This is a genomic window from Flagellimonas beolgyonensis (genome assembly GCF_003992615.1).
GTDB classification, from domain to species: Bacteria; Bacteroidota; Bacteroidia; order Flavobacteriales; family Flavobacteriaceae; genus Flagellimonas; species Flagellimonas beolgyonensis.
This window is the reverse complement of record NZ_RZMY01000006.1, coordinates 539,350-596,469: the sequence shown is the minus strand read 5'-3', so window position 1 is coordinate 596,469 and position 57,120 is coordinate 539,350. Positions and strand designations below refer to the sequence as shown.

Annotated in this window: 61 protein-coding genes (2 of these 61 cut by a window edge); 34 read left to right on the top strand and 27 right to left on the bottom strand. The window is 44.1% G+C overall.

The window, feature by feature from the left end:
• Both yidC and EO131_RS06280 read left to right on the top strand, forming a co-directional pair.
• Positions 1-4, top strand: the 3' portion of a protein-coding gene (gene yidC / locus EO131_RS06285; protein ID WP_127019986.1) for a membrane protein insertase YidC. The gene continues 1,868 nt to the left of window position 1, outside the view; only the last 4 of its 1,872 coding nucleotides appear in the window; its start codon lies off the left edge, out of view; it ends in the stop codon at positions 2-4.
• A gap of 81 nt (positions 5-85) precedes the next feature.
• Complete coding sequence (locus EO131_RS06280) at positions 86-637, top strand: DUF6515 family protein (RefSeq protein WP_127019984.1); 552 nt, start codon at positions 86-88, stop codon at positions 635-637.
• Between the two features lie 276 nt (positions 638-913).
• Here EO131_RS06280 and EO131_RS06275 read toward each other — a convergent pair whose 3' ends face one another.
• The gene (locus EO131_RS06275) at positions 914-2,782 is read right to left on the bottom strand and encodes a fasciclin domain-containing protein (protein WP_127019982.1); all 1,869 of its coding nucleotides are present in this window, start codon (positions 2,780-2,782) and stop codon (positions 914-916) included.
• A gap of 208 nt (positions 2,783-2,990) precedes the next feature.
• Here EO131_RS06275 and mnmA point away from each other — a divergent pair, with 208 nt between their 5' ends.
• The 3 genes from mnmA (at position 2,991) to EO131_RS06260 (ending at position 5,776) form a co-directional block, all read left to right on the top strand.
• Positions 2,991-4,181, top strand: coding sequence for a tRNA 2-thiouridine(34) synthase MnmA (gene mnmA / locus EO131_RS06270; protein ID WP_127019980.1), 1,191 nt, complete (start codon positions 2,991-2,993; stop codon positions 4,179-4,181).
• Positions 4,182-4,308: 127 nt separating this feature from the next.
• Positions 4,309-5,250, top strand: coding sequence for an NAD(P)H-dependent flavin oxidoreductase (locus EO131_RS06265; protein WP_127019978.1), 942 nt, complete (start codon positions 4,309-4,311; stop codon positions 5,248-5,250).
• A 49-nt stretch (positions 5,251-5,299) separates the two neighbouring features.
• Positions 5,300-5,776 carry a YfiM family lipoprotein gene (locus tag EO131_RS06260; RefSeq protein ID WP_206512850.1) on the top strand — a complete coding sequence of 159 codons (477 nt, stop codon included), beginning with the start codon at positions 5,300-5,302 and terminating at the stop codon, positions 5,774-5,776.
• Here the strand turns inward: EO131_RS06260 and EO131_RS06255 are convergent.
• Genes EO131_RS06255 through EO131_RS06230 form a run of 6 tightly spaced genes read right to left on the bottom strand, consistent with a single transcriptional unit; the run spans position 5,769 to position 11,934 of the window.
• Positions 5,769-7,058, bottom strand: coding sequence for a DUF58 domain-containing protein (locus tag EO131_RS06255; RefSeq protein ID WP_164731627.1), 1,290 nt, complete (start codon positions 7,056-7,058; stop codon positions 5,769-5,771). The genes EO131_RS06260 and EO131_RS06255 overlap by 8 nt on opposite strands.
• Positions 7,059-7,108: 50 nt before the next feature.
• Complete coding sequence (locus EO131_RS06250; RefSeq protein WP_127019974.1) at positions 7,109-8,107, bottom strand: AAA family ATPase; 999 nt, start codon at positions 8,105-8,107, stop codon at positions 7,109-7,111.
• 3 nt (positions 8,108-8,110) lie between these two features.
• Positions 8,111-9,322, bottom strand: a complete 1,212-nt coding sequence (locus EO131_RS06245; RefSeq protein ID WP_127019972.1) for a DUF4350 domain-containing protein — start codon at positions 9,320-9,322, stop codon at positions 8,111-8,113.
• A gap of 2 nt (positions 9,323-9,324) precedes the next feature.
• Positions 9,325-10,032 (bottom strand): DUF4129 domain-containing protein, encoded by a 708-nt coding sequence (locus tag EO131_RS06240; protein ID WP_127019970.1) that lies wholly within the window; start codon positions 10,030-10,032, stop codon positions 9,325-9,327.
• Positions 10,033-10,040: 8 nt separating this feature from the next.
• A complete protein-coding gene (locus EO131_RS06235) occupies positions 10,041-10,982 on the bottom strand; it encodes a hypothetical protein (RefSeq protein ID WP_127019968.1) in 942 nt (313 codons plus the stop codon).
• Positions 10,963-11,934, bottom strand: coding sequence for a stage II sporulation protein M (locus EO131_RS06230; RefSeq protein WP_127019967.1), 972 nt, complete (start codon positions 11,932-11,934; stop codon positions 10,963-10,965). The genes EO131_RS06235 and EO131_RS06230 overlap by 20 nt, the downstream gene beginning before the upstream one ends.
• Before the next feature lie 35 nt (positions 11,935-11,969).
• Between EO131_RS06230 and EO131_RS06225 the strand changes: the two genes are divergently transcribed.
• The 5 genes from EO131_RS06225 (at position 11,970) to EO131_RS06205 (ending at position 17,890) form a co-directional block, all read left to right on the top strand.
• The gene (locus EO131_RS06225) at positions 11,970-12,695 is read left to right on the top strand and encodes an RDD family protein (protein ID WP_127019965.1); all 726 of its coding nucleotides are present in this window, start codon (positions 11,970-11,972) and stop codon (positions 12,693-12,695) included.
• A gap of 2 nt (positions 12,696-12,697) precedes the next feature.
• Positions 12,698-13,309 carry a trimeric intracellular cation channel family protein gene (locus tag EO131_RS06220; protein WP_127019963.1) on the top strand — a complete coding sequence of 204 codons (612 nt, stop codon included), beginning with the start codon at positions 12,698-12,700 and terminating at the stop codon, positions 13,307-13,309.
• Positions 13,310-13,498: 189 nt separating this feature from the next.
• Positions 13,499-14,644, top strand: a complete 1,146-nt coding sequence (locus EO131_RS06215) for a hypothetical protein (protein ID WP_127019961.1) — start codon at positions 13,499-13,501, stop codon at positions 14,642-14,644.
• Positions 14,645-14,753: 109 nt separating this feature from the next.
• Positions 14,754-17,369, top strand: a complete 2,616-nt coding sequence (locus tag EO131_RS06210) for a TonB-dependent receptor (protein ID WP_164731626.1) — start codon at positions 14,754-14,756, stop codon at positions 17,367-17,369.
• A gap of 11 nt (positions 17,370-17,380) precedes the next feature.
• Entirely contained in the window at positions 17,381-17,890 is a 510-nt protein-coding gene (locus tag EO131_RS06205; protein WP_206512849.1) for a DoxX family protein, read from the top strand.
• Here EO131_RS06205 and EO131_RS06200 read toward each other — a convergent pair.
• Both EO131_RS06200 and EO131_RS06195 read right to left on the bottom strand, forming a co-directional pair.
• Entirely contained in the window at positions 17,849-18,568 is a 720-nt protein-coding gene (locus tag EO131_RS06200; protein ID WP_127019957.1) for a dienelactone hydrolase family protein, read from the bottom strand. The two genes, EO131_RS06205 and EO131_RS06200, sit on opposite strands and share 42 nt — an antisense overlap.
• 52 nt (positions 18,569-18,620) lie before the next feature.
• Positions 18,621-19,337: a peptidylprolyl isomerase gene (locus tag EO131_RS06195; RefSeq protein ID WP_127019955.1), complete on the bottom strand. Its 717-nt coding sequence runs from the start codon at positions 19,335-19,337 to the stop codon at positions 18,621-18,623.
• Positions 19,338-19,341: 4 nt separating this feature from the next.
• Here EO131_RS06195 and EO131_RS06190 point away from each other — a divergent pair, with 4 nt between their 5' ends.
• Together EO131_RS06190 and EO131_RS06185 are read left to right on the top strand one after the other, a co-directional pair.
• The gene (locus EO131_RS06190; protein ID WP_127019953.1) at positions 19,342-19,983 is read left to right on the top strand and encodes an NUDIX hydrolase; all 642 of its coding nucleotides are present in this window, start codon (positions 19,342-19,344) and stop codon (positions 19,981-19,983) included.
• Positions 19,984-20,019: 36 nt separating this feature from the next.
• Positions 20,020-20,832, top strand: coding sequence for a lysophospholipid acyltransferase family protein (locus EO131_RS06185; RefSeq protein ID WP_127019951.1), 813 nt, complete (start codon positions 20,020-20,022; stop codon positions 20,830-20,832).
• Here EO131_RS06185 and EO131_RS06180 read toward each other — a convergent pair.
• From EO131_RS06180 to EO131_RS06170, 3 genes are all read right to left on the bottom strand, one after another.
• On the bottom strand, positions 20,829-21,470 hold the full coding sequence (locus EO131_RS06180; protein ID WP_417935628.1) for a hypothetical protein: 642 nt from the start codon (positions 21,468-21,470) through the stop codon (positions 20,829-20,831). The two genes, EO131_RS06185 and EO131_RS06180, sit on opposite strands and share 4 nt — an antisense overlap.
• 5 nt (positions 21,471-21,475) lie before the next feature.
• Complete coding sequence (locus EO131_RS06175) at positions 21,476-21,970, bottom strand: RNA polymerase sigma factor (RefSeq protein ID WP_127019947.1); 495 nt, start codon at positions 21,968-21,970, stop codon at positions 21,476-21,478.
• Between the two features lie 68 nt (positions 21,971-22,038).
• The gene (locus EO131_RS06170) at positions 22,039-23,466 is read right to left on the bottom strand and encodes an amidohydrolase (RefSeq protein ID WP_127019945.1); all 1,428 of its coding nucleotides are present in this window, start codon (positions 23,464-23,466) and stop codon (positions 22,039-22,041) included.
• Positions 23,467-23,566: 100 nt separating this feature from the next.
• Between EO131_RS06170 and EO131_RS06165 the strand changes: the two genes are divergently transcribed.
• Entirely contained in the window at positions 23,567-24,874 is a 1,308-nt protein-coding gene (locus EO131_RS06165) for an NAD(P)/FAD-dependent oxidoreductase (protein ID WP_127020083.1), read from the top strand.
• Position 24,875: 1 nt separating this feature from the next.
• Here the strand turns inward: EO131_RS06165 and xerD are convergent, their stop codons facing one another.
• A complete protein-coding gene (xerD, locus tag EO131_RS06160) occupies positions 24,876-25,772 on the bottom strand; it encodes a site-specific tyrosine recombinase XerD (protein WP_127019943.1) in 897 nt (298 codons plus the stop codon).
• Positions 25,773-26,010: 238 nt separating this feature from the next.
• Between xerD and EO131_RS06155 the strand changes: the two genes are divergently transcribed.
• From EO131_RS06155 to aroQ, 3 genes are all read left to right on the top strand, one after another.
• Positions 26,011-26,538: a hypothetical protein gene (locus tag EO131_RS06155; protein ID WP_127019941.1), complete on the top strand. Its 528-nt coding sequence runs from the start codon at positions 26,011-26,013 to the stop codon at positions 26,536-26,538.
• 76 nt (positions 26,539-26,614) lie between these two features.
• The gene (locus EO131_RS06150; protein WP_127019939.1) at positions 26,615-27,076 is read left to right on the top strand and encodes a hypothetical protein; all 462 of its coding nucleotides are present in this window, start codon (positions 26,615-26,617) and stop codon (positions 27,074-27,076) included.
• Between the two features lie 68 nt (positions 27,077-27,144).
• Entirely contained in the window at positions 27,145-27,561 is a 417-nt protein-coding gene (aroQ, locus tag EO131_RS06145; protein ID WP_127019937.1) for a type II 3-dehydroquinate dehydratase, read from the top strand.
• Here the strand turns inward: aroQ and EO131_RS06140 are convergent.
• From EO131_RS06140 to EO131_RS06115, 6 genes are all read right to left on the bottom strand, one after another.
• On the bottom strand, positions 27,553-27,834 hold the full coding sequence (locus EO131_RS06140; protein WP_127019935.1) for a DUF3817 domain-containing protein: 282 nt from the start codon (positions 27,832-27,834) through the stop codon (positions 27,553-27,555). The two genes, aroQ and EO131_RS06140, sit on opposite strands and share 9 nt — an antisense overlap.
• A gap of 4 nt (positions 27,835-27,838) precedes the next feature.
• Positions 27,839-29,227, bottom strand: a complete 1,389-nt coding sequence (gene lpdA / locus EO131_RS06135) for a dihydrolipoyl dehydrogenase (RefSeq protein WP_127019933.1) — start codon at positions 29,225-29,227, stop codon at positions 27,839-27,841.
• A 121-nt stretch (positions 29,228-29,348) separates the two neighbouring features.
• Complete coding sequence (locus EO131_RS06130) at positions 29,349-29,885, bottom strand: DUF1572 family protein (RefSeq protein ID WP_127019931.1); 537 nt, start codon at positions 29,883-29,885, stop codon at positions 29,349-29,351.
• A gap of 7 nt (positions 29,886-29,892) precedes the next feature.
• Positions 29,893-30,297 carry a peptide-methionine (R)-S-oxide reductase MsrB gene (msrB, locus tag EO131_RS06125; protein WP_127019929.1) on the bottom strand — a complete coding sequence of 135 codons (405 nt, stop codon included), beginning with the start codon at positions 30,295-30,297 and terminating at the stop codon, positions 29,893-29,895.
• Positions 30,298-30,311: 14 nt separating this feature from the next.
• Positions 30,312-30,815: a peptide-methionine (R)-S-oxide reductase MsrB gene (gene msrB / locus EO131_RS06120; RefSeq protein ID WP_127019927.1), complete on the bottom strand. Its 504-nt coding sequence runs from the start codon at positions 30,813-30,815 to the stop codon at positions 30,312-30,314.
• Positions 30,816-30,930: 115 nt separating this feature from the next.
• Entirely contained in the window at positions 30,931-31,509 is a 579-nt protein-coding gene (locus EO131_RS06115; protein ID WP_127019926.1) for a collagen-like protein, read from the bottom strand.
• Between the two features lie 159 nt (positions 31,510-31,668).
• Here EO131_RS06115 and glgB point away from each other — a divergent pair, with 159 nt between their 5' ends.
• The 9 genes from glgB (at position 31,669) to EO131_RS06070 (ending at position 41,281) form a co-directional block, all read left to right on the top strand.
• Complete coding sequence (glgB, locus tag EO131_RS06110; RefSeq protein WP_127019924.1) at positions 31,669-33,564, top strand: 1,4-alpha-glucan branching protein GlgB; 1,896 nt, start codon at positions 31,669-31,671, stop codon at positions 33,562-33,564.
• Between the two features lie 96 nt (positions 33,565-33,660).
• A complete protein-coding gene (locus tag EO131_RS06105) occupies positions 33,661-36,060 on the top strand; it encodes a glycoside hydrolase family 31 protein (RefSeq protein WP_127019922.1) in 2,400 nt (799 codons plus the stop codon).
• Positions 36,061-36,097: 37 nt separating this feature from the next.
• A complete protein-coding gene (locus tag EO131_RS06100; protein ID WP_127019920.1) occupies positions 36,098-36,907 on the top strand; it encodes a M48 family metallopeptidase in 810 nt (269 codons plus the stop codon).
• Positions 36,908-37,014: 107 nt separating this feature from the next.
• On the top strand, positions 37,015-38,337 hold the full coding sequence (locus EO131_RS06095) for an MFS transporter (RefSeq protein ID WP_127019918.1): 1,323 nt from the start codon (positions 37,015-37,017) through the stop codon (positions 38,335-38,337).
• A 4-nt stretch (positions 38,338-38,341) separates the two neighbouring features.
• Positions 38,342-39,259, top strand: coding sequence for a polysaccharide deacetylase family protein (locus EO131_RS06090; protein ID WP_127019916.1), 918 nt, complete (start codon positions 38,342-38,344; stop codon positions 39,257-39,259).
• Between the two features lie 94 nt (positions 39,260-39,353).
• Positions 39,354-39,812: a DUF4352 domain-containing protein gene (locus EO131_RS06085; protein ID WP_127019914.1), complete on the top strand. Its 459-nt coding sequence runs from the start codon at positions 39,354-39,356 to the stop codon at positions 39,810-39,812.
• A gap of 158 nt (positions 39,813-39,970) precedes the next feature.
• Positions 39,971-40,495: a DinB family protein gene (locus tag EO131_RS06080; RefSeq protein WP_127019912.1), complete on the top strand. Its 525-nt coding sequence runs from the start codon at positions 39,971-39,973 to the stop codon at positions 40,493-40,495.
• Positions 40,496-40,644: 149 nt separating this feature from the next.
• Complete coding sequence (locus tag EO131_RS06075) at positions 40,645-41,013, top strand: hypothetical protein (protein ID WP_127019910.1); 369 nt, start codon at positions 40,645-40,647, stop codon at positions 41,011-41,013.
• An 88-nt stretch (positions 41,014-41,101) separates the two neighbouring features.
• Positions 41,102-41,281, top strand: coding sequence for a hypothetical protein (locus EO131_RS06070; RefSeq protein ID WP_127019908.1), 180 nt, complete (start codon positions 41,102-41,104; stop codon positions 41,279-41,281).
• A gap of 206 nt (positions 41,282-41,487) precedes the next feature.
• On the opposite strand, the gene EO131_RS06065 is transcribed toward EO131_RS06070, so the two are convergent.
• From EO131_RS06065 to EO131_RS06050, 4 genes are read right to left on the bottom strand one after another with little or no spacing between them, the layout of a single operon-like run.
• The gene (locus EO131_RS06065; protein ID WP_127019906.1) at positions 41,488-42,213 is read right to left on the bottom strand and encodes a head GIN domain-containing protein; all 726 of its coding nucleotides are present in this window, start codon (positions 42,211-42,213) and stop codon (positions 41,488-41,490) included.
• 29 nt (positions 42,214-42,242) lie between these two features.
• Positions 42,243-43,340 (bottom strand): DUF4097 family beta strand repeat-containing protein, encoded by a 1,098-nt coding sequence (locus tag EO131_RS06060; RefSeq protein WP_127020081.1) that lies wholly within the window; start codon positions 43,338-43,340, stop codon positions 42,243-42,245.
• The gene (locus tag EO131_RS06055) at positions 43,321-43,881 is read right to left on the bottom strand and encodes a hypothetical protein (protein WP_127019905.1); all 561 of its coding nucleotides are present in this window, start codon (positions 43,879-43,881) and stop codon (positions 43,321-43,323) included. The genes EO131_RS06060 and EO131_RS06055 overlap by 20 nt, the downstream gene beginning before the upstream one ends.
• A 2-nt stretch (positions 43,882-43,883) precedes the next feature.
• On the bottom strand, positions 43,884-44,441 hold the full coding sequence (locus EO131_RS06050) for an RNA polymerase sigma factor (RefSeq protein WP_127019903.1): 558 nt from the start codon (positions 44,439-44,441) through the stop codon (positions 43,884-43,886).
• 227 nt (positions 44,442-44,668) lie between these two features.
• Here EO131_RS06050 and lon point away from each other — a divergent pair, with 227 nt between their 5' ends.
• The 4 genes from lon (at position 44,669) to EO131_RS06030 (ending at position 50,311) form a co-directional block, all read left to right on the top strand.
• Complete coding sequence (gene lon / locus EO131_RS06045) at positions 44,669-47,110, top strand: endopeptidase La (RefSeq protein WP_417935627.1); 2,442 nt, start codon at positions 44,669-44,671, stop codon at positions 47,108-47,110.
• Between the two features lie 54 nt (positions 47,111-47,164).
• A complete protein-coding gene (gene cmk, locus EO131_RS06040) occupies positions 47,165-47,866 on the top strand; it encodes a (d)CMP kinase (RefSeq protein ID WP_127019899.1) in 702 nt (233 codons plus the stop codon).
• A gap of 193 nt (positions 47,867-48,059) precedes the next feature.
• On the top strand, positions 48,060-49,157 hold the full coding sequence (locus EO131_RS06035; RefSeq protein ID WP_127019897.1) for a type 1 glutamine amidotransferase domain-containing protein: 1,098 nt from the start codon (positions 48,060-48,062) through the stop codon (positions 49,155-49,157).
• A gap of 194 nt (positions 49,158-49,351) precedes the next feature.
• Entirely contained in the window at positions 49,352-50,311 is a 960-nt protein-coding gene (locus tag EO131_RS06030; protein ID WP_127019895.1) for a helix-turn-helix domain-containing protein, read from the top strand.
• Between the two features lie 7 nt (positions 50,312-50,318).
• Here EO131_RS06030 and EO131_RS06025 read toward each other — a convergent pair whose 3' ends face one another.
• The 3 genes from EO131_RS06025 to EO131_RS06015 all read right to left on the bottom strand — a co-directional run bounded on the left by EO131_RS06025 (position 50,319) and on the right by EO131_RS06015 (position 51,740).
• Positions 50,319-50,807 (bottom strand): SRPBCC family protein, encoded by a 489-nt coding sequence (locus EO131_RS06025; protein WP_127019893.1) that lies wholly within the window; start codon positions 50,805-50,807, stop codon positions 50,319-50,321.
• A 1-nt stretch (position 50,808) separates the two neighbouring features.
• Entirely contained in the window at positions 50,809-51,123 is a 315-nt protein-coding gene (locus EO131_RS06020; protein ID WP_127019891.1) for an ArsR/SmtB family transcription factor, read from the bottom strand.
• Positions 51,124-51,359: 236 nt separating this feature from the next.
• On the bottom strand, positions 51,360-51,740 hold the full coding sequence (locus tag EO131_RS06015) for a LysM peptidoglycan-binding domain-containing protein (protein ID WP_127019889.1): 381 nt from the start codon (positions 51,738-51,740) through the stop codon (positions 51,360-51,362).
• A 255-nt stretch (positions 51,741-51,995) separates the two neighbouring features.
• Between EO131_RS06015 and rpsA the strand changes: the two genes are divergently transcribed.
• The gene (gene rpsA / locus EO131_RS06010) at positions 51,996-53,828 is read left to right on the top strand and encodes a 30S ribosomal protein S1 (protein WP_127019887.1); all 1,833 of its coding nucleotides are present in this window, start codon (positions 51,996-51,998) and stop codon (positions 53,826-53,828) included.
• Between the two features lie 66 nt (positions 53,829-53,894).
• Here rpsA and EO131_RS06005 read toward each other — a convergent pair whose 3' ends face one another.
• Positions 53,895-54,389 carry a hypothetical protein gene (locus EO131_RS06005; RefSeq protein ID WP_127019885.1) on the bottom strand — a complete coding sequence of 165 codons (495 nt, stop codon included), beginning with the start codon at positions 54,387-54,389 and terminating at the stop codon, positions 53,895-53,897.
• A 181-nt stretch (positions 54,390-54,570) separates the two neighbouring features.
• On the opposite strand from EO131_RS06005, the gene pyrR reads away from it, so the two are divergent.
• From pyrR to EO131_RS05985, 4 genes are all read left to right on the top strand, one after another.
• Complete coding sequence (gene pyrR, locus EO131_RS06000) at positions 54,571-55,107, top strand: bifunctional pyr operon transcriptional regulator/uracil phosphoribosyltransferase PyrR (protein ID WP_127019883.1); 537 nt, start codon at positions 54,571-54,573, stop codon at positions 55,105-55,107.
• Positions 55,108-55,113: 6 nt separating this feature from the next.
• Positions 55,114-56,037 (top strand): aspartate carbamoyltransferase catalytic subunit, encoded by a 924-nt coding sequence (locus EO131_RS05995; protein WP_127019881.1) that lies wholly within the window; start codon positions 55,114-55,116, stop codon positions 56,035-56,037.
• 4 nt (positions 56,038-56,041) lie between these two features.
• Complete coding sequence (locus EO131_RS05990; RefSeq protein ID WP_127019879.1) at positions 56,042-56,374, top strand: ribonuclease Z; 333 nt, start codon at positions 56,042-56,044, stop codon at positions 56,372-56,374.
• A 219-nt stretch (positions 56,375-56,593) separates the two neighbouring features.
• Positions 56,594-57,120, top strand: partial view of a ribonuclease Z gene (locus tag EO131_RS05985; protein ID WP_127019877.1) — the 5' portion only. 379 nt of this gene lie beyond the right edge of the window; only the first 527 of its 906 coding nucleotides appear in the window; the start codon lies at positions 56,594-56,596; its stop codon lies off the right edge, out of view.

The following is a 57,120-nucleotide window of genomic DNA, read 5'->3' as shown; positions in this document are numbered from 1 at the left end:
ATAAAATTTTGCTTTAATTTTTGGTAGCTGGTTAAACCTTTCCAAAAAAGGGAGGTCTTAGCGTTGTAACCATTAATTCAAGCATATGAAAAATCTAAAATGGGTGCTTTTGCTGTTTACCTTTTTGGCAATTGGTATTACTGACCATGTGGAGGCTCAAGTAGCCCGAAGGACAGGACAAGAACGACGTGTGGTACGAAGAAAGGTTCGCCGTCATAACCGTAGGGTCGTCCGCAGAACGTTGAGACGATTGCCGGACAATACCCGACCCTTGGTTTTCCGAAATGTAACTTATTATCCTGTGCGGGGCATGTATTTTGTACAACGTAAAGGGGTATATGTTCGCGCTTTTCCACCTAGGGGCTTCCGTTTGCGCACACTTCCTGCAGCCGCTATTGCGCTAACAGTTAGGGGATTGCGCTACCATTATGCCGATGGGGTCTTTTATCAGGAAAGCAATGGAGAATATGAGGTGGCCAAACCACCTGTGGGTGCTGTTGTCGCGAATTTGCCCGAAGATGCAGAAGAAATTGACTTTGATGGTGTGACCATGCATGAATTGAACCAAGCCGTTTACAAGGAAGTGGAAAATGGTTATGAAATCATTGAGGTGCTGGAAGACGAACCGGACAATTAAGGAAAGTTGGGTATGGGTATAAAAAAACTCCCTCAAGAATGTTGGGGGAGTTTTCCATTTGTTGGTTTAGTTTGGAAAGATTTGGGACTCCAAAGATGCATCAAGTTGGTTGCGAAAAAAATTAATAGTTGTCAAACCATTGGTTTTTGTAGTGAAAATAACTCCCTTTTGATGTGTCATCGATGAACGGTATTTCAAGTTCGATAAAAAGCCCCCATGGCAATCTGCCAAGGGGGCTTTCGTTCCACATTTCAATTAGTAAGTTGTGATTGTGAATTAGTTGGTGGTATCAGGAATCAATACGGTATCCACAACATGGATAACACCGTTGATAGCCTGAACATCCACTGCAATGACACCGATTCCCGTATTTCCGGCACCATCGGTGATATCTGCAATATTTTCTCCGGTTCCGGGCAAGGTGAAGGTGATGGCATCACCCTCCAATGTATTGGCTGTGGCGCCATTGGATAGGTCACCAGAACGCACATTGGCACCCGCAACAACATGGTGTTGTAGGATCGGAATCAAGTCAGCCTCAGCTGGGATGCTCGCCAAGGCATCAAATGCTGCATTGGTCGGTGCAAAAACAGTGAACGGATCACTGCCTGCGCCACCTTGGGCGGAAAGCACGCTAACAAAGTCTACGCTAGGGGTCAACTCCGTCAAGGCTTGTACCAATGTAGAGAAGTTCGGGTCGGCTGCGGCAAAAGTGACCACGGTAGGCAAGTCGATTACGGCATCCACCACATGGATTACACCATTCGATGCCACAATATCAGCGAGAACAACATCACTAGTACCATTTAAGGTTACCCCATCATCGGTGTTGATGTATAGGCTTAAGTTTTCATCAGCTGCAAATTCGGCAGCCGTGTTTACATATGAATTTTCCAAACCAGAAGAAAATGCAGCGGCACCTACAACCACGTGGTTGGACAAGATGGCATTCAAATCATTGCTGTTCGGATTGGTGAAAGCTGTGAAGGCATCATTGGTGGGTGCAAACACAGTGAAATCTTCATTTTCATCGGACAAAAGATCGGTAAAAGTGGTATTGCCTCCACTGGTCAAAGCGCCTACCAAAGATGATAGGTTTGGGTTGGCAACGGCATGCTCCACAATATTTGGAATATCGATTACAGCGTTCACCACATGTACAATACCATTCAATGCTTTTACGTCCGGTACTTGTACGGTTGACACCCCATTAAAGATAACATCCCCTGATGCATCGAAATATAGGCTTACGTTTTCGTCACCAGCTCCTACGGCCAAAGTTTTGGTGTATCCAGAACCCAAACCGGCCAAGTCGGTTGAAGTAACCTCGCCACTGATTACGTGGTTCAAAAGTACATTGGTCAAAACATCTACAGGAATATCACTCAACTGCGCACCGCCCAAGAAGGTTTCGAATGCTTCGTCGGTAGGGGCCAGCACCGTAAAAGGACCTTCACCCCTTAAAACAGTAGGTAAATCTCCGTTGGCGGCAACAAGGGCAGCTACTAGGTTTTCCAAATTTTCATTGCCCAAGGCCAAATCGGTGATGGGTACCAAAATAATATCGGCCAATTCATCCAAAATAGCTTGCGGAAGCAATACTTTATCAATAATATGTACCACACCGTTGGATGCTTCAACGTCTGGGGTAATCACCCTGGCGTCAACGGAAGTGGCATCTCCAATAAATACTCCACCTGTAGTGGAAACTTCAAGGGTTGAACCTTGTAAAGTGGTAATGGTCTGTCCATCACTTAGATCCGTGGAAAGCACCGCTGCTCCAGGCACCACGTGATAGGTCAAAATTACGGCCAATAGATCCTGCAATTGCTGGGAGCTGAAATCATCCAAGGAATCAAATCCATCCAATTGGGCCAACAAATCACTAAAGGCTTCATTGGTTGGTGCAAATACGGTAAACGGGCCTTCACCACTTAGGGCAGCTACCAAATCATTGTTGGCGCTTTCATCGGCTTTTTGCAGGGCACTCACCAAAGTACTCAAGTTTGAGGTCGCTTGGGCTGTGGCCACAATGTTCAATTCCACCTCCGGTGGGGCTGGATTATCGTCATCATCGGAACATGAGACAAAGGGTACAAGAAATAGGACTAAAGCTAGTCGCGCAATTTTTTTTAGAGTTTTCATGAGATTGTTGTTGTTAATGTTTTGTTTAACTGTTTAAAAATAAGTTTAAACATAAAAATTATCATTTTGTTTAACATTTTATTGAAAAAATTTAACAAAATACACTTTTTGATCAGGGCCAGCTAGTTGGAAATTGTCTTTTTCATTAACTAATAGGAGTGCTTTTTTCCTAAAGCTTTTCGTATTTTTGTAGCCTTAAATCATTGCAATGAAAAAGGTTGTTGTAGGGCTTTCCGGTGGAGTGGATTCCAGTGTTGCTGCTTATCTTTTGAAGGAACAGGGCTACGAGGTCATTGGTCTTTTTATGAAGAACTGGCATGATGATTCCGTGACCATTTCCGAGGAATGTCCATGGTTGGAGGATAGTAATGATGCATTGATCGTGGCTGAAAAATTGGGAATCCCGTTCCAGACCGTGGATTTGAGTGCCCAATACAAGGAGCGTATCGTAGATTATATGTTCAATGAATACGAAAGGGGCCGTACCCCTAATCCGGACGTACTTTGCAACCGTGAGATCAAGTTCGATGTGTTCCTTAAAATTGCCTTACAGTTGGGTGCCGATTATGTGGCTACCGGACATTATTGCAGGAAAGGCATCATCAAAAATGCAGATGGTACCGAAACCTATCAGTTGTTGGCAGGGAAAGACCCCAATAAGGACCAATCCTATTTCTTATGTCAGTTATCGCAAGAGCAATTGGCCAAAACGTTGTTTCCCATTGGAGAATTGTTGAAACCTGAGGTACGACAAATAGCCGCGGAACATAATTTGATCACTGCCGACAAAAAGGATTCCCAAGGGCTCTGCTTTGTGGGCAAAGTACATCTGCCCGATTTTTTGCAACAAAAGTTGAAACCCAAAAAAGGGGTGATCGTGGAAGTGCCCAGTACAGCCTCGCAATTTGCAGTGGCCACGCCCGAATTTCATAACGAAAAGGAGAAGTTGGCTTTTCAAGCTGCCAAACCGGAGTACTCCCTAGAGGATGGCAAAGTGGTTGGCGAGCATCAAGGGGCGCATTATTTTACCATTGGGCAACGCAAGGGATTGAACGTTGGAGGTACCAAGGAACCTTTGTTTGTGATCGAAACCGACGTGGATAAAAATATCATCTATACCGGACAGGGCAAGACTCATCCGGGATTGTTCAGACATACCCTTTTTGTGAAGGAAGATGAACTACATTGGGTGCGACCCGATTTGGTTTTACAACCGGATGAAACCATGGAAGTGATGGCTCGTATCCGTTATCGCCAGCCTTTGCAGCAAGCGACTCTCTACAAAGTAGAGAATGGATTGTATGTGGATTTTAAGGAAGCGCAATCCGCCATTACCGAAGGGCAATTTGTAGCTTGGTATGTGGGCGAAGAATTGGTAGGTTCTGGGGTGATTTCGTAACAACTTATTGTGTATCTCAGCGTCATTCTGAATTTATTTCAGAATCCTTTGAATATTATTTTTTATTTTGATGGGAAACTGAAACAAGTTCAGTTTGACCCATTGCAAAATTTAGGTAGAATACTTCATGCAAAATAAAATCACCCAACTTTTCGGTATTGAGTATCCCATAGTGCAAGGCGGCATGGTCTGGGCCAGTGGTTGGCGCTTGGCCTCAGCCGTATCCAATGCCGGGGGATTGGGGCTCATCGGGGCGGGTAGTATGTATCCTGAGGTTTTGAAGGAGCATATAGAAAAGTGCAAGAAGGCTACCGACAAACCTTTTGGGGTGAACGTGCCCATGTTGTATCCCGATATTGAACAGTTGATGCAAATTATCGTGGACCAAGGGGTAAAAATCGTGTTTACCTCGGCCGGTAATCCAAAAACTTGGACCACTTTTCTTCAGGAAAAGGGGACAACCGTGGTGCATGTGGTAAGCAGTGTCAAATTTGCCCTAAAAGCACAGGAAGCTGGGGTGGATGCTGTTGTCGCCGAAGGTTTTGAAGCTGGTGGACACAACGGTAGGGACGAGACCACCACCATGGTACTGATTCCATCCGTGAAGGAAAAAATTAATATTCCCTTGATTGCTGCAGGGGGCATTGCCACAGGGAGGGCCATGTTGGCCGCCATGGTACTTGGTGCCGATGGGGTGCAGGTCGGAAGCCGGTTTGTGGCGAGTCCCGAAGCTTCTTCCCATAATATCTTTAAACAATGGGTGGTCAATGCACAAGAAGGGGATACCCATCTGACACTAAAGGAATTGGCCCCTGTTCGATTGTTGAAAAATAAATTTTATAGCGATGTGCAAGCCGCTTATGCCAAAGGGGCATCGGTGGAAGAACTGAAAGCCTTGTTGGGAAGGGGAAGGGCAAAAAAAGGCATGTTCGAAGGCGATACCGAGGAAGGGGAACTGGAAATTGGCCAAGTATCGGGATTGATCCATGACATTAAGCCTGCTGCACAAATCGTAAACGATCTGATGGCGGAATTCCATGCCGCCAAAGCGGAAATTCAAGACTATTAGCACTTTGCGTTAAAAGTTTACGAAACTTTTGATACATTTACGCTGCGCAATGAGAACACTAATCCCCACACTACTCCTTTTTGTGCTCGCTCTGCATTGCCATGGGCAAGTGGAACGGGACAAAGCCCTTCATTTTTTGGGAGGAAATTTATTTGGTTTGGCCGGAGCCGGTATCGCTAAGCAAGCTTCTGATGGTAATCGTATTTGGACCTTTGTGGGTTCCGTGGCAGGAAGCACCCTGATCGGGTTGGCCAAGGAAACCGTTGATGCAGGCCAGAGCAACAATGGATGGGACAATGATGATCTCGCAGCTACCATTTTGGGTGGTGTAACAGTGGGTGTGACGATTGACCTTTTCGCTAAAAAGGATGATAAAAAACGGCTTCGTGGCAGCTATGCCCACCGAAAATCGAAAAAGAACAAACTACTGATTCCAGAGCCCAAAACGGAACTGGTATTCTTCGAAGGAAAGTTGCCCAGTTTGAATACACTCGGGCTTTCTTCGCAACTGGCGGATCTTAAATAAGCCCACGCGCCTTAATTTCCAAATATTTGTTGATGGTATTAATGGTCAGGTCCTCGGGCTTGGTCAAGATGGTTTGTATACCATGTTTGCGTAATTCGTTCACGATCAATTTCTTCTCATAAATGAATTTTTCGGCTATCGTCTGTTCAAAAATTTGATGGACCGTCTCCGCTTTTTGGGTGGCAAATTCATTCAGTTCGGTATTCTCGAAAAAAATCACCACCAAAAGGTGTTGCTTGGCCATGGCCACCAAATAGGGGAGCTGTCGGTGCAGCGCATCCAAGGTTTCAAAATTGGTGTAGAGCAAGAGTAGGCTGCGCTGGTTCAGGCTACGTTTCACATCCACATACAATCTGCTGAAATCACTTTCGATAAAATTGGTCTCCAGATTATAAAGCGTTTCCAAAATCAAGTTCATTTGTGAACTGCGTCGCTCTGCGACCACCCTGTTTTCGATTTTATCGCTGAAGGAGAACATCCCGGCTTTATCCTGTTTTTTCAAGGCGATGTTGCTGATCACCAAGGTGGCGTTGATGGCATAATCCAAAAGGCTCAGGCCGTTGAAGGGCATTTTCATTACCCGTCCTTTATCGATGACCGAATAGATAGGCTGCGATTTTTCATCCTGATATTGGTTCACCATCAATTGGCTGCGTTTGGCGGTCGCTTTCCAGTTGATGTTACGGATGTCATCGCCCAAAACATAATCCTTGATTTGTTCGAACTCCATGGTATGCCCGATCCGTCGGATTTTTTTCAAGCCATATTCGTGTAATCGGTTGGTGAAAGCGATGAGGTCGTATTTCTGCAATTGCAAAAAGGAGGGATAAACAGGCACTTCCTGTTCTTGGTCGAACCTATATTTTTTGGCCAAAAAACCAATCGGGGATATCGCGAAAACATTTAGGCTTCCAAAGGAATACACGCCACGTTCTGTGGGTCGAAGGTGGTATTGGTATAGTTTGGCCTGCCCCTTGTTCAGTTTACTTTGTAGACCAAAATCCCGTTTTTGAAATTGGATGGGAATTTCATCAATGATTTTTAGCGTCACTGGGAAGAGATAGGTGTTTCCTAACTGCAATTGAATCAAATTTTCATCCCCGTTGGAAAGTTTGTCGGTCAATATGCGATGGCCTTCAATTTTTCCCTTGGATGCAAAAAGCAAAAGCAGGTCGACCAAGAGCAGCAAACAGAACAAAAAGAAAAGAATCTTAAGGGCTCCATATAGATTGGGAACCATAAAGGAAACCACAAAGCCAGCCACTAAGGTCGTTAAGACCATGAAGAACCGTTTTTGAAGATATATGGGCCTAAAGATTTTTTTCACGGGGATTATCTTGGAATTTCAATGCTGTCCACAATCTGTTTTACCACTTGCTCCGCGGTCAACCCTTCCATTTCACGTTCCGGGGTGAGCATGATGCGGTGTGCCAAAACAGGGGCAGCTACTTTTTTAATGTCCTCCGGGGTTACAAAATCCCGTCCATTGATGGCTGCCAACGCCTTGGATGCCTCCATGATTGAAATGGAAGCTCGTGGTGAGGCCCCTAGGTACAAATTGGCATTGGAACGGGTGTTGTCCACAATGGATGCTATGTATTTCAGAAGATTCTTCTCCACTATAATGGACCTTATGGTATTTTGATATTCCGCTATCTCGGCTGCCGATAGCAAGGTACTTACCAAATCTTCCTCCACTTTGGTCTTTTGTTCATGCTTGCTTTCCAGAATTTGGATTTCTTCTTCCAGGCTTGGGTAGTACACATTGATCTTGAAGAGGAATCGGTCCAATTGGGCCTCTGGCAAGCGATACGTGCCTTCCTGTTCAATGGGGTTTTGGGTGGCAAACACCAAAAAGGGAGGCTGCATGCCATACTCGATGCCATCCATGGTAATCTGCCGTTCGGCCATGGCCTCGAATAAGGCAGCTTGGGTTTTGGCCGGGGCACGGTTGATCTCGTCGATCAAAATGATGTTGGAGAACAAGGGGCCTTTCTTGAACTCAAACTCCGAAGTTTTCACATTGAAGATGGAAGTCCCCAAAATATCACTGGGCATTAAATCGGGCGTAAACTGAATCCGACTGAAATCCACGTTCATGGTTTTGGCCAATAGTTTGGCGGTCACTGTTTTGGCCACTCCGGGGACACCTTCTATCAACGAATGTCCATCGGCCAAAATGGAGATGATCAACAATTCGATCATGTCCTGTTGCCCGATGATCACTTTGCCCAATTCAGATTTTATCTGGCCCACAGCTTCCTGAAGTTTGGTCAGGTCCACTCGGGAATTAAACTGAAGTCCGTCGTCTTGTGTTTCTTGTTCTTCCATAGATCACTGCTTAAATGCGGTTATTTTTTTATTGAGTTCTATACTTTCCTGCTCGGTGTGCGAGCTTTTGTTTTTCAATCGGATAATGTATTCGATCAATTTTTTGGTCTGGTCCAGATCTTTGCCCGACTTGGCGGCCAACAGTTGTATGGTACGCTCATTCATTTGGGCGGTATCCACATGATAGTGGTTGCGGACATCGGCCAAAAAGTAATTGATTTTTTTATGGATCAAATCGGTGTAGTCCTTATTTTGATGGTACAAGGAACCTACCGCTTTGGCAAATTCCACGGAGGAATTTTTTAAGGGTTCCACCACGGGAATGATGCGCTGCTCCCTTTTCCCCTTGAACAGCACAAACAACAGAATGCCCAAAATGGTCAAGTAATAGGCCCATTTGAGCGAAGCCTGGTTCAATACAAATCGCATGGGCGAATCGATGATCACACGCCCCGCTTTTTTGTAATTGTCCCAATACAGCAGTTCACGATCCGTTACATAGGAAAACGTTTGGGTAACATAATCCGCATTGCCTTTAAGCATATAATAATTGGCATAAGCCTGGGGCGTGGCGCTAAGAATAAACTGACCTTTCCCGAAATTGGTTTTGATGAAGTTTGGACGCGTCACGGTTTCCTCGGGTTTGTCGTCCAAATAGGTGCTACGGGTATAAGTAATGTGTCCCAAAACAGTGGTGTTGGTCGAATCCACACTGGTAAAATGGGAATTGAACACACCACGCGACAGCTCATAGGTACGATCAGTAAACGCATCGTGAGTCAAGTCCAAGGTAGCCGTACCTTCCTGTAACGAATAATCGGAACCAATGTCAATATTTAACGTATCCATCAACTCCCAACCAAAACCGGTGGCCGCAATGAACACGGTATTGCCCTGATTGACAAAATCCAACAATTGATGGGTTTCCTGCGTGTCCAAATCAATATATTCATTTATGAATATGTAATTGGCTGCCTGCAGGGTATCACGTTCCGTTAACACATCGTACACACTTTCCTGAACGGTTTCAATAGTGCTTTCCGGGAAAATGGTTGGTAGTTCGTTGTACAGCACAAAGCAACCAAACGGGATTTTGTCCACCGCAGTGTACGATGGCCGCCAATTGATGGGTTTGGGACGCACAATTTCTGTAACGATGATGCCCAGCATCACCACTATAAAAACCACGATGATTATTTTCGATCTCCGGTCCATGCTCAGCGTGTAATCAGGTTTTTAAGTTTGTTGAACCGTTCATCGGTTTTTTGGTAGCCCGATTCGTCCAAGGGCTGCTCCCCGTACCAAATGTGTTCGTAGAGATAGGTTGCTTTCTTGAACTCTTGCTGGAGTTGGCCCTCCTTTATTTCCCGTTGATAGTCTGAATTGGTCTTATCAAAATGCCAGGCAATCAGGTTTTGTTGGGACAAAAGTTTCAATAGTTTCAAAAATTGATAGCGCACCGCCAAGCGATAATCTTTGTTTTTTAGGGCATCGTTCATCAAGGCATCCAAATCGATGGACTCAATATGTTGTTCGGAAAGGTCAATATCGATAATGGATTTGGCCTTTTTGGTAAAAATGGCATTGAACTGTTCGTTAACGAACATGCGAACCAGCAAGTAGATCACCAAGGCGCCCATAAGGGCGTAAATGATGTACTCCAAAATCAATAACGTCCGTGGCGATATGTCGAAACCAAAGGTGTTGCTGACCAAATTCAGGAACCAACGAATGGCCCTACTGAGGAGGTTGGCCGATTCTCCCGTTTTTACATCATAGTCAAATTCTTCCCCCGTGTATTTTTGGTTAAGACTATCGGATAGTTTTCGTTCCGTCAGTACCGAATTTTGATCTTCGGGCAATACAATGGTATCGTTTTGGGCATACCCCAATCCTACCCAGAGGAAAAAAATTACTATGTACAACCGATTGCTCACTGTTCCGTTTGACCTATCTGTTCGATTTTGCTTCTTGTGTTGATGTTATAGGTTTTTTCATGAAGGGCATAAAAAAGCACCCCGTTCACAAATTGGGAAAGGCACTGGGCATACACCATCAAAATAAGCAATAAGCAGGTGCCCAAGGTATAGATCACAGTGGCGACCACCGAAGTGCCCACTTCAACATTATTTTCCACTACATGAAAGGTGTAGATACCTATGATGATGCCAGGAACCATCAAAATAATGAAGAACAGCAGGCCGTTCAGCAATCCCAAAATAAAATTGACCCCTACCGATCGCCAAAAATTGTTCATGACCAAATTCCGACCTTCGGAAAACCCTTCTATCACTCCCTTATTTTGGCTGATCATGCTGAAAAAGGAAACCCCGATCCAAGCGGTTATCGCAAATTGGAGGATGTATTGGGCAATCATGCCCAGTAACGGGATGAGGGCCATGATAAAGGCCACAATAAAAAAGACGAAGTAGATGGGAATCAACAAGAGAATGAACACCAACGTATTCCCCAAGTTTTTCTTGGTGTGCTGCCATACCTCCCTTTTGTCAAAATCTATTCCTTTGTGTTCTTCATATTTCACCAAATAGGAAGAGCTCAAACTATAGTTGAACCCTGCCACAACAATAAAAATCAACGCAAAAAGGACAAAACCCGTTATCAAATAAGTGACATAGGTTTCTGTATTGCCCGGATCGGCACTTACCCCATATTGGTTATAGCCATCGGTGATCATGCCCACAAAACCGGACACCAAAAAATAACTGGTGATCAATAGGCCGATCAAGAAAATACCGTTATAGCTAAGAAACACATTGGTGAACTTTTTCAGGTTCTGCCGAAGAAAATCAAAATAAACGGAAAGGATGTCCCCGAAGTCACGGTTGACCCGGAGTTCAATGTATTTGTCCTTCATGTACTTTTCGGTTTAGTAAGATAGGGTATAGGATATAATAGAAAACAATCAAAACCAATGAGCCGCCAATGATCAAATACGCCATCCAGTCGGGCATTTCGGCGTAGCGGGTAATGAATCCTTCGATAAACCCCGCAATAATGAAAAAGGGGATGGTGCTTACCACGACCTTCAACCCATCCTTGGCGCCTTTCATGAACGAGACCCTTCGCGAATAGGTTTTGGGGAACAAAATACTGTTGCCCATGATCAATCCCGCACATCCTGCAATGATGATCACCGATATTTCAATGGTGCCATGGAGCCAAATCTGTCGGTTTGCCTCAAAAAATACACCTTTGGTGTAAAAGAATGTGATAAAGGCACCCAACATGACCCCGTTGCTAAACAGAATATAGGCTGTGCCAATGCTGGTGATCACTCCAAAGGCAAATGCCAAAAATCCCACGCGTATATTATTGATGGTTATGCCCAAAAAAGTCCCGATTTCACTTCCGCTTTTATAGATGGCTGTGGGTTCGCCCATAGCGATGTTATTTAGGGTCTCATTTACATAGGCGTCCCCCAATATCAAACGTACAAAAGTGGAATCATTGAGGGCCGAAAGGGCACCAATGGCGGTGGCCACCCCAAAGATCAGAAATGCGATGAGCAGGGTCTTGTGGTATTGTCTAAAAAACAAAGGGAACTCCTTGCCCCAAAATTCCAAGATACGGTTACCCGATTCTTTTTTGTTCTTATAAATTTTTTGGTGTGCCTGAGAAGCCAGTGAGTTCAAGTACAATAAAGTCTTGCTTTCAGCGTAATAGGTCTGCGCGTAGGCCAGATCGTTGGTCAGTTGGATGTAGCCATCCACCAAGGCATCGGGATCGGTATGGGAACGGGATGCAATTGCTTTTTCAAAAGCAATCCATTTTTCCTTATTTTGTTTCACAAAGGCAGCTTCGCGCATACGTGGAATTTCCTAAAATCTAAAAATACGGTTATATGGGTAACCTCCAAATCAATACAACGCAAAATGTCAACCTAGATTATAAAATCGTTGGCCTCGGAGAGCGAATAGTTGCTTTTTTAATCGATGGACTTATCCTCTACATGTATGCCTATCTGGTAAGTGTGATCAGCAATGTCATTGGATTTATTTATGAGGATACTTGGACCCAACGGGGTTTGGCGGCCCTGATTTTTTTACCGGCCATGTTCTATTCCTTGTTGATGCACAGCTTGTTCAACGGGCAAACCGTAGGTAAAATGTTGATGAAGATGCGGGTGGTGCGTTTGGATGGCACTCCGGTGCACTGGAGCAATTTGTTGGTGCGTTGGATGCTCCGTTTGGTCGATATTTGGATTTTTTTGGGTTCCATTGGGATTTTGAGCATTTTGTTTTCAGAAAAAAGACAGCGCGTGGGCGATGCCGCTGCCGGTACGGTGGTGATCAGTACCAAGAAGAAAACCAAGGTCACCCATACCATTTTGGAAGAAGTGGAGGAGGAGTACGTGCCCCAATTCACCAATGTGACCTTGCTGACCGATAAAGATGTGCGTTTGATCAAGGAGACCTATCTGATTGCCAAAAGGAGTGGGGATTTCAAAACATTGACCGCGCTTCGGGTGAAGGTGGACAGTATTCTGAAAACCAATTCTTCCCTCTATGATGTGCCGTATTTGGATACGGTGCTGAAAGACTATAATTATTACACCCAAAAAATGTAGGCATGCTGTACCAAACCATTGACATTTTGGGAACCGTGGCCTTTGCCATATCGGGTGTGCTGGTGGCGATGGAAAAGCGGCTGGACTTGTTCGGGGTATTGATCATTGCCTTTGTGACCGCAATCGGCGGCGGTACCCTTAGGGATTTGTTAATTGGGAACACCCCTGTGGCATGGATGCGGGACCTTACCTATGTGAGCACCATTTTTATCACCGTGGTTTTTGCCATCTTGTTTGTCAAGCAATTGAAATATCTTCGTAAATCCCTTTTTTTGTTCGATACAATTGGCATTGGACTGTACACTATGTTGGGTGTTGAAAAAGGGTTGGAAGCAGAGCTTTTGCCCATCATGTGTATCTTTCTGGGTACCATGACAGCCTGTTTTGGTGGCGTTATCCGCGATATTCTCTGCAATGAAATTCCCGTGATCTTTCGGAAGGAAATCTATGCCACTGCCTGTATTGTGGGCGGTGCTAGTTATTTTCTATTGGTTAAACTCGCCCTTCATGAAACCTATGCCTATATCGCCGCTATTTGTGTTGTGATTTCTTTGCGGTTGTTGGCGGTAAAATTTGGTATTAGCCTTCCCAATATTTATCGGAAACAAGCTTAACCTTACATTGGCTAACTTTTCTTCAATAGTGATTAACCTTTGGTTAGGGTGATTAACCGTTGGTTAAGTTTTATTACACTTTCGTTAGTCTTGTCCCAAGCGGTATAATTCTACTTTGGTTGCCACACTGGTCACCGGTGTAGGAACGATCATCCTTAAAAGACCCTAAAACCAATCAATCACAACCAAATGAGAACACCACAATCACTTATTAAATTAAGTATTATTGCCATTTCCTTTTTTGCAATTCAATCAACCCAAGCGCAAGGCTGTGTGGCCATTCGGCATTTTTCTTCCTGTGTGGGGAATACGCTGGAAAGTAACCTATTGGGTCCCGGAGATATTCAAATAGGAACCAATTACCGTTATTTTAAATCCTTTAGACATTTCCGGGGCACTGAAGAAGAACCTGATCGTGTGGCCAATGGCTCTGAAGTGATCAACCATTCGCATTCCTGGGACTTCTTTTTAACCTATGGTATTTCCAATAGAATATACACCAGTATCACCATTCCAACGGTCATCAATACACGATCATCGCTCTACGAACACGGCCGTGAAGAACGAAACACCACTTTTTCGAGGGGGTTGGCCGATATCCGGGTAGGAGTGGGCTATTGGGTATTTGACCCGGTCGAGCATCAAAACGGGAATTTGGCCTTGGGCTTGGGACTCAAATTGCCAACGGGCAATTACAATGCTTCCGATATATTTTACAACGTTGGTCCAGAAGGAAGTCCCCAAGTTCGTCCCGTAGATCAAAGCATTCAACCAGGGGATGGTGGTTTTGGAATCACAGTGGATTTTCAATTCTATCACAAATTGGCCGAAAAGTTTTTTGCTTATGGTGGCGGCTTTTATTTGATCAACCCGAGAGAAACGAATGGTACCCGAACGTTTCGGGAAACGTTGAGCCCCATTTTGCAAAACGAGGCCATTATGGCGGTGCCCGATCAGTTTTCAGTGCGTGCCGGTGCCAGCTATGCAATAAGCAATACCATTTCCACGTCGTTGGGCGCAAGGTATGAGGGTGTGCCGGTTAAGGATTTGATTGGAGGCAACGAAGGGTTCAGACGGCCCGGAAACGTCTTGTCCATTGATCCAGGAATTGCCTTCATGAAAAACAATTTTGCCCTAAATCTGAATGTGCCTTTTGCAGTTCGCAGGGAGCGTCCACAAAGTGTGACGGACAAGCAGACAGAGGAATTAACTGGAAATCCACGGAACGGTGATGCGGCTTTTGCCGATTATTTGATCAATTTGGGCATTTCGTATCGCTTTGCCAACAAAAAGGTAAAAGTAGATCCCGAGTTGATGAATGAATTTAAAAACTAAACCAAAGAGGAAGACCACGCATGTCGGTCTTCCTCCCAATAATTGATTACGAATATAGTGTTACTAGCCAATGTGCATTGGATTTAAACCTCAATTTTTCAAACGGATCTTGCTGATCTTCTTTATCGTTGGGTTTGTCTGTCATTCCCAAAAATTAGTAAAAGGCAAAGTAGTTGATGCTGCCGATGGTCAACCGCTATTGGGCGCCCAAATCGTTGTGGAGCCTGGTGGAAGGGGAACACTTACCGATGATTATGGACAATTTGATATACTTATAAATAAGGATGATAGGTTCCTTCTGATTAAATATTTGGGCTATGAACAAAAGGAGATCAATCTGTCCAACATAAAATTGAATTTTGGAACCATTGCCCTTACTAGATCGAACACTACCTTGGATGAGGTAATTGTAAGTGCTTCCCCAAAAAACTTTAAAAGCGAATTTGTTGGGAGCAATTTTCGTATCAACCCCGTTACCTTACAAAATATAAACCCCGTAAGTACCGAAGAAGTTTTACGCACCGTTCCTGGGGTAAACATTGTGGGTGATATGGGATTGTCCAATCGGCCCAATATCAGTATAAGGGGTTCATGGGGTCGAAGGTCCAAAAAAGTGTTGCTCATGGAAGATGGAACTCCCTCGGCACCTGCTCCATACATTGCTCCGGGGGCCTATTACAATCCTGTGAGCGATCGTATTACCTCTATTGAAGTGTACAAAGGGGCAGATCTTTTGAAATATGGTCCAAACAATATGTACGGTGCCGTGAACTATATCACGGCCTTGCCACCCCAAAAACCGACGGTTCGTGTAAAATTAACGGGAGGTCAACGCAATTATGCCTCAGGTTTGTTTTCCTATGGTGGAACCTGGAACCAGGTTGGGGGTTTGGTGGAAGGGGTATATAAAAAGTTTGATGGCTACACGGATAATTCATCGGTGGAAATCCTGAACTTGAACGCCAAGATATTTGCCCAGTTATCCGAGAATCAATCTCTGTATTTTAAGGTCAGCGGTCAGTTTGAGGATAACCAGGCTTCTTTAAGTTCACAGACACCCTACACTTTTGAGACGGACGCTACCCAAAATCCTTTGGATGCGGATCAATTCACCATGCGGAGGTATGGGGTGGATATTATTCACAAATGGTTGCCTAACACTAACCTAAGTTTTACCACAAAGGTATATGCTTCCGATTTTGAAAGGGATTGGTGGCGACAGGTCACCGCTAAAGTTAGAGCCTCGGAAGTCCTGGATTATGTTGGTGAAAACATTTTTACAGACCGATACGGCTATTTGGCAGGTAAAGCTTTTGGTGACGAAGATTATGTGATCGTTGGTAGGGTACAGGATGGGCGTGAAAGTACCACTGATAGTCGTTGGATTTACCGAGTGTCAGGGTTAAAAGAAACCATAAAGTCGAAATGGAAGGCTTTTAATGCGCCCAGCTCATTTGAAACTGGCATAAATCTGCACAGGGAAACATTCAAAGATGTGTTTTTGGTGGCGGATAGTTCCCGTTGGGCTAGAAGTGGGCGAACCACAAAAGATCTATGGTATAGACTTTGGTCGGTGAACGGATATGTTAGAAATGAATTCAACTTTGGCAAGTTTTTAGTGGTCCCCATCATTCGATTTGAGCATGTGGATATGTACCGACAAGATTTGATGGCATTGGCTCAAAATCCTAATCTACAAAGTACTTCTGACGGAAGGGAGCCTAATGTGTACAATCAATTTTTACCGGGGATATCATTAAACATGCAACTTAAGGAAAGTGAGCTTTTTGGAAGTGTGTATGAAGGAATGATCGCCCCATCCAAAGTTTTTGGGTTTTTGGTGGAACAAAATGGAGTAGTGACCAATCCCCTGGCCGGTCAATCCATCAATATTAAACCGGAATTAAGCTGGAACAAGGAATTGGGTTGGCGGGGCAGTCTGTTGAACAACTGTGTACAAGGTCAGGTCACCTATTTTCACAATGCCAGTAGAAATTTTTATGCAGGAGGTCGGAACGAGCTATTCACCGAATTGGGTAAAATTAATGTGCATGGTTTGGAAATGGCCCTTAACCTAGAATTGTTCAATACCAAGGGGCATCAACTCCATTTTTTAGGGAATTTGACCTACATGCAGTCCAAGGTGATCGAGGGTAAACTGGAGGACAAGGATTTGTTTTCTCAGGTAATCCACAGTGCGGCAACCCAAAATGAATATATTCAAAAAGTAAATGCCAACAGGGATGCCTTTGAAGTGTATGTGGATGAAGGTGGTGGAGAGAGTTTATTGACCGATGCAACAATCAATACCACTGATTTTAATACTATCACAAAGAGTGTGATCACCTTTGGTGATGCTGGAATTTCCGATGCGGAAGCACCCTATACACCCAAGATTAATATGAGCCTTGGATTAAGTTACGATTGGATGGGTCTTTCCAGTGGTTTCAACGTGCACCACGTGGGCAAGCAGTTCACGGAGTTCCACAATTTTATCTCAGAATCGGCCGATGGAGCCATAGGGGAGTTACCTTCTTTTACCACGGTAGATGCCTACGTCAACTACGATTTTACCATTGGGAACAAAACGGACGCAACGGTATATGTAAACGGCAAGAACATTACAAATAAGCTGTACCGGGCCTCAAGATTGAACAGGGCCACCTCAGGAATTTTTGCTGGCGGTTTTCGTCAGGTCATTTTTGGAATCAACTTGAAAATTTAACTTTTACCATTATGAAAACCACAAAAAAACTAAACAATGATTGTTTAATTTCAGTAGCCATTGGTTTGGTCTACCTTTGGTTCGGTGCATTAAAATTTGTCCCACACCTGAGTCCGGCAGAGGATTTGGCAAGAAACACCATCGATCACCTCACCTTTGGATTGATTAACGAACGTCTCTCCATTATCCTCCTTGCCATATGGGAAGTAGGCTTGGGGTTGCTGTTGATTTTCAACCTGTTTCGAAGAACGGCTATTTATATTGCCTTGGCGCATATGGTGCTGACCTTTACCCCGTTGCTTTTCTTTCCCAACGAGACCTTTGGTCAAGGCCCGTTTGTTTTGACCTTGGTGGGACAGTACATCATCAAGAACCTTATCATCATTGCGGCCCTGTTGTCGCTTCGGCCAAGTCCAAAGGAAGCCAGGGTACCCAAAACGGTAATGGATACCGATGAAAACACATCGCCGAAGTTTCAATTAATTGGCAAAGATTTCTTTAAAAAAGTGCGTCATTCGTAGCCAAGAGCGATCGTTGGCCAATGGATTGAACATCATGCCCTGGTCCGGAGCATTCGCGTTGGGATTGGTGAAGGCGTGTCCCGTATGGCCAAATACATCCATTTCCCAAATAGCATTGCGCTCCGTGAGCTCATAGCCAAGGGCCACGATGTCCTTCGGAAAGGCAAGGGGATCTTCCCAACCATGCAGTACCAAAATTCGGGCCTTGATGTCTTCTTCCTGCTCCAACCCCGGTGGGTCGAATATACCGTGGAAGCATACGGATCCTTTAATATTCACTCCGGATCGCGCCAAGTCCAAAGCACATTTACCTCCAAAGCAAAAACCGATAATGGCTACTTGGGCAGCGTCGGCCAACTCATGTTTTTTTATTTCTTCCATGGCCAACAGCAATCGGTTGAGCAGTTCCTGTCGATCGGCCAACATTTCGTTCATAATTTCCTCTGCTTCTGTGGCATCCTTGGCTCTTCTGCCTTGGCCATACACATCGATGGCAAAGGCCAGATAACCTTGTTCCGCCAATGCCTCGGCCTTTTCCACTTCAAATTGGGATTGGCCTACCCAGGTATGGGAGACCATGACCACGGGTCGTTTTCCTTTTTGGGCCTCATCATAGGCAATAACCCCCTGAAAGGTTTGCCCAAGACCCTTGTAGCTAAATTCTTGGGTTGTAATCATTTTGAGTTTGTTGTTTTCCGTTCATATCTAAATTAGATTTTTTTTGATACGGTCACAACACCTCGGCCTTAAGGATGTAAATATTTTTCAACGGCCAGTCGCCATCCCCAACAGGTACCTGGTTGATCTTGTCCACGACATCCATTCCGGAGATTACTTTGCCGAACGGTGTGTACGAACCATCCAAGTGGTAAGAGCCCGGGTCGGTCACCACGATAAAAAACTCGTAAGGCGATGCTAGTTTGTGCGGATTGTCCCGTTCACTACTCGGCATCGATATGGTGCCCCGATGGTGTTTGTATCCTTTCTTGGCGTCCGGAGGCAATAGGTATCTTCCGATGTTTGAACGTTTTCTTGCGGTACGCCGGTCGTCCGAATTACCGCCTTGAATAATAAAATTCTTTACGATACGGTGAAACTGGGTGCTATCAAAATATTTTTTTCGGGCCAGGTAGATGAAGTTGGCCTTGTGGTAGGGCACATCATCATACAGTTCCACAGTGAAGCTGCCCATAGTGGTAGTGATCTTCACCTTGTTTTTCTTCAAGTCTTTGGTATAGTTGAAGAAGAAATCGATGGCATTCTCCTCGGTCAGCCGAAAAGTGTCCTTCTCCACTTCCGCGACTTCGGTGGTATCCTGTTCTATTTGGGATAAAGTATCCGTTTTTGTGATTTTTTGCTCAACTTTGTCATTACTTTTTTTAGTAGATTCTCCACAGGAAACAAATAATAATAAAAGTAAACTTGCAGGTATAGCCGTTAGTCTCAACAGTATGGATTTTAAAGAATTTTACGAACTCGCTTTAAAATTAAAAAATCTGCCACTTCCTGGGGAGTATTCCCATCATAAAATGTCCCCGGAACTTCGGATACAATGGTTGAAGGAGAACAAGATTACCGATGTGAATCCGAAGCGTGCAGGGGTCATGGCCCTTTTTTATCCCGACTTTCAGGAGAAGACCCGGTTGCTTTTGATCTTGAGAAAGGCTTATGAAGGTGTCCATTCCAACCAAATTGCCTTCCCTGGCGGAAAAGAGGAACTAACCGATAAAGACCTATTGGAAACCGCTTTGAGGGAAACCCACGAAGAAGTGGGTGTGGAGCCGAGCGCCATTGAAGTGATCAAGGAGTTGAGCGAGGTGTACATCCCGCCCAGCAATTTTTTGGTGCGTCCTTTCATGGGGCTGTATCCAAATCCGCAACCTTTTGTGCGTGAAGAACAGGAAGTGGAACGTATTGTTGAGGTCAATTTGATGGAATTTTTGGATGAAGGCAACTTGATCATGGAACAATTGAGCACTTCCTATGCGAAAAATATTAACGTACCTGCTTATAGATTAAATGGTTACACCGTTTGGGGTGCCACAGCCATGATGTTGAGTGAAATCAGGGAACTTTTACAGCAAGCGCTTTAACGGCTATTTTGTAAATTTGCAGTCAATCTTTCGTTTATGGGTCTGTTCAAGAAAAATCCGTTTGGCCATATTTTGTTTTTGAAACGTTGGCTGATTCGAATCGCCGGGATGATGACGCATCAGCGATACAAAGGGTTCAATACGTTGGAAATTGAGGGCTCCCAGATCATCAGGGACCTTCCAGAGAACAATGTACTCTTTGTAAGCAACCACCAAACCTATTTTGCCGATGTGGTGGCCATGTTCCATGTGTTCAATGCCAGTTTGAAGGGTCGGGACGATTCCATTAAAAACCTTGGCTATCTCTGGAATCCCAAATTGAATATTTACTATGTGGCGGCCAAGGAAACCATGAAAAAGAGTCTGCTCACCAAGATTTTGGCCTACGCGGGGTCCATTAGTATAGAGCGTACTTGGCGTGCCGATGGGCAGGAGGTGAATCGACAGGTGAAATTCAGTGATATATCCAACATTGGGAAAGCCTTGGACGATGGCTGGGTAATCACGTTCCCCCAAGGTACCACTACACCTTGGAAACCGTTGCGAAAAGGTACGGCCCACATCATCAAAAAATACAAGCCCGTTGTGGTCCCGGTTGTAATCGACGGATTTAGACGATCTTTCGATAAAAAAGGACTTCGTGTAAAAAAGAAGGGTATTCTGCAATCCATGCACATCAAGGAACCTTTGGATATTGACTACGATAACGAATCCATTGAGGCCATCTTGGAAAAATTGGAATATGCCATTGAGCAACATCCGTCATTCCTAAAGGTTATTCCAAAAGAAGAATTGTTGGCTTACGAAGAGGAAAACCAAAAAAGGCGTTACAGCTACAAGGGAAATTAGACTTCCAACTTTTTCAGATCATTGTAGTTCTGTCGGAGCCTTTTAAGCAAAATTCCATATAACAGCTTATAGAACAGCCAGATCAAGAAAAGGATCACGGCGGTAAAGACTATGGAAATTCCAATCACCATGGCCCAAAAAGCAGTGGCATTGCCATTATGCGCTGCCGCTTCCACAATTTCCTTGCCTTCGGGACCGTATAGGAGCACTCCGTACATGTTGATGATCAAATAGGTGGTAAAGATGATCAGGTTGAACCAAACATATTGGGTAACGGTCCGCTTGACACCCAGAATGGTCTTCATCAATTTCTTGGAAGAATCGGTGAAGGAAATCTTTCGGTAATTGGTATAGAACTTAAAAATGAAGTACAGTATGATGCCATAATTGATAAAATTCAGCACCATGATTACTTTATGGATGTGGAGGTCTTTCAGCTCTTGTATGGATTCTGGATCATTGAAAATAAGATTGATGCCCGCCCAAAACACAAATTCAATAATACTGATGTAAAATATCCATTTGACGATGGAAGATGATTTTTTCCAGATCATCTTATAGATTTGTTCATAGGACAATTTGGGAAGGTTCGCTTCCCTTTTTTGCCAGTCTTTTTTCAAAAGCTCCAGTTCATCCATCATAACTACGGATTTAGTATGGTTCTTAACTTGTTCTTCACTCGGTTCATCTTCACCCTTGCATTTACTTCGGAAATACCCAAAGTTTCGGCTATCTCGGTATAGTCCTTGTCTTCAAGGTACAGAAATACCAATGCCTTGTCGATATCGCCCAACTGTTTGATCGCATCGTACATCAGCTTGAGCTGTTTTTCCTCGGTATCGTCATAATCTTTGGCCTTAATTTTATAGATGACCGAGTCATAATCCTGGGTCTGCACCCTTTTTTTGGATTTTCTGTACAACGTGATCGCAGTGTTCAGGGCCACACGGTACATCCATGTGCTGAACTTGGCATCGCCCCGAAACTTTGGGTATGCTTTCCAAAGTTGTATTGTAATTTCCTGGAACAAATCGTTATGGGAATCCTTGTCGTTGGTATACAGACTGCACACCTTATGAACAATGTTTTGATTGTTCTCAAGTTCCGTCACAAAACGATGTTCCAGTTCTTTGTTCACTAATAAAGGTTGGTAAGTTTACCTTATTGGTATGAATAAAGTTGAATTTGTTACACTGTCCAATAAAACTATTTGCGGTAATCCAACGCTGGTGGTCTGTTGCCCAACATGGGAACGTATTTAAAGTCCTTTCCGCGTCGTTCTTCCAATTCGGCTTTGGCAGCTTCAACGGTTTTTGGATTTTTAAATATATCCATGGCAGTTAGGGCCAAGGTTTTTGCAGCAACCATCATACCCTTTGTGCCAATGCTCATACCACCGGCAGCTACAGCTTGCCAGCTATGGGCTGGTGTTCCGGGTACCCAAGTAGCAGTTCCCAATCCAGCAGTGGGGACGGTATAACTTACATCGCCCACATCGGTGGAACCGTAGGCCCGTGCAGTTTCCTTATAAGGTTGAATGTTTTCGGCGGTAGCCAAATCCAATGTTTCTTTGCCCAATGTTTTTGAAATCTTTTCAGCAAAAGCCTTCTCTTCTTCATTGTAACTTACACCACCCACTTTCACCAAATTATCGTACATTATTTTTTGAACGGTAAGGTTGGGCAATAATTCGTGGGTTCCCCCGATCATTTCATAATCCATGGTGGTACCTGTTCCAAGGGCCGCGCCTTCGGCTGCTTTTACGATACGGTCAAAAATATCGACAACCACATCGCGGCTTCCGTGTCTAGCGTAGTAATAAACTTCAGCAAAATCGGGAACCACATTGGGTGCCTTGCCACCATCGGTGATTACATAATGGATACGTGCATCTTGTGGGATGTGTTCCCGCATCATGTTCACCATTATGTTCATGGATTCCACACCATCCAACGCGGAACGCCCTTTATCTGGGGCACCAGCGGCATGTGCGGAAATTCCATGGAATCGGAATTTAGCTGATTTGTTGGCCAAGGCTGCACCTGCACTGGCCGCATTTGCGGATCCTGGATGCCAATGCAGCGCCACGTCCACATCATCAAAAACACCTTCCCGAACCATATATACTTTTCCGGAACCACCTTCCTCGGCAGGACAGCCATAAAAACGGATGGTGCCTTTGATTTTATTGGCTGTCATCCAATCCTTTACGGAAATGGCCGCAGCGGAAGAGGCCGTTCCAAACAAATGGTGGCCACAGGCATGGCCGGCAGCTTTTCCAGCGGATTGTTTTTCAGGTACGGCTTGTTGGGATAATCCCGGTAGGGCATCAAATTCTCCCAAAATGGCGATTACAGGGTAGCCCGATCCATATTCCGCCTTAAAGGCGGTTGGGATACCGGCAATGCCTTTGGTTATGGTGAAGCCTTCTTCTGCAAGGGTTTCCTGCAACAAGGCGGAACTTTGTTCTTCCAAATAGCCCATTTCGGCATAGTCCCAAATGGTATGGGCGATGGTGCCGTAGGTTTCTGCTTTGGAATCAAGCGCCTTCATTACGTCCTCCTTGCTTTTTTGAGCCACAAGGGAAGAAGCCCCAAGAAGTAACAGGGCTCCCAATGGGAGAAATTTTTTCATTGTAAGGTTATTTTTGAGTTAGGTTTTAAAGATACTAAAAAACCTACCCCAAAATAGTATCACCAACCGCGTATTGCGTAAATTTGCACACATGTCGAGCATGAATATTCCACAATCAAGTTTCCCTAGATTTGTCATTATAGGAGGGGGCTTTGGCGGTATTGCCATGGCCAAAAAATTAAGAAACAAAGATGCCCAGGTCGTTTTGCTGGACAAGCACAACTACCATAACTTCCAGCCATTGCTTTACCAAGTTTCCACAGGTGGGTTGGAACCAGATTCCATTGCCTATCCCATTCGAAAAGTGTTGCAGGGCTATCCCAACTTCTACTTCAGGTTGGCCAATGTAGAGGAGATTGATACCAAAGGCAAAAGGGTATTGACCAATATCGGAGAAATTTCCTATGACTATCTGATTTTGGCCACTGGGTCGGAAACCAACTTTTTTGGAAACAAAGGCATTGAAACCATGGGGATGGCGATGAAGACCATACCCCAGTCCCTGAACCTTCGAAGCCTGATTCTTGAAAATTTCGAACAAGCCCTTTTAACCGACGACCTTCACGAACGCGATGCTCTCATGAACTTTGTCATTGTGGGCGGTGGACCTACTGGAGTGGAATTGGCAGGGGCGTTGGCGGAGATCAAAAAGGGGATTTTACCAAAAGACTACCCCGATCTGGATACGCGAAGGGCACAGATCAATTTGGTGCAGGCCGGGGACCGTTTGCTGCCTGCCATGAGTGAAGTGGCCTCCAGAAAAGCGGAGCAATTTTTGGAGGGGCTTGGAGTCAATGTCTGGAAAAATATCCGTGTTGCCGAATATGATGGTAAACGGGTGACCACCAACACAAATACCATTTTTGACACCTATACCTTGGTTTGGGCAGCAGGTGTGCAAGCAGTTGGCATCAAAGGATTGGATGCCAAGGAAATCCTTTGTCGGGGCAACCGATTGAAGGTGAACCAATTTCATCAAGTGGAAGGGTTTGAGGAAATATTTGCCATTGGTGATGTGGCCCAGATGGAATCCGAGGAGTTTCCAAATGGACATCCGATGATGGCACAGCCGGCGATCCAACAAGGCCGAAATCTTGGGGATAACCTAGTGCGTCTTCTTGATGAAAAACCCATGAAACCCTTCAAGTACAAGGATAAAGGGAGCATGGCGACCGTTGGTCGAAACAAGGCTGTTGTCGATTTGCCCAAGTTCAAGTTCCAAGGCGTTTTTGCGTGGTTCGTGTGGATGTTTGTGCACCTCTATTTTTTGATTGGCTTCCGCAACAGGGTAGTGGTGTTCATCAATTGGGTTTACAATTATGTGCGATTTGATCGTGAGGCCCGCTTGATTATCCGACCCTTCAAAAAGCAAAATCGCGTCGATCGCCGGGGTCTGATGCAGGATTGATTTATTTTCTTGGGTGGAAATCGTTCAAGACTTTCGTTAAATGTTTGCGGTTCACATGCATGTACACCTCGGTGGTGGTAATGCTTTCATGGCCCAACATTTGTTGAATGGCACGCAGATCGGCCCCGTTTTCCAATAAATGGGTGGCAAAGGAGTGCCGAAAGGTATGTGGACTGATGTTCTTTTGCAATCCAATTTTTTCCGCCAATTGTTTAATGATGGTAAAGATCATCGCCCGGGTGAGTTGTTTGCCCCTTCGGTTGAGGAATACAAAATCTTCATGGTCTTTTTGTATGGCCAGATGTACCCGAACCTCTTTTCGATAGATATTGATATATTTTTTATTGATATCGCTGATGGGAACAAACCGCTGTTTGTTGCCCTTGCCCGTAACCAAGATAAAATCCTCCTCAAAATACAGGTCGGACAGTCTGAGATTGATCAATTCCGAAACCCGGAGACCACAGCCGTACAGGGTTTCCAAAATGGCCCGATTTCGTTCGCCTTCATCGCGGGAGAGATCTATGGCACCGATCAGCTGGTTGATTTCATCCACCGAAAGGGTGTCCGGTAATTTGCGTCCAATTTTTGGCGTCTCGATCAGGTCCAAGGGATTGTCTTGCCGATAATCCTCAAAAACGAGGTAGTTGAAAAAACCTTTTAATCCCGATATGATACGTGCCTGCGATCGTGGGTTCATGGTTTTGGCCACCTCATACACAAATTGTTGTATGGTTTCCTTGTCAATCTGCTCGGGCTTCGCATTAATTTCTTTTTCCTCCAAAAAGCCGACCAACTTTTCCAAATCCAGCGAATAATTGGTGATCGTGTTTTTGGAAAGACCTCGTTCAATCTTCAGATAATTTTGGTAATCGCCTATTGCCTGATGCCAATTCATAAGCCAAATATAGCTACAAATGGCTTTGGAAATTGGTTTGAAAATGCATTGGTCAATTCAAAATGGGCTTTGGTCAAATGACCGGTTCATTTCCATTTTGGAATGGATAATTTTCGCCCCAATTGATTGAAAGAAGATGTTTGTTGGGTATTAAAACACCAAAGTTCAGGTCAAATTTGAGGGGGCGGTAGGCACTATAACCCAATACGGAGCGTTAGGTTTTAATAAAATCTTAACAATGAATAAAAAGAGAATTATTTTTTCCGTTTTGGCAGTATTTGCCTTTTGCATCTCTGTAACTGCCCAATATGTGGATAGAAGTAGTACTAAAGTTGGTGTAATGGCCGGTATTCCCATGGGTGATCTATCTGATTTTTCCAAAATTGCTTTGGGTGTGGATGTGGCTTTCCATTGGGGGGTGTCCGAACTTTTTGATGTCGGTATTGCTACGGGTTTTATCAATGCTTTTGGTGAGACGGATTCTGCTACTGTAGGCGATATAACCATTGAAGGTAGCTTCGATAATTACCAAGTAATTCCAGTTGCTGCCGCAGTGCGATTGTATCCGACGTATAATTTTAAGCTGGGTGCCGATGTCGGTTATGCTGTTGGAGTAAATGAGGGAAATGATGGGGGATTTTATTGGAGGCCTGTAATTGGCTATAACATTTCGGGTAATACGGAATTGAATGTTTCCTATATAAACATCAACAATGATGGGGAAAGCTTTTCCATTGCGGCTTTGGGCCTACTGTTTTTGTTCTAAGATTAAAAGTTAACTGTTCATAACCCCAATTCTTAGCAGTTGAAACCATGAATATTAACCATTAATCACACGTAAAATGAAAAAATTACTTTTTGCTATTGCAATTGTCCTATTGGGTAATGTGGCCGTGAAGGCTCAAACCAACTACAGGGCTGCTTTGGGTTTGGGAATCGACCTGTACGATGAAGCTACCTTTTTTGGGGCCACCGGGAAATACTTCTTCTCAGATAATCATGTGGGGCAGGCCGATCTGGGATTCGAGGACAATGCTACCATTGTGACGTTTCTGTATTCCTATCACAAACAATTTGTAGGTGCTAGAGGCTTGCGATGGTATGCCGGGATTGGTCCAAGCATTATTTTTATTAAGGACTTTGATAATATTTTTGCCTTAAGGCCCCATTTGGGTATCGACTTTAAAGTGGATGGTGTTCCGTTGGTGCTGAATTTTGATTGGCGCCCTTCCATTGTGTTGAGCGATGTTGGGGACAATCAGGTGGCCGCATTCGGATTTGGACTGCAGTTTGCCATAGACTAAACTGTACAATATTGTTTATTACAGGACGGGGTTTGCCCGTCCTTTTGTTTTTATTGTATTTTTAGCGCATGAAAATCATCATCATTAATGGACCCAATTTGAATCTTTTGGGAAAAAGGGAACCTGAAGTATATGGCAGCACTTCGTTTGAAGACTATTTTGCCACACTTCAGTCCAAATTCCCGCAAGTGGAACTGCACTACTTTCAGTCCAACATAGAAGGGGAACTTATCGGAAAGCTTCAAGATGTCGGGTTCGAATATGATGGGATTATCCTCAATGCCGCCGCATACACCCATACCTCTGTTGGCATTGGCGATGCGGTTAAAGCCATTGACACGCCGGTTGTGGAGGTGCATATCTCCAATACCCATCAGCGTGAAGCGTACAGGCATGTTTCCTATATTTCACCGGGTGCCAAAGGGGTTATCTTGGGCTTTGGTCTACAGAGCTACGACCTAGCCATCCAGAGTTTTTTAGGCTAATACTTTCAAGTATTTTTTATCGGCATAAAAAGTGCCAAAAGGTAGTAGGGAAGCGATAAACAAAATAGCGAACCGTTTCAAGTTCCATTTACGCTCCCAGCAAAAAACAGCGGCCACCACCACATAGAGGATAAACAAAAATCCATGGGCGTACCCCACATATTTGTTGGGTTCCGGGATGTCTGCCCAATGCTTTAATGGCATGGACATTCCAAAAAGCAACAAATACGAGATTCCTTCCAATATGGCGGTGGACCGAAATAGTTTTAGCATACTGTTATAGGTGGATTACCTCATCATAAGCATCGGCAACGGCTTCCATTACCGCTTCACTCATGGTTGGGTGTGGGTGAACAGCTTTTAGGATTTCATGCCCTGTGGTTTCCAGTTTTCGGGCTACCACAGCTTCTGCGATCATGTCGGTAACACCGGCACCGATCATGTGGCAACCCAACCATTCACCATATTTGGCATCAAAGATCACTTTTACAAAACCATCCGCATTTCCTGATGCTTTTGCCTTTCCACTGGCAGAGAAAGGGAATTTGCCCACTTTGATTTCGTAGCCTTTTTCCTTGGCTTGTTTTTCGGTCAATCCAACGGAGGCTACCTCGGGAGTACAATAGGTACAACCGGGAATATTGCCATAATCCAAGGCTTCCACATGCATGCCCGCAATTTTTTCCACACAAAGAATACCCTCGGCCGAGGCTACGTGCGCCAAGGCTTGGCCAGGAGTAACATCTCCAATGGCATAGTACCCCGGTATATTGGTTTGGTAGTAATCGTTCACCAAAATTTTATCACGATCCACGGCAATGCCCACATCTTCCAAACCGATATTTTCAGTATTGGTCTTGATACCGACAGCGGAAAGTAGGATGTCCGCTTCCAACACTTCTTCACCTTTGGAAGTTTTTACAGTGGCCTTTACCCCATCACCTGAAGTGTCCACTTTGGTCACTTCGGCAGAGGTCATAATTTTCACACCGTTCTTTTTGAAGCTTCGCTCCAATTGTTTGGACACGTCCTCGTCTTCCACTGGAACGATGTTGGGCATATATTCCACCACGGTAACCTCTGTTCCCATGGAATTGTAGAAGTAGGCAAACTCGATACCGATGGCACCACTACCTACCACAATCATTTTCTTGGGTTGTTTTTCCAGGCTCATGGCCTCGCGATAGCCAATTACCTTTTTGCCATCTTGGGGAAGGTTTGGCAATACACGACTGCGTGCCCCGGTTGCAATGATGATATGGTCGGCGGAATATTCTGTTGTGCCGTTATCGGACTTCACCTCAACTTTTTTGCCAGGCTTCACCTTGCCAAAACCGTTTAAGACTTCAATTTTGTTCTTTTTCATCAAGAACTGAACACCTTTGCTCATACCATCGGCCACACCACGGCTTCGTTTTACCACGGCACCAAAATCGTGCTCCACGTTATCAGCGCTCAATCCATAGTCGCCAGCATGTTTCAGGTATTCGAAAACTTGTGCGGATTTCAATAGTGCTTTGGTAGGGATACAACCCCAGTTCAAACAGATGCCACCTAGGCTCTCCTTTTCAATGATGGCGGTTTTGAATCCCAATTGGGAAGCCCTGATGGCAGTAACGTAGCCGCCTGGCCCACTACCCAAAACGATGATATCGAACTTGCTCATTAGATCTTGATTTTAGTTGTTAGATTCGAAGCCTGCTCGGAGGCAAGCAGGTGCAAAAGTACGTAAAACCATCCCCAAATCCCAAGTTCAAAAAAACCAAAAAATCGGATAGTTTGTGAAATCAGGTCTGTGATTTGCCGAACAGCTTCTGGTTGAAGGCTTCCGAACCACCTTTGGGTATGGATAAAGATTTCCAATCCGGCCCTTTGATCATTTTGCCCAGCAGCACAATTTGTCCTACGTGGCTGGCATAATGGGCCAATTGCCTGTTGACGGCTTCCACAATGGTATGCTCTTGGCCCCTGATGTTGATCTTGGTGTCAAAATTGGTGGCGTCAATACTTTCCAGGGCATCAAAAAGACATTGCCAACCTTTGTCCCAAGCCAATTGCATTTCTTTTTTGGTCGGATAGGGATCTTCAAATTCCGTTTCCCGATTACGCCATGGTTTTTCACCATCCTCAGTTAAAAAATGGGTCCAACGGCTCAGCAAGTTGCCCACCATGTGCTTTACGATGATGGCAATGGAATTATCGGTGGTCCCATTGGTCCAATGGATGTCTGCATCCCCTAATTGGTCAAAGGTTTTGTCACCCAACGTTTTGTACCGATGGAACTCGAAGTTGGCACTGGCCACAAAATTTTGCCAAAAATCCATGGGTAAATCAATTCTCGGGTTCGAACCCGATACTGATGGAGTTGATGCAATAGCGCATACCTGTGGTTTCACGTGGACCATCGTTGAAGACATGACCCAGATGGCCGCCACAATTGGCACATACCGTTTCGGTACGGATCATGCCATGTGAGGTGTCCCGGATATATTCAATGGCACCTTCCACGGCTTGGTCAAAGGAAGGCCAACCACAACCGCTTTCAAATTTGTGTTCACTTTCGAACAATTTGGCGCCACATCCTTTGCAGTGATAGTTGCCATTTTCAAAATGCATATTGAATTCCCCGGTAAAGGGACGTTCGGTCCCTTTCTGACGTAAAATATAGTATTCTTCGCGGGAGAGCTGTTCCTCCCATTCCTTTTCGGTTTTTTGCACGTTGAACTGTTTCTCCATTTTTAGGGTTGTTATTATTTGGGGTCAGGAATAAAATCCAAGGCAACCCCGTTAATGCAGTGGCGCTTTCCTGTCGTGTTTCGCGGTCCGTCGTTAAAAACGTGTCCCAAATGGCCTCCACATACTGCACAATGTTCCTCGGTCCGGGCCACACCGATCTTGTAATCCACATCGTAGGCTACGTTCCCTTTGATCTCGCGATCAAAACTTGGCCATCCTGTTCCAGAGTCGAATTTGTGCTCGCTTTTGAACAAAGGGGTGCCACATCCGGCACAAACATAGGTACCTTTTTGTTTGTTATCCAGCAAATCACTCGAAAATGCATTTTCGGTGGCGGCCCTTCGCAATACGTAATATTCCATATCGGTCAGTTCGGCCCGCCATTCAGCATCGGTTTTGGAAACTTTGTAGGCTGTTTCTTTTTTGCTCTCCTTTTTGTTTTCTTTTTTCACTTCCTGTGAATTGCCCTTGCATCCAGTAAGGATTACCAAGGCAATCAATAGCAATCTTTTTCCCATGTTCGATTTTTATTTATTTGGACGTAAAAATGCACGCTTCCTAACAAAATACGTGAAAAATAAAAAAGTCCCGTCGAAAAACAACAGGACTTTAAATTACAGTTTTTTAATGAATTTAGTTGAGGTTCAACTTCATCACTTTTTCTTCGGTAATGCCGAGGTTGGACATTACGCTTTCAAGATTGGACATGTCCATTTTGGACCCTTCGGCATATTCACTGGGAATGATCACTATCCTAAAAAGTTGATTGTCGGTAAATCCGGGGTCAAGGACCGAAAGATCAAAATTACCATCGATGAACAGTTCCACATCCACGAACGTATGGGCGAAAACATATTGGATAATCCCCTCGTTCAAGAAATAGTTTTGGGGAATCTGGCTCCAAGCATCGGCAGTTGTTCCGTCATTAAGGTCGATTAGCCCATCGTGTCGGTAAACCAATACGGCATCGGACTCAAATACTTCAAAATTGGTGACATCCGAAAAATTGATCAAGGTGCTGTACAGGTTGTTCACGGCATCATATCCGAAATTTACGCCCTCCACTTCAATTACTTGTCCTTGAATGCCGTCGAGACCGTCCAGTCCATCGAGTCCATCCCTTCCGTCAAATCCGGGAGGTCCTTGGGGACCTTCACAGGCAACGGTAAATAAAACGATAATGGCTCCTAAAATTGTATTTAATTTATTCATGATTTTGGATTTTTGATTTGTCTTGAATTGTGTCTGTTCTGCAAGAAAATCAAAAAGCGTTCCATTTTTTAAAAAATGTTGTTTTATTGGGCAAAGAAGTTGCCAATATCGGTTTCTTGCCCAAAGATGTGTATTATTGTATATACTAAATCCTCATTTATGACCAAGGTAGTTCCACATAGTTTATTTTCCGAGTTCGACATCGATCTCTTTAAAGTAGGCAAACATTTTAGGTTGTATCAAAAATTAGGGTCGCACCTTACCGAAGTCGATGGTGTAAAGGGCACCTATTTTGCCGTTTGGGCACCTTCTGCCAAATCGGTATCCGTGATTGGGGATTTCAACCATTGGAAAGTAGGCGAGCACGAACTGAACGTACGTTGGGACAGCAGCGGAATTTGGGAAGGATTTATCCCCGGTGTGGACAAGGGGACCAAATACAAATACAAGATCCATTCGTACAACAACGACGTTTGGACCGAAAAAGCGGATCCATTTGCTCGGTTTTGTGAGCAGCCGCCCAAAACAGCATCGTTGGTTTGGGATGCCCCCTACACTTGGAACGACCAGCAATGGATGGACACCCGGGAAGAAAAAAATGCGCTCGACAAGCCATATTCGGTATATGAAGTGCATTTGGGTTCTTGGAAGAAAAAGAACGGCTGGGAATCTTTGACCTATTTGGAACTCGCCGATGAATTGGTGGACTATGTGGCTGAAATGGGCTTTACCCATGTGGAGTTCATGCCGGTAATGGAATATCCGTTCGACCCTTCGTGGGGTTATCAATTGACCGGTTATTTTGCACCCACTTCGCGTTTTGGCAAACCAGAGGACTTTAAGGTATTGGTGGACAAGTTCCATCAAAAGGGAATCGGTGTGATATTGGACTGGGTACCTTCGCATTTTCCTGAAGATGCACACGGATTGGGCTTTTTTGATGGTTCACATCTGTACGAACACCCAGATCGAAGAAGAGGGTACCATCCCGATTGGAAGAGTTTGATCTTCAACTATGGAAGAAACGAAGTACGCGCCTTTTTGATCAGTAATGCTGTTTTTTGGCTCGATCAATACCATGTGGATGGACTTCGTGTTGATGCGGTGGCCTCCATGTTGTATTTGGATTATTCTCGTGAAGATGGGGAGTGGGAACCCAATATGTATGGCAATAACGAGAACTTGGAAGCCATGTCGTTCATTCGTGAAATGAACCAGGAAGTGTATGCCAGTTTCAAAGGGGTACAGACCATTGCCGAAGAATCCACGGCCTTTACGGGGGTTACCAAGCCCGTGCATTATGGTGGACTTGGTTTTGGCATGAAATGGATGATGGGTTGGATGCACGACACGCTTGAATTCTTTAAAAAAGAGCCGATTTACCGCTCCTACGATCTTAATGAGATCACCTTTAGCCTTACCTACGCCTTTACCGAGAACTTTATGCTGCCCTTCTCGCACGATGAAGTGGTCTATGGAAAAAAATCGCTCTTGTACCGCATGCCCGGCGATGAATGGCAACGCTTTGCCAACCTGCGGCTATTGTTTGGCTATATGTTTACCCATCCCGGGGGCAATTTATTGTTCATGGGCGGGGAGTTCGGCCAATCATCCGAGTGGAACTTTCAACAAAGCTTGGAATGGCACTTGACCCAATACGATTTTCATTCTGGGATACAGGAAGTTATCAAGGATCTAAATAAATTGTACAAATCAAGCCCTGCATTGTACGAAAAGCAATTCAGTCCGGAAGGTTTTCAGTGGATCGAATACAACGACCGGGAAAATTCTGTGATCACCTTTATGCGAAAAGGAAATGATCCCAAGGATGATTTGATCATCGCCATCAATTTTACGCCCGTGCCCCGTGAAAACTACAGGGTGGGCGTTCCGAAGTCTTCCCAACTTAAACTGGTCTTCAATAGTGATGATAAGAAATATTCGGGTAGCGGCATGGGCAAAAAGACCATGAAACCATCAAAGGCCACATGGAACGGGTATGAACACTCGGTTGCCATGACCTTGCCACCCTTGGCCGTTGTGGTGTATAAGTAACACAACAGCTATATCGTTATAGTTGATTGATATTAAAAACATCTTTTTAATTATTCGGTCTAATGTGTTTCTTTTGTGACTCTCAATTGACTAGCAATGATAACCAACACGGAAATAGAACGACGGGGGAATCAGCACCCCAACCATATAGTCGAGTTTAAACACGATAACGACAAGATATATTTTACCACCCAAAATGGGGTCATCCTACAGATCACCATCATGCGGGATAGCATGGTGCGGTTTCGATATGCCACCGAATATGTTTTTGAGCCCGATTTCTCCTATGCCATAAGCGATGATGTAAATCTCGGTTATAACCAACTTAGTGTAAAGGATGAAATTCCCGAATATGTCATCACCACGGCGAAACTCAAAATTTATGTCAACAAGTCCGACCTTAAGGTACAGATTGTTGACCATAATGATGTGATCCTATGTGAAGACGAATTGGGGTTTCATTGGGAAGAGAATTTTGACTACGGGGGCAACATTGTAAAAATGAGCAAGGTGTGCCATTCCGGGGAAAGTTATTACGGAATGGGAGACAAGGCGTCCCATACCAACCTAAAGGGAAAAAGGGTGAACAACTGGGTAACCGATTCTTATGCCTATGGCAAGGACCAGGAACCCTTGTATAAGGCCATTCCATTTTATGTAGGGTTAAAGGAGAGTAGTGCCTACGGGATTTTCTTTGATAACTCCTTCAGTACCTATTTCGACTTTGCAAACGAAAGAAGAAACGTGACCAGCTTTTGGGCCGATGGGGGGGAAATGAACTATTATTTTTTCTATGGGCCCAAAATGAGCGAGGTAGTGGAGGCTTATACCGATTTGACCGGCGTGCCTGAATTACCACCTTTGTGGGCATTGGGCTTTCACCAATCCAAATGGAGTTACTACCCCGAAAGTAAGGTCAAGCAAATCGCCAATAAATTCAGAAAACTGAAGATTCCCTGCGATGCAATTTATTTGGACATCGATTATATGGAGGGGTTCCGCTGTTTTACTTGGAACAACAGATACTTCCCCAATCCGAAAAAGATGATCGAGGAAATGGAGGCCGATGGCTTTAAAGTCATCACCATGATCGATCCAGGAATCAAGATCGACCGCGATTATTGGGTGTACCAACAAGCCATGGACAATGGATTTTTCTGTCGAAGGGCCGATGGCCCCCATTTTAAGGGCAAGGTTTGGCCAGGCGAGTGCAAGTTTCCCGATTTTACCGACCCCGACGTACGGGAATGGTGGTCTGGATTGTACAAACAAATGATAGCGGAAATGGGCGTGCGCGGCGTTTGGAACGATATGAACGAACCCGCGGTAATGGAAGTGCCTTCCAAAACCGCCAATTTGGATGTACGCCACGATTATGATGGCCACCCTTGTAGTCATAGAAAGGCACACAACGTGTATGGCATGCAAATGGTTCGTGCCACCTATGATGGTGTCAAGAAATTTACTTTTCCCAGAAGGCCATTTGTGTTGACTCGTGCCGCTTACGCTGGAACACAGCGCTATTGTGCCACTTGGACGGGGGACAACGTGGCCACTTGGGAACATTTATGGATAGCCAATGTACAGATGCAGCGTATGTGTATGAGCGGTTATTCGTTTGTGGGCTCCGATATTGGAGGTTTTGCCGAACAACCGAACGGGGAACTGTTCGCCCGATGGATACAATTGGCTATTTTCCATCCGTTCTGCAGGGTGCATTCCAGTGGTGATCATGGCGATCAAGAGCCTTGGTCCTTCGGAGAGGAGATTACAGGAATTGTCAAGTATTTTATCGAATTACGCTACCAATTGCTGCCGTATCTGTACACGATGTTCTACAAGTACATCAAAACAGGTATGCCCATGTTGCAGTCGTTGGTGTTTTACGATCAAGAAGACCCGCAGACCCACTTTAGAACGGATGAGTTCATTTTTGGGGAACAAATGTTGGTGTGCCCGGTTCAGGAACCCAATGCCCAGGGTAGACGCATGTATTTCCCGAGGGGGGAATGGTACAACTATTGGACCGACGAACGTGTGGATGGAGGTATTGAAAGATGGGTGCCGGCAGCCATCAACCGCGTGCCGTTATATGTGAAGGCTGGGGCCATGATCCCAAAATATCCGGTGCAGCAGTATGTGGGTGAAAAACCGATTTCTGAGTTGGTGATCGATGTGTATTACAAGGAAGGTTCGTTGAACTCACAGGTATATGAGGACCAACAAGATGGATATGATTACAAAAAGGGCAGATTTAGTCTGCGAAGGTTCAAGCTTACGGGCAAGGAGAACGAATTGATCATCCAGCAGTTCAAGGATGGAAATTACATCACCCCGTACGAGAAATTTAAACTGACCTTCCACGGATTGCCATTTACCATCGGCACTGTTGAAGTGGACAATGAGGAAGTGGATTTGAAAGCAATCAAATTGAATGGCAATAATTCCATTGAGGTCGTTAAGGATTTCACGGAACTGCACATAATCGGAAAATAATTTTGTATTTTTCGTAGTACTAAACACACATTACGTTATGAAAAAGTTGATGCTATCGGTTGCTGTTTTCATGGCGGTGGTCGCATGTAAGACCAATCCGTTCACAGGAAAGAGCACCTTGAATTTTTATCCCAACAGCCAGGTGTTTCCCATGGCGTTTGCCCAATACGACCAGTTTTTGGGTGAGAATAAGGTAATAAAAGGCACCTCGGACGCCGAAATGATCACCCGGGTAGGGCAACGAATTGCTTCAGCCGCAGAACGTTGGCTCGATGCCAATGGATATCCCGGATATTTGAAGGATTACAAATGGGAATACAACTTGGTGCAGGACGAAGCCGTGAATGCGTGGTGTATGCCCGGTGGAAAAATTGTTTTCTACACGGGAATTCTTCCCATTGCCGAAAATGAGACCGGCATTGCGGTTGTTATGGGGCACGAAGTGGCACACGCCCTCGCCGACCATGGTGCCCAACGGATGAGCGCCGGTACCATGCAACAACTTGTTGGGGTGGCAGGAAATGTGGCCATCAAAGATCCCGAAAAGCGAAATATGTTCAACCAAGCCTATGGTATCGGTTCCACAGTAGGGGTGATGTTGCCTTTTAGCAGAAGCCATGAGACCGAGGCGGACCGTATTGGTCTGCAGATCATGGCCATCGCTGGTTATAATCCCGATGAGGCCGCCAGACTATGGCAGCGTATGAAGGCCAAAGCAGGGGGGCAGGCACCACCCGAATTTTTGAGCACCCACCCTTCCAATGATACCCGAATCAGTAATTTGACCGCTTGGGCCCCTGCGGCCAAGGAAGAAGCCCGGAAGTTTGGGGTGACCTCGTTCAAATAATCAAAACAAATACAATGGACAATGTCATTTTGATGATTGCAGGAATCTTGAAAAAAATCAGTTTCTTGTAACTGTCGAAATGACATTTTCTTTTTAAACCCACCCCTATGGTACAAGCATTGGCACTCAAAGGAAGCAAAAAACTGTTGAATGCTTGGGCGTTTTACGATTGGGCCAATTCCGTGTACAGTTTGGTGATCTCGTCCGCCATATTCCCCATTTTTTATGGGGCCCTGTTTCGAGTGGCCGGAATTGAAAAAGTGGCCATTTTTGGAGGTGAGATTGCAAGGGCACCCCTTATCAGTTATGTGACCTCCTTGGCCTTTGTGTTCATTGCGATAGTTACACCCTTGGTTTCGGGGGTTGCCGATTATTTGGGCAACAAAAAGGTCTTTCTCAAGTTTTTTTGCTACCTCGGAGCACTCTCCTGCATCGGGCTCTACTGGTTTTCGTTGGAGAATATCTATTTCGGACTGGTCTGTTACTTTTTCGGATTGGTCGGTTTTTGGGTCAGCTTTGCCATCAACAATTCCTACTTGCCCGATATTGCCTATCCCGAACAACAGGACCGTATCAGCGCCAAGGGCTTTTCCTTAGGATACATCGGCAGCGTAATTTTATTGGTCTTCAATTTGGCCATGGTCATGAAACCCGAAGTGTTTGGGATTACCAACGATGAGGGTGGGGTGGCCGAAATCAAGGCCATGAAATATTCTTTTATCTCTGTGGGGATTTGGTGGATTGTGTTCAGTCAATACACCTTTGCCCACTTGCCCAAAGGCTATAAGCGGGAAGGGGTTCGTGACCATATTATATTGAACGGATTCCGCGAATTGAAGAGTGTATGGCACCAACTGGGCGAGAACAGGAGCCTAAAACGCTATTTGGGAGCCTTTTTCGTGTACAGTATGGCTGTACAGACCATCATGCTCATTGCCACCTACTTTGGAGAAGAAGAGATTGCTTGGGGCACCGATTCGGAACGCACCACTGGACTGATTATCAGTATATTGGTGATACAACTAGTGGCCATTATCGGGGCTACAGTCACGGCAAGGGCATCGCAAGCCTTCGGAAATGTAAAGACCCTGATTGTGATCAATGCCATTTGGGTGTTGTTGTGTATCTATGCCTACTTTTTACAGACCCCCATGGATTTTTATACCGCTGCCGGATTGGTCGGTATTGTGATGGGGGGCATTCAGGCGCTTTCCCGATCAACGTATTCCAAATTTTTACCGGAAACCACCGATACCACTTCCTTTTTCAGCTTTTATGATGTGGCCGAAAAGATAGGCATCATCATTGGAACCTTTTTGTATGGAATAGTGGCACAGTTGACCGGAAGCATGCGAAACAGCACCATCTTTTTGGGGGTGTTCTTTTTGATGGGTATCTTTTTACTGTCAAGGGTCAACAAAAAAAACTAAACCAATGAAAAAATCCATCTTTCTATCCCTCTTGCTACTGGCCCTAGGGCTACAACTTCACGCTCAAAATACGTTGCAGGAACGGTTGGGGTATTCCGCAGATGCTAAATTATTGATCATCCATGCCGATGATCTTGGGGTGATCCATACCGTAAACCAAGCCACCTTTAAAGCCTTCAAGGAAGGTTCAGTTAACAGTGCAAGCATTATGGCGCCCACCCCTTGGTTGGCCGAAGTGGCTGCCTATGCCAAAGCAAACCCGGGTCACGATATGGGCATCCACCTTACGTTGACCAGCGAATGGAACTATCTGCGCTGGGGCCCCGTGGCTTCCAAATCGGAGGTGCCCAGTCTATTGGATGAAAACGGCTATTTCTACCCCGATTGTGCCCAGCTTTGGGAACATGCCCAAATTGAAGAGGTGGAGATCGAATTGCGCGCTCAGATCAACAAGGCCATCGCGATGGGGATCCAGCCGACGCATTTGGACAGTCATATGGGGTGTTTGTTTTCCACCGACCCGCGGTATTACGAATTGTATGCTTCCTTGGCCAAGGAATACGGGATTCCCGCTATGATCAATCATGAAATTGCGGCTTTGGGCGGTGCAGAGGGTACCCAACCGCCGGTGGTGATCAACCAGATCTTGGGAGCCGGACCCACCGATTTTGACACGGACATGGCTGCCTATTATGCCAATACCCTTCGCAATTTGGAACCTGGGGTGCACCAGATGATCATCCATTGTGGTTATGATAATTTGGAAAGCCAGGGCATGTCGGTGGAACATCCGTACTGGGGTGCCCGTTGGCGCCAACAGGATTTTAATTTCTTTACCAGTGAAGCCTGCGCTAAACTCTTGGAAGAGGAAAACATCCACTTGGTGACGTGGAAAGAGCTGGGTGCGCTGTTGAAAAAATAAACGATGATCTAACACATCGGTATGCTACCTAATCGGAGGTATAAAGATGTATTTTACGTTTATATAAACAAGTTGGCAATAATTACAAACAAAAATGAAGAAAGTATTACTATTATTTTTAATCGGAACTTTAGCAACATCCTGTTACACAGTATATCAAGTTATTCCCAAAACTTATGATTATACTGAAAGTATCAATTTTACAATTGACAAAATTGAAGAAGGTAAAAGTGTTGCGACTGGGAATGGTTCTTGGAATGCAAGTCGTGGAAATAAATTTGTATTTGTTTTCTTAACACTAAGGAATAAATTGGATGAAAAACAGGAATTGGATTTTGACAATTTCATCCTATTAAACCCGAGAACAAAAACAAAGCATAAGGCTGAGTGGTCAATGGTTGTTGGTCCAATAAATATGTGGGGGAAAATAGATTCTTATATAAGAAAAGGAGATGAAAAAAAAAGAAAATTAGTATTCATTTACCCAGAAGAAGATAAAGCAAAAATGTTAATGGTGAATGATGAAATAATTGAAATTGAATATACAAAATAACTATTGCCAACAATGGCTATAATTCATTGTGGCTTAGTGCTAAACCAAAGTAAAAGTATAAATCAAACTGCTGGATTTCGGCGGAATAATCCTGAGGATGATTCCACAACGAAATCATAGCCGAAAACGTTGTGGTTCATTAACACAAAAACGAAAGAATGATTTTTGAATTGGATAGATCAAAAGAAATCTTGGAAAGAACGCCTAATGTTTTGGATACATTACTCACTGGTTTATCCAAAGAATGGACTGAAAACAATGAAGGAAAAAACACTTGGAGCCCTTATGACATTGTTGGACACTTGATATTTGGTGAAAAAACAGATTGGATTGTCCGAATTAAAACTATTTTGAAAAATTCCGAAAACAAACTTTTTGAACCTTTTGATAGGTTTGCTCAACGTAATGAAGACCAAAATAGGCCGATAAGCGATTTAATCAACGAATTCAAATTATTGAGAGAAAAAAACCTAAATGAATTGGAGTCGTTAAACATTTCTCAGAAAGACTACGAAAGAATTGGGATTCATCCTGAATTTGGAAATGTAACCCTAAAACAGTTGATTTCCACTTGGGCTGTTCACGATTTAGGACATATTGCACAAATCACACGAGTTATGGCAAAACAATACACCAAAGAAGTTGGGCCGTGGATAAACTACCTAGGAATTTTAAAAAAATAATGCACCACAATAATGGCTTTAAACAATTCGGGAGAAAGTGATAAAACAAAAGTATCAACATAAAACAAAGGTCGGTACTAAATCAAAAATTCATTAACTTAAAGATTGCAGCAAACGCGTAATTAAGTTTATTGAAGTTTAGTTATAAAATGAGTTGGGTTAAAAAAACACTTCAAATTCTTGCCAGTCTATTTGTCTTGGTCCATTTGACCCTTTTATCAGAGGGTATTCCAACCTATACAACGGACAATGGCATATTTCAAACAGAACTTGTAACATCGGAAAATGATGCTACACGTCGGGGTATAGATTTTGTTGCGGCCCAACAACTGCTTTTTTTCCCAAGTCCAACTAAGATTGGAATTAACAAAGCGGAATGGTTCGGTCGAATGCAAGCGGCCGAAAGCAAAAGTGTCTTGGGTTTTAAGGTTCAAGAATATACTACGCTGGAACTAAAGCCGGTACTTCTCAACATCGTTCTCAACGATATTGTTCAACCAAAACAGCATCGGGTTTAATGTGACCCACAAAATTCAGATTACAGCATCTCAATTTCTGATTCCTTCAAGTACTCGAAGGTGATCGTTCACATTAAACTCCTTTATAATGAGATTAAAAAAGTTCATGCGCTTTTTGACGCTATTGTTCTTTTTACTTATTGCCTCTATAGTTCCTTTTCCACTGAAGTACTACAGAAAAGATAATTTACCCACCTATAAAATAGAACAGTTGGACAATAAGAAAGAAGAAAACCATGAAGAAGAGGAAGAGCGATTTTTATCCTAGAATGGAAAACGTTCTATAGTCAGCAATGGTGTTTAGCTTTGCCCTGTAACAAAAAGGAAACCTCTTGCTTGTTTTGGTTACGAAACTTGGATTTTTCTTCGCCCCTAAATTGGGGTCAAATGATTATAAAACGTCAACTATTGAAAAAAAATGCCCCGACGTACATCGGGGCATTTTTCGTTTGTTGATTGATGGTAAACTCCGGATTATCCTTTGGAGATGTCTCCCGATCCCGAAGATTTGGTGTTGATTTTCTTTGGATTGCCACGATAATGGATATCCCCTGATCCGGAAACCCGGGCCTCCAAGGATTCGTTGGCCGTGACTTTGATGTCGGCAGAACCGGAAACAGCCGCCGTTACAAAATCGGCTTCCAATTCGTAGGCCTTAATGTCCCCTGAACCGGAAACGGACACATCAAAATCGGTGGCCCTGCCGGCAAGGTTAATATCGCCGGAACCGGATAATGAAGCTTCCACACTTTGGGCCTCAACGGTTAGGGAAACATCGCCCGAACCTGCAATGCTGGCGCTAAAATTGGTGGATTTGATGGTGGTCTTGCCCACAATGTCCCCGGAACCGGATAGGCTTACCCCATCAATGGTTTCTACGGGCACGGTAACGCGGATGCCTTTCGTCCAAGTGGAAGGTCTGAGGTTCACCCCTTTTTCGGTCTTGATCACCAATTTACCGTTTTTCACTTCGGTGATGATGTATTCCAAAAGGTTGGACTCTCCTTCCAGGGTAATTTCCCCTTCTTGCCCGGCAACGAGGTCCACATCGAACCAACCGGCCACGGCCACATGGTCATAGTCCCCTACGGAGCGCTCAATGGTAACAAAATTTCCATCGCCCTTTACTCTTTTTCCCCATTGGGCATTGGTGATGGCGACCATGCTCAAGGCAATTCCTAATGTGATCAGTTTTTTCATGTTCTTGTGATTTGTTTTTTGATGTTATCTTAGTTTTGATAGAAAGTGATGCCTCCGTAGTCGCTGGTGATGCTCACCCTATTACCGGAGTTGGCCTTTCCATAATATCCCTTGTAATATTTTTCAGTGGATTTTTCCTTGCTGATGTTGATCTCAAAATCATCCTTGCCACTTACGCCGGCGTATTCGGTATTGATCTCAAAATCGAAATAGTATTGCGGGTCGTACCCGATCTTGATACCGGTGTAATCGGTACGGATTTCCACATTCCCGGCATCGGCGGCCAATCGGTCTATTTTTAGGGAACCATAATCACTGGTGATGCTTACGTTACCGTGCACATTGCCCAATTTCACCCCGATATAGTCGCCATTGCCTTCCACGTTTTTCACGTTTTTGGCCTCGATGGATCCATAATCGCTGGAATAGGATAGGTTGCCCATCTCTTCGATCACCCCATTGGTGTAATCGGCCTTAATGGTAAGGTCACCTGCTTTCTCGATGGTAAACCCGGAATAATCGGCCACGATCTCTGCACTGTTGATGTAATCGAAAGTAGATCGGGAGGTATAGTCGAACCGGAGTTCGTTGTTACGGCCCCGAAGTTCACCGATATCCATTTTGCCATAGTCACAGCTGATTTTGGCATGGCCATCGATACGGTCCAAGTAGATGTTGCCGTAGTCGTTGTTAAGGTTCACGCTGTTTTTAATGGGCAATTTAATGGTGTAGTTCACCTGTACGCTCACATTTTTGCGTTTGCCCCAACCCCAGTTCCAGTTGTTGTTGCGATCCCCAAATTGGGTCCTGGCAGATACCATGCTGGCACTGTTTTCAAAATCCACGTCGATCTCATCCAAACGCTCCTGCACCCGTTCCTCATCGTTGCCATTGGCCTTGATGTGGACTTCGATCATCACCCGGTCTTCGTTCCAAGAGGTGATATTGAGGTTGCCGTAGCTGTTGTGCACTTTCAAAAGGGCATCGGCGTTCACGTTGTATTCTTTTTTTATGGTCTTTTCCTTGGTGTATTTGCCGTTCATTTTGTCGTGGTCGACATGGGCATTTGTTGCTAGGGGGAACAAAGCCAAGGCGAAAAGAATCAGTTTAAATGGTAAAGCTTTCATCATTGTTCAATTTTAAATTCTTAATATTTTCTATTTGGCTCAAAACATCTTTCAATAAGTCGATTCGGGTTTGGAAATTGGTGATCATGGCATTGAGAATGATTTTCGTGTCCCCTCCATTGACCAGGTCCTGTTCTAATTTTTTGTAGTCATTCTCCAACCGTTGCAACTGTGCCAGGGTATCGTCTACCAATTGTGCATTTTCAGGAGATTTCTCATCCTTCAATTGCTGGACCTGTTGCTCGATCAGGTTGGCAAAATAAAACTCGGTATTGGACACCTCGGGCGCAATCTTCCCTACTTGTTGCTCAATACTGGGCTGCGGGGCAAAAACCTTATAACCCAATAATGCAACCAAGGCAACAGATGCGGCAATGGACAACGGTTTCCACCAGGTAGGTCTTTTTTTGTTGATGGAGACTGTGCCCTGGGAACGGTTCAGTTTTTCCAAGAATCGATCTTGGTGTCCTGTGTGTGGTTCTTCCACATCGAACTGCCCCTGGAGTCTTTCAAATAAACGGTCTAAATTATCCTTGCTCATGACTACACATTTACGGTCAATTTTTTTCTCAGGCTTTCCTTGGCCCGGGAAATGGTGGTTCTACAATTAGCATAGCTAATGTTCATTATTTCACTTATTTCTTCATAATCGTATCCTTCGATCAAATGTAAGGTCAAAGAAACTCTGTAATTGTCTTTCAAACTTTTCATGGTTTCCATTACTTTTTGAGCCTTCAGTTCTGTATAACCATTTTGATCCGAAGCAACTCCATCATTATCTTCGACCTTGTACATTATATCATCCAAATCCACAGTCCTGTTTTTCTGCTGCTTTTTGTAATGATAGATACTGTTATTGATCACAATCCGCTTTAACCATGCCCCGAAGGTGACGTCGCCCTTAAAGGTGTGCAGTTTGGTAAATGCGCTCAGGAACGATTCCTGCATCACATCCTCGGCTTCAGCTGGATCTTTTACAATTCTATAGGCCGTGTTGTACATAGCCCTGTAATAGCGATTGTAAATCTCCAATTGTGCACTTTGTTTCCCCTGCATGCACGATTTGAGCAGTGCATCAATATGTTCATTTTGGTGGCTCAAAAAATGAATGGTTTGTCTTATAGATTAGGGAATTTACCAATTGTTACAGTTTTTTCTAAAAAAATGGTTTTTAATGGCACAGGAATTGCCTTTTAGAAGGTGATAAAAAGCCAAAAATGTAGGTTAGTTATTGATTTTGAGGATATTGAATTGGCTTTAGTACATAATAATTTATGAATGGTCTTTGTTGATTCTGACAAAATGACCGAAAAGATGAAATGGGAAAGATGAAAATAGCACAATTTGACAATATTGACTTTCAGGGATTGGATGAGGAAGCGGAACTGATTCCGTTACTCACCCCGGAAGACGAAGAACAGATGAACAACGAGGCAATACCCGAGGTGCTGCCAATTTTACCGTTGCGCAACACTGTCTTGTTTCCCGGTGTGGTCATACCCATTACCGCGGGGAGGGACAAATCCATCAGTTTGATCAAAGATGCCAACAATGGCAGCAAGACCATTGGGGTGGTGTCTCAAAAAGATGAGAATACCGAAAATCCTGGCGCGGAGGATATCAATACCTTGGGCACTGTGGCACGTATTTTACGCGTGCTCCAAATGCCTGATGGCAACACCACCGTGATCATACAAGGCAAGAAACGGTTCCAGATCGAGAGCATCCTTACCGAAAAGCCCTATATGACGGCCAAGGTGCACGAAGCGGAAGAGGTTCGACCCGTAGGAAAAAATGTGGAGTTCGAGGCCATTATCGATTCCATCAAGGATTTGGCCTATAAGATCATCAAGGACAATCCGAACATTCCGAGCGAAGCCACCTTTGCCATCAAAAATATTCAGAGCAATTCGTTCCTGATCAATTTTGTGTCCTCCAACCTGAATCTATCGGTGGCGGAAAAGCAACAATTGTTGGAAATCCCAAATCTGCAGGAAAGGGCGATGACCACCTTGAAGTACATGAACATGGAACTTCAAAAGCTGGAATTGCGCAACGATATCCAAAGCAAGGTCCGTAGCGATATGGACCAGCAGCAGCGCGAATACTTTCTGCACCAGCAAATGAAGACCATTCAAGAAGAACTTGGTGGCTTATCCTATGAGGAAGAGGTGGATGAGATGCAGGAGAAGGCCAAGACCAAAAAATGGAGTAAAAAAGTCGAGGAGCACTTTGAAAAGGAATTGGCCAAAATGCAACGGATGAACCCTCAGGTGGCCGAGTATTCCATTCAACGCAATTATTTGGACCTGATTCTGGAATTGCCCTGGAACGAATATTCCAAGGATAATTTTGACCTGAAACGGGCACAAAAAATCTTGGACCGTGATCACTATGGTTTGGAAGATGTAAAACGTCGCATCATCGAATACTTAGCCGTTCTTAAACTGCGTAACGATATGAAATCGCCCATTTTGTGTTTGTACGGACCTCCTGGGGTCGGTAAAACCTCATTGGGCAAATCCGTTGCCGAAGCATTGGGCAGGGAATACGTGCGTATGTCCTTGGGTGGACTTCGTGATGAGGCAGAGATTCGAGGACACCGTAAAACCTATATCGGCGCCATGCCGGGCCGTATTATCCAAAGTTTGAAGAAAGCAGGGACATCGAACCCAGTCTTTATCTTGGATGAGATCGATAAACTGTCCAGTAGCCATCAGGGAGACCCCTCTTCCGCCATGTTGGAAGTATTGGACCCCGAGCAGAACAACGACTTTCACGATAACTTTTTGGAAATGGGCTACGACCTGTCAAAAGTGATGTTCATTGCCACGGCCAACAGCCTGTCCACCATTCAGCCTGCCTTGCGCGACCGTATGGAGATCATCAATGTGACAGGATACACCATCGAGGAAAAGGTGGAGATTGCCAAACGCCATTTATTGCCCAAACAATTAAAAGAGCACGGTCTTACAGCCAATGATCTTAAGATCGGCAAACGCCAACTCGAAAAAATCGTAGAGGGCTATACCCGTGAATCCGGGGTGCGCGGACTGGAAAAACACATTGCCAAAATGGTACGGTTTGCCGCCAAATCCATCGCCATGGAAGAGGAGTACAATAGTAAGGTGACTGATGAAGATGTAGAAAAGGTATTGGGACCAGCACGTTTGGAACGCGACAAATACGAGAACAACGAAGTGGCCGGAGTGGTTACGGGGTTGGCTTGGACCAGTGTTGGGGGCGATATCCTGTTCATTGAGTCCATCCTTTCCAAAGGAAAGGGACAGTTGAACATCACTGGTAACTTGGGTCAGGTAATGAAGGAATCCGCCACCATTGCTATGGAGTACATTAAATCCAATGCAGATAGCTTCGGCATCGACCCCGATGTGTTCGATAAATACAATGTACACATCCACGTGCCGGAAGGTGCCACGCCCAAAGACGGACCCAGTGCGGGGATTACCATGCTCACCTCCTTGGTGTCATTGTTTACCCAGCGCAAGGTGAAAAAGAGCTTGGCCATGACGGGGGAGATCACGCTTCGGGGAAAGGTATTGCCTGTGGGTGGTATCAAAGAAAAAATCTTAGCGGCGAAACGCGCACGGATCAAAGAAATTATCCTGTGCGAAGAGAACCGCAAAGATATCGAGGAGATCAAACCCGATTACCTCAAAGGATTGACGTTCCATTATGTGACCGACATGAGCGAAGTGATCGAGATGGCCATTACCAAGCAGAAGGTGAAGAATGCCAAGACCCTGTAGGGAATATGATGCAAATCATAAAACCGTAACGGGATTTCTGTCTATTTTTATAGCATGGGAAAAATTACAATAGCCATTGATGGGTTTTCCTCTACTGGAAAAAGTACCATCGCCAAGCGATTGGCCGCTTCTTTGGGATATATTTATGTGGATACCGGTGCCATGTACCGTGCCGTTACCTTATTTGCCCTGAATGAGGGATTGATCGATCCCGAAGGAAAGGTGGATGCTAAAACCCTCACTGATAAATTGGCATCCCTCGAACTGGAGTTTGTGCCTAACGAGGACTCCAGTAAATCCGATATGTACTTGAACGGAAAGAACGTGGAAAAGGAAATCCGTTCCATGCACGTGTCCCGCAATGTGAGCAAAGTGTCCGCCATAAAGGAGGTCCGTGAAATGTTGGTAAAGATTCAACAGGAAATGGGTAAACATAAAGGCATCGTTATGGACGGACGCGATATTGGTACCGTGGTGTTCCCGAAGGCCGAACTGAAACTTTTTATGACGGCTTCTCCCGAAAAACGGGCCGCCAGGCGCTACAAGGAATTGTTGGAAAAAGGGGAGGAGGTCACTTACGCCGAAGTCCTTAAAAATGTGGAGGAGCGAGATCGTATCGACTCTACTCGAAGTGTTTCACCGCTCAAAAAAGCCAAAGATGCCATTGAGTTCGATAACAGCGATATGGGCTTGGAGGAGCAGTTTGAACGGGTATACGACTTTGCGCAGCGAGTGATTGAAAAGGTAGAGGTGTAGCCTTGTACTTATCGTTTTCGCAATAATTCGTTTTAAAGAATTTTGCCGACCGATACCGAAACCAGTTCGGCACCTGTAAGTGAAGTTAGAATTTTTCGGTCTAAACCATCTTTCATACTGACGGAATTATCATTTACTCAGTCTTTGCCCAATACAATTCGGAATTTCGTGGCATAATTGTAAACGCGAAGTCATGTTTAAAAAATATCCCGCTATAAAATGGATACTCGTTTCCCTCTTAGGTTTATTGGTGCTCATAATTGCTTTCGGTGTGTGGTTCATGAGCCTTTTGCCCAAAACGGAAAAGGATGTTACGGAAAGTAGGGCGGAAGACCTGCCATACCTTACTGAAAATGTCGTCCCTAAAAGAGGAAAAATATTGGCTGTGGTGACCAGTACAGGCACCATGGGGGAAAGTGGGAAAAAAACCGGCTACGAACTTACCGAATTGTCACGGGCCTATTATGTTTTCGAAGCCAATGGTTTTGAAGTGGATGTTGCAAGCCCCAAGGGCGGAAAACCACCTGTGGTTTTGGACGATGACGATATGGGTCCATACGACTACGCCTTTTTAAACGACTCTGTTGCACAATACAAAACAAGCCATACCACACCTATGGAAAATGTTAAGGCGGCAGATTACGAAGCCATCTATTTTGTCGGGGGCAAAGGGGCCATGTTCGATTTTCCCAATAACCCAAATATACAGTCCATGGTGCGGGAGTACTACCAATCCGGAAAGGTGGTGGGAGCCGTATGCCATGGTCCGGCAGCCTTGGTCAATGTTTCGTTGGATAATGGAACCCCTTTGTTGCAGAATAAAATGGTCAGCGGGTTCACCAATAAAGAAGAGTTGCTGCTTATTCCAGAGGCATCCACGATATTTCCCTTTCTACTACAAGACGAATTGGTGGCACAAGGGGCACGGTTCAATGAAGGAGCCATGTATTTGGAAACCGTTAGCCATGATGGCAATTTGGTAACCGGACAAAATCCATGGTCGACCTGGAGATTGGCGGAAATCATGGTAAAACAATTGGGATACAAACCAAAATCTCGGGAAATTACAAGCGAAGAAAATGCTGTGCGGGTACTGATGGCCTACGAAAATGGTGGTACTGAGAAAGCCAAGCAACTCTTGAATAAACTGATTGTTGAAGAAAAAAAGCCTGTGGATAGGGTATTGTTGGCAACCCATAGCTTAGTGGGGGTGATGAAAGGGGACATTGGCCAGTTTTTCGGTGTCTTGGGGTTGACTTCTTACGCCAAAAAGAAAGCCAAGGTTAAATAAAATGATCCAAGTGGATCGATTGGAAGTTAACGGATTCACAAAGGCACGGTACTCTTTCAAGTGGATTTTATCTGTAAGTTTGTTAAAACGACCCATTGGACTTTTTTTCCATTCTTCTGATTATCGTTAGCAGTGCAGGACTTTTGCACGGGATATTTTTAGCCCTGTATTTGTGCTTTTTTAAAAAGAAGAAAATGAGGACCAATTTTATATTGGGACTCATTTTGGTTTTTATGGCATTTCGCATCGGGAAGTCGGTCATGCTCTATTTTGGTGATGGCCTGGAGCCGTTGTTCATTTTTGCAGGATTGGCCTTCCTGTTGTTGATTGGTCCCTTATTGCGATGGTATGTGTTGGGCATGACCAGGCCAGAACCCGCCTTCCACAAAAAGTTTCTATTAGAATTGGTGCCGTTCGGGTTGATATTTTTGTCCAGCCTTTTTATCTCAAAGGAATGGTTTGAAACCAGGGACACCACAGTGATCATTGTTTTTGCGAGCATACTGCTTTTTATATACATGCATTTGGCCTTTTATATCTTTTTATCGTGGTGGATCGTCAAGAGCAAACAAAAGGAATATCAAAAGGAGGATTTGACCAAATCCCAAAAAGCCCTGTTCGATTGGTTGCATATGATGCTCTTGGGTTTTGGGGTCATTTGGATTTCCTACGTTTTGAACATCTTGGAAGGAGCAGTACCCTATGTGATAGGTCCGATTGTCTATTCTGTTGTGATTTACTTTTTAAGTTTTAAGGCATTTCAACTTAAAGTTTTGGAGTTGGACGGAAGGGTGTTCCAAGTAAATGACAACGCCCTGCTGTTTGATCGGATAGCCAAATTGGTGCAGGATGAAAAAATATACCTGGAATCCGATATCTCACTATCAAGGCTAAGTGATTTGATTGGACAGAGCACCCAGAAAACATCTGCGGTCATCAACCAATATGTAAAACGAAATTTCAACGATTTTATCAATTATTATCGAATCCAAGAATCCAAAAAGCTGCTTTCCAAAGCGGCCAACGACAAGTATACCATTGCTTCCATTGCTTTTGATTCCGGTTTTAGCAGTTTGTCTTCCTTCAACAGCGCCTTTAAGAAATTTGAGGGCATAACACCTTCGGAGTTTAGAAAACAGAGCTTAAGACATTGAAATGGTATTAATTACTCAGCAATACCTCTAAAAAATTCAATGTTGCCGTGAATCCTTCCTGAAAGCCCATTTCAATCATCCTTTCCATCCGTTCAAGAGAATCATTTTTTATAGAGATACTAACTTTGGTCTTTCCATTTAGGTAGGAGAAAGACAAATCCCAATCAGATCCAGGAAGTTCGGGGTTTTCATCCTTGTCCGAAAAAGCACTCATCATTTTAAAATTGGTTTTGGGTGTGATGGACATATATTTTTGGATGGACCAATGTTCCTGCCCTTCCGGCCCTACCATGGCATAAAATCGTCGACCTCCAACACGGAAATCCATATGCTTTGTTACAGATTTATAGGGTAGGGGAGCCCACCACTGATCAAGGATTTCTTGTTTGGTAAAGGCATCCCATACCAGGGCATGTTCAGCTGCAAATTCTTTATCTACAAATACAGTTTTGGTTGCTTTGTCAATCTTAAAGTCAAATAGCAAGTGGTCTTTCATCTTATTCCTTTTTTAATCTTGATAGTATATTTTCTAGTTGATTGAATCGAGTTTCCCAAATGTTTCTGTATTGTTCCAACCAGTCATCAATTTCCTTCATCTTCTCGATTTTGAGTGAATAGTAAATTTCTCGTCCCTGTTGTTCTTGATTGATCAGTTCACATTCGGAGAGGATGCGCAGATGTTTTGAAATCGATTGACGAGAGGTATTGAAATTTTCCGCAATGGCATTGGGCGTCATGGACTGAACGGCAATCAAGGCAATGATGGCCCTTCGGGTGGGGTCGGCAATAGCTTGAAAAATATCCCTTCTCATGTTATTTTTTATGAAACCGTTTGGTTGCAAATATAAATGCAACTATTTGGTTTCGCAAATATTCTGATGGAATTTTTTTAGATTTTGACTATTTGGATTCCCTTGTCACTTGAAACGGATGAGGAAACCATCAAAAAAAAAGACGCCCTCGGGCGCCTTATGTTGTTTGAAGTGTCACATCGAGCGCAGTCGAGATGTAAATAAGTTCTCGACTGCGCTCGAACTGAAAAAATTTACTACAAATTCGGAATCACCAATACTTGATCGGGATGGATTAGATCCGGGTTCTTCAAAATATTCGTGTTCGCTTCAAAAATCTGCTTGTATTTCATCGGATCGCCGTAATAATGCTTCGCGATCTTGCTCAACGATTCCCCACTTTTTACGGTATGTCGGGCATACACGGAGTCGTCCTCCACAGTAATGTTGGCTTTAATATCGGACGGATGTTCCCCACCGATTTCCTTGATCTTGTCCCACAACAGGTTTTTTTCATATTGGGTTTTGGTCATCCCCTTTATTTTCAAAACGCCATTTTCTTCGGTTACATCGCCGTTTTTTACGGCCAATTTTTCACCTAGGTCCAGTACGGGTTGATACTTTGCTTTTACGCTCATGATAATAATTTATAGTTAACAATTAGAGGCTTCAAGATAGCCAATATGCCCCGAAATTGCTATTAAATTGTGGGAATTGTTTTTTTGCCCCATCCTTGGTATTTAGGCTTTGTGAATCAATAAATTAATTGTATTTTTGCACACCTTTTTAACAAGGAAGCAAGAGGAAAGGGAAAAGAAAACAAATGTAAAAACCACTTTCACGGTAATTGTTCAACTCTTGTAAAACGTGGAATACAAATTTTATATCAGCACATGGCTGAAGAAAAAACAACCGCTGAGGTAGCAGAAACTGCCGCAGCACCAGAAGTAAAAGAAACACAACCCCAGCAAGATCCACAGGAATTTCTTGAAAATTTTGATTGGGAAAAGTACGAAGAAGGAATTGAGCGTGTTGACGACAGCAAGCTTAAGGAATTCGAGAACTTGGTAGAGGAAAATTTCGTGGACACCGCCGATGAGGAGGTTGTTGAAGGTACTGTTGTTCACATGACAGACCGTGAGGCAATCATCGACATCAATGCAAAGTCTGAAGGTGTAATCTCGTTGAACGAGTTTCGTTACAACCCAGACCTTAAGGTAGGTGACAAAGTTGAGGTACTTATCGATATCCGTGAAGACAAGACCGGTCAGTTGGTATTGTCCCACAGAAAAGCTAGGACCATTAAAGCTTGGGATCGTGTGAATGCTGCCCACGATAAGGAAGAGATTGTAACTGGATTCGTAAAATGTCGTACCAAAGGTGGAATGATCGTGGATGTGTTTGGAATCGAGGCGTTCTTGCCAGGTTCCCAGATCGACGTGAAACCTATCCGTGATTACGATCAGTATGTTGGTAAGACCATGGAGTTCAAAGTGGTGAAAATCAACCACGAGTTCAAGAACGTTGTGGTTTCCCACAAAGCCTTGATCGAAGCCGATATCGAAGAACAAAAGAAAGAGATCATCGGTCAATTGGAAAAAGGACAGGTATTGGAAGGTGTGGTGAAAAACATCACTTCTTACGGAGTGTTCATCGACCTTGGCGGTGTGGACGGATTGATCCACATTACCGACCTTTCCTGGAGCCGTATCAACCACCCCAACGAGGTTGTTGAGTTGGATCAGAAATTGAACGTGGTTATCCTTGACTTTGATGATAACAAATCTAGAATCCAATTGGGTCTTAAACAATTGGAGAAACACCCATGGGATGCCCTTGGGGATGAAATCAAAGTTGGTGACAAGGTAAAAGGTAAAGTAGTGGTTATCGCCGATTACGGTGCCTTTATCGAAGTGGCCGACGGTGTGGAAGGTTTGATCCACGTTTCTGAAATGTCTTGGTCTACCCACTTGAGGTCTGCCCAGGATTTCGTAAACGTAGGTGACGAAGTGGAAGCAGTTGTATTGACCTTGGACAGGGAAGAGCGCAAAATGTCTTTGGGCATTAAGCAATTGACTCCAGACCCATGGACCGATATCACTTCCAAATACCCTGTTGGTTCACGCCACAAAGGAATCGTTAGAAACTTCACCAACTTCGGTGTATTCGTAGAGTTGGAAGAAGGAATCGACGGTTTGATCTATATCTCCGATCTATCCTGGACCAAGAAAATCAAGCATCCATCCGAGTTTGTTGCCGTTGGTGACACTTTGGAGGTGGAAGTATTGGAATTGGATGTGGAAGGTCGCAAGTTAAGCTTGGGCCACAAACAGACCACTGAGAATCCTTGGGACAAATACGAAGAGGAATTTGGTGAAGGAACCGTTCACACTGCCGCAATTGCTGAAGTAGTTGACAAAGGTGCTACCATTAACTTCAACGAGGACATCGTTGGGTTTGTACCTTCAAGACACATGGAGAAAGAAGACGGTAAGAAATTGGTGAAAGGTGAAGAGGCCGAATTTAAGATCATCGAGTTCAACAAAGATTTCAAGCGTGTGGTCGCCAGCCACACGGCTATCTTTAGGGAGCAAGAAGACCGCAATGTAAAAGCTGCCAAGAAAAGAGCTGCTTCAACAGACGAAGCTGCACCGACCCTTGGTGATGCCAATGCACAATTGCAAGCATTGAAGGATAAAATGGAAGCTGATTCCAAGAAAAAGTAATCAGGATTTCCTAAAAACAAAAGCCCCGCTGGTAACAGTCGGGGCTTTTTTTGTTTTTATTCTTGGTTATTGAATCACACAATTTCCATTTATATATACAGCACAAGACATTCCTAAACATCCGTTTGTATAAAACTTGCATTCAGCCGGACAAGTTCCGGGATAGGTACTGAAACTTTGTCTACAGTAGGTTGTTGCACTATTAACTTCAATATTGGAAAAGTCAATGTACGAATACGTTTCATTGGCAATATCAGATTCGTTTACTTTTAATAATTCAATGACAGGTTCTCCATTCTTTTTGGCGTATACAATGTAATAGTGGCCGTACTCTTCATTTTCTTGTGCGTGAACATAGTCCACATCGTCAAATAATGGAGAGAAATTCTTTTCCAATAATGAATTGAGTGATTCATTTTCAATGGTTGTAACATATTCACTTTCAAAGAAGGCAATCAATTCATCAGATAAATAACTGGGATACTCATTTTTGGGATTCTCGAAACTTAGGGCCAATAATCCAATGGCCACTGCACATACTACTAAAACTGCTTTTTTCATAATTAATGATTTTAATGTTTGTTTTAAAGTAAATAAAATCTTACAAAAAATAAAATAAAATAGTATAAAAAATAATTTTTAAATGTTCAGCTTCAACTTTGGATTTGATCTGAGGGGATATTGATTTAACTTTGATTATTAATTAATACTTTTGTATTCAACTGAGTCGGTCGCACAACCTATGAGCCAAAAAGTACTGCTTACTTCCAAAGAAATTAACATCATACTGCACCGGCTGGCCTGTCAGCTATTGGAAAACCATCTGGATTTTAAGGATACCGCATTGATCGGGATACAGCCCAGGGGTACCTATTTGGCAGAACGATTGGCCAAAATCCTGAAACAGGAATATAAAATCAAGGACATTTCACTGGGTTTTTTGGATATCACCTTTTTTCGTGACGATTTCGGTCGAGGTGAAATTTTAAAGGCCAACACCACCAAAATGGATTTTTTGGTGGAGGACAAAAAAGTAGTGTTCATTGATGATGTGCTCTACACCGGACGAAGCATACGGGCGGCATTAACGGCCATTCAATCCTTTGGACGGCCCAAAAGCATCGAATTGTTGACCTTGATCGATAGAAGGTTCAGCAGGCATTTGCCCATCCAGCCCAATTATAGGGGAAGGCAGGTGGATGCCATTAACGATGAGAAGGTGAAGGTGATGTGGGAGGAAAACGACGGAGAGGATATTGTGTATTTAATCAGCAAATAGAAGAAAATGAGCGAATTGAGTGTAAATCACTTGTTGGGAATCAAGTATCTGAACAAAAAAGATATACAGCTCATTTTTGAAACCGCCGACCACTTTAAGGAAGTCATCAACCGTTCCATTAAAAAAGTACCCACGCTTCGGGACATTACCATTGCCAATATATTTTTTGAGAACAGTACCCGAACCAGGCTTTCTTTTGAACTGGCCGAAAAGCGGTTGTCTGCCGATGTGGTGAATTTTTCAGCAGGGCAATCTTCGGTTAAAAAGGGGGAGACTCTGATCGATACGGTAAACAACATCCTGTCCATGAAAGTGGATATGGTGGTGATGCGACACCCGAATCCCGGGGCGGGCATATTTCTTTCAAAACACGTTAAGGCAGCCATCGTAAATGCAGGGGACGGTGCACACGAGCACCCGACCCAAGCGTTGCTCGATTCCTTTTCCATCCGCGAAAAATTGGGCGATGTGGGCGGTAAGAACATTGTGATTGTGGGCGATATCCTGCATTCCAGGGTAGCGCTATCCAATATTTTTGCCCTTAAGCTACAAGGCGCCAATGTTAAGGTATGTGGCCCCAAAACGCTGATTCCAAAACATATAGAATCATTGGGAGTTGGGGTCGAGACCAACCTGCGCAAAGCACTGGAATGGTGCGATGTGGCCAATATGCTCCGCGTACAGAACGAGCGTATGGATATCAGTTACTTTCCCTCCACAAGGGAATACACCCAACAATTTGGGGTGAACAAAAAGCTGTTGGACAGCTTGGACAAACAGATTGTGATCATGCACCCTGGGCCTATCAACCGTGGAGTAGAGATTACAAGTGATGTAGCGGATTCCGATCAATCCATAATTCTGCACCAAGTGGAAAATGGAGTGGCAATCCGTATGGCCGTTTTGTATCTTTTGGCTTCTAAACTTTAGAAACATGATTTTCGACAAAGAAGGAACTACCACTATTGTTTTCCAGGAAAAGACCACGTTGTCCATTTTCATGGAAAATTTGAACAATGCCTATCCCAAAATCAAACACGACAATATTGTCATCAACCTATTTTCTTTCAACAAACTGACGGCGAACGATATTCTGGAATTTTTGGATATTTCCAATGCCCACAAGGCGGCAGGTCAATCCTTTGTATTGGTCACCGATAAGGTCAATTATGATGAAGTACCCGATGAGATCAGTGTGGTGCCAACCTTGCAAGAGGCCAAAGATCTAATCGAAATGGAGGAAATGGAACGCGATCTGGGAATCTAGTTTTCGGACCTCTGACTTTAGACCTCGGATATCCAATAATGCATCATCCAAACCCTTATCTACTATAGAGATTTCTCGTCGCTCATCCTTCACTCTGTCGAAATGACACTGTTGCAGTCTTTGATTCAGACCTTGACATCGAACCATCCAATAATCCATCAATCCAATCACACCTTTTCCATTTTCAATTAGTAACTTCCCATTTTTAATTTACCATTTGTGAAATTAACAATACTAGGTTGCTATGCGGCAACACCCAGAACGTTTACCAACCCAACTTCACAGGTACTGGATATCCAGAACCATATGTTCTTGATAGATTGTGGCGAGGGAACCCAAGTACAGCTCAGAAAATACAGGATCAAATTCTCCCGGATCAACCACATCTTTATTTCCCATTTGCACGGTGACCACTTTTTCGGATTGCCGGGTCTTATCTCCACTTTTCGGTTATTGGGCCGGGAAAAGGAACTCCACATTTATGGCCCCAAAGGCATTAAGGAGGCCATTACCTTGTTCTTGAAGCTTGGAGATTCTTGGACCAATTATCCGTTGATTTTCCACGAGTTGGAAGAAAAGGGACAGCATCTTCTTTTTGAGGATGATAAAATCAGTGTACAGACCATTCCCTTAGATCATCGAGTGTATACCAACGGTTTTTTGTTTCAGGAAAAGGAAGCGCCAAGAACACTGAATGTTGAGGCCGCCAAAAGTTTCGGTATTGATAAGAGCCAGTTTAACAACAT

Excerpts from the sequence above, each read along its gene's own strand:
- EO131_RS06280 (WP_127019984.1), top strand. The coding sequence starts at position 86 with ATGAAAAATCTAAAATGGGTGCTTTTGCTGTTTACCTTTTTGGCAATT.
- EO131_RS06275 (WP_127019982.1), bottom strand. The coding sequence starts at position 2,782 with ATGAAAACTCTAAAAAAAATTGCGCGACTAGCTTTAGTCCTATTTCTT.
- mnmA (WP_127019980.1), top strand. The coding sequence starts at position 2,991 with ATGAAAAAGGTTGTTGTAGGGCTTTCCGGTGGAGTGGATTCCAGTGTT.
- EO131_RS06265 (WP_127019978.1), top strand. The coding sequence starts at position 4,309 with ATGCAAAATAAAATCACCCAACTTTTCGGTATTGAGTATCCCATAGTG.
- EO131_RS06260 (WP_206512850.1), top strand. The coding sequence starts at position 5,300 with ATGAGAACACTAATCCCCACACTACTCCTTTTTGTGCTCGCTCTGCAT.
- EO131_RS06255 (WP_164731627.1), bottom strand. The coding sequence starts at position 7,058 with ATGGTCTTAACGACCTTAGTGGCTGGCTTTGTGGTTTCCTTTATGGTT.
- EO131_RS06250 (WP_127019974.1), bottom strand. The coding sequence starts at position 8,107 with ATGGAAGAACAAGAAACACAAGACGACGGACTTCAGTTTAATTCCCGA.
- EO131_RS06245 (WP_127019972.1), bottom strand. The coding sequence starts at position 9,322 with ATGGACCGGAGATCGAAAATAATCATCGTGGTTTTTATAGTGGTGATG.
- EO131_RS06235 (WP_127019968.1), bottom strand. The coding sequence starts at position 10,982 with ATGAAGGACAAATACATTGAACTCCGGGTCAACCGTGACTTCGGGGAC.
- EO131_RS06230 (WP_127019967.1), bottom strand. The coding sequence starts at position 11,934 with ATGCGCGAAGCTGCCTTTGTGAAACAAAATAAGGAAAAATGGATTGCT.
- EO131_RS06225 (WP_127019965.1), top strand. The coding sequence starts at position 11,970 with ATGGGTAACCTCCAAATCAATACAACGCAAAATGTCAACCTAGATTAT.
- EO131_RS06220 (WP_127019963.1), top strand. The coding sequence starts at position 12,698 with ATGCTGTACCAAACCATTGACATTTTGGGAACCGTGGCCTTTGCCATA.
- EO131_RS06215 (WP_127019961.1), top strand. The coding sequence starts at position 13,499 with ATGAGAACACCACAATCACTTATTAAATTAAGTATTATTGCCATTTCC.
- EO131_RS06205 (WP_206512849.1), top strand. The coding sequence starts at position 17,381 with ATGAAAACCACAAAAAAACTAAACAATGATTGTTTAATTTCAGTAGCC.
- EO131_RS06200 (WP_127019957.1), bottom strand. The coding sequence starts at position 18,568 with ATGATTACAACCCAAGAATTTAGCTACAAGGGTCTTGGGCAAACCTTT.
- EO131_RS06190 (WP_127019953.1), top strand. The coding sequence starts at position 19,342 with ATGGATTTTAAAGAATTTTACGAACTCGCTTTAAAATTAAAAAATCTG.
- EO131_RS06185 (WP_127019951.1), top strand. The coding sequence starts at position 20,020 with ATGGGTCTGTTCAAGAAAAATCCGTTTGGCCATATTTTGTTTTTGAAA.
- EO131_RS06180 (WP_417935628.1), bottom strand. The coding sequence starts at position 21,470 with ATGGATGAACTGGAGCTTTTGAAAAAAGACTGGCAAAAAAGGGAAGCG.
- EO131_RS06170 (WP_127019945.1), bottom strand. The coding sequence starts at position 23,466 with ATGAAAAAATTTCTCCCATTGGGAGCCCTGTTACTTCTTGGGGCTTCT.
- EO131_RS06165 (WP_127020083.1), top strand. The coding sequence starts at position 23,567 with ATGAATATTCCACAATCAAGTTTCCCTAGATTTGTCATTATAGGAGGG.
- xerD (WP_127019943.1), bottom strand. The coding sequence starts at position 25,772 with ATGAATTGGCATCAGGCAATAGGCGATTACCAAAATTATCTGAAGATT.
- EO131_RS06155 (WP_127019941.1), top strand. The coding sequence starts at position 26,011 with ATGAATAAAAAGAGAATTATTTTTTCCGTTTTGGCAGTATTTGCCTTT.
- EO131_RS06150 (WP_127019939.1), top strand. The coding sequence starts at position 26,615 with ATGAAAAAATTACTTTTTGCTATTGCAATTGTCCTATTGGGTAATGTG.
- aroQ (WP_127019937.1), top strand. The coding sequence starts at position 27,145 with ATGAAAATCATCATCATTAATGGACCCAATTTGAATCTTTTGGGAAAA.
- EO131_RS06140 (WP_127019935.1), bottom strand. The coding sequence starts at position 27,834 with ATGCTAAAACTATTTCGGTCCACCGCCATATTGGAAGGAATCTCGTAT.
- lpdA (WP_127019933.1), bottom strand. The coding sequence starts at position 29,227 with ATGAGCAAGTTCGATATCATCGTTTTGGGTAGTGGGCCAGGCGGCTAC.
- EO131_RS06130 (WP_127019931.1), bottom strand. The coding sequence starts at position 29,885 with ATGGATTTTTGGCAAAATTTTGTGGCCAGTGCCAACTTCGAGTTCCAT.
- msrB (WP_127019929.1), bottom strand. The coding sequence starts at position 30,297 with ATGGAGAAACAGTTCAACGTGCAAAAAACCGAAAAGGAATGGGAGGAA.
- msrB (WP_127019927.1), bottom strand. The coding sequence starts at position 30,815 with ATGGGAAAAAGATTGCTATTGATTGCCTTGGTAATCCTTACTGGATGC.
- EO131_RS06115 (WP_127019926.1), bottom strand. The coding sequence starts at position 31,509 with ATGAATAAATTAAATACAATTTTAGGAGCCATTATCGTTTTATTTACC.
- glgB (WP_127019924.1), top strand. The coding sequence starts at position 31,669 with ATGACCAAGGTAGTTCCACATAGTTTATTTTCCGAGTTCGACATCGAT.
- EO131_RS06105 (WP_127019922.1), top strand. The coding sequence starts at position 33,661 with ATGATAACCAACACGGAAATAGAACGACGGGGGAATCAGCACCCCAAC.
- EO131_RS06100 (WP_127019920.1), top strand. The coding sequence starts at position 36,098 with ATGAAAAAGTTGATGCTATCGGTTGCTGTTTTCATGGCGGTGGTCGCA.
- EO131_RS06095 (WP_127019918.1), top strand. The coding sequence starts at position 37,015 with ATGGTACAAGCATTGGCACTCAAAGGAAGCAAAAAACTGTTGAATGCT.
- EO131_RS06090 (WP_127019916.1), top strand. The coding sequence starts at position 38,342 with ATGAAAAAATCCATCTTTCTATCCCTCTTGCTACTGGCCCTAGGGCTA.
- EO131_RS06085 (WP_127019914.1), top strand. The coding sequence starts at position 39,354 with ATGAAGAAAGTATTACTATTATTTTTAATCGGAACTTTAGCAACATCC.
- EO131_RS06080 (WP_127019912.1), top strand. The coding sequence starts at position 39,971 with ATGATTTTTGAATTGGATAGATCAAAAGAAATCTTGGAAAGAACGCCT.
- EO131_RS06075 (WP_127019910.1), top strand. The coding sequence starts at position 40,645 with ATGAGTTGGGTTAAAAAAACACTTCAAATTCTTGCCAGTCTATTTGTC.
- EO131_RS06070 (WP_127019908.1), top strand. The coding sequence starts at position 41,102 with ATGAGATTAAAAAAGTTCATGCGCTTTTTGACGCTATTGTTCTTTTTA.
- EO131_RS06065 (WP_127019906.1), bottom strand. The coding sequence starts at position 42,213 with ATGAAAAAACTGATCACATTAGGAATTGCCTTGAGCATGGTCGCCATC.
- EO131_RS06060 (WP_127020081.1), bottom strand. The coding sequence starts at position 43,340 with ATGAAAGCTTTACCATTTAAACTGATTCTTTTCGCCTTGGCTTTGTTC.
- EO131_RS06055 (WP_127019905.1), bottom strand. The coding sequence starts at position 43,881 with ATGAGCAAGGATAATTTAGACCGTTTATTTGAAAGACTCCAGGGGCAG.
- lon (WP_417935627.1), top strand. The coding sequence starts at position 44,669 with ATGAAAATAGCACAATTTGACAATATTGACTTTCAGGGATTGGATGAG.
- cmk (WP_127019899.1), top strand. The coding sequence starts at position 47,165 with ATGGGAAAAATTACAATAGCCATTGATGGGTTTTCCTCTACTGGAAAA.
- EO131_RS06035 (WP_127019897.1), top strand. The coding sequence starts at position 48,060 with ATGTTTAAAAAATATCCCGCTATAAAATGGATACTCGTTTCCCTCTTA.
- EO131_RS06030 (WP_127019895.1), top strand. The coding sequence starts at position 49,352 with ATGAGGACCAATTTTATATTGGGACTCATTTTGGTTTTTATGGCATTT.
- EO131_RS06025 (WP_127019893.1), bottom strand. The coding sequence starts at position 50,807 with ATGAAAGACCACTTGCTATTTGACTTTAAGATTGACAAAGCAACCAAA.
- EO131_RS06020 (WP_127019891.1), bottom strand. The coding sequence starts at position 51,123 with ATGAGAAGGGATATTTTTCAAGCTATTGCCGACCCCACCCGAAGGGCC.
- EO131_RS06015 (WP_127019889.1), bottom strand. The coding sequence starts at position 51,740 with ATGAGCGTAAAAGCAAAGTATCAACCCGTACTGGACCTAGGTGAAAAA.
- rpsA (WP_127019887.1), top strand. The coding sequence starts at position 51,996 with ATGGCTGAAGAAAAAACAACCGCTGAGGTAGCAGAAACTGCCGCAGCA.
- EO131_RS06005 (WP_127019885.1), bottom strand. The coding sequence starts at position 54,389 with ATGAAAAAAGCAGTTTTAGTAGTATGTGCAGTGGCCATTGGATTATTG.
- pyrR (WP_127019883.1), top strand. The coding sequence starts at position 54,571 with ATGAGCCAAAAAGTACTGCTTACTTCCAAAGAAATTAACATCATACTG.
- EO131_RS05995 (WP_127019881.1), top strand. The coding sequence starts at position 55,114 with ATGAGCGAATTGAGTGTAAATCACTTGTTGGGAATCAAGTATCTGAAC.
- EO131_RS05990 (WP_127019879.1), top strand. The coding sequence starts at position 56,042 with ATGATTTTCGACAAAGAAGGAACTACCACTATTGTTTTCCAGGAAAAG.